Genomic DNA, 55,890 nt, shown 5'->3' on the forward strand with positions numbered 1-55,890 from the left:
CGGGGGTCTACGCCCGCGTCGCCGCCCGCCTGCTCACCCTGGCCGCCACGATCTGGCACAACTGGCAGATCAACGCCCCCAGCAAGCGCTCATTGATCGCCTACGACCACTGATCCCGATCGGACTCACTCATCTAGAACACGATCGTCGTGTTCCCGTCCCGCATGACGCGGTCCTCGCAGTGCGCGCGGACCGCGCGGGAGAGCACGGAGCGCTCGACGTCGGCCCCGAGGCGGGTGAGGTCGGCCGTCGAGTGCCGGTGGTTCACCCGGATCACGTCCTGCTCGATGATCGGGCCCTCGTCCAGGTCCTCGGTCACGTAGTGCGCGGTGGCGCCGACGATCTTGACCCCGCGCTCCTTGGCCCGTCGGTAGGGCACTGCGCCGACGAAGGCCGGCAGGAACGAGTGGTGGATGTTGATCATCGGGGCGTCGAGCGCGCCGAGCAGGGTGCCCGAGACGATCTGCATGTAGCGGGCGAGCACCACCAGGTCGAGCCCCGCGAGCAGCTCCGCCTGGCGGGCCTCGGCCTCGGGCTTGGTCTCGGGCGTGACCGCCACGTGCACGAACGGGACGCCGAACGACTCGACGGCGGGCGCCAGGTCCGGGTGGTTGGAGACGACGACCTCGACCGACACGTCCAGCTCGCCGCGCTGCGTGCGCCACAGCAGGTCCAGCAGGCAGTGGTCGATCCGCGACACCATGATCCCCAGGCGCTTGGGCACCGCGGCATCGGCGACGGTGAACTCCATTCCGAAGCCCCGGGCGACGTCGGAGCCGAACGCGGCCCGCAGGCGGTCGAGGTTCCCGTGCGGCAGGGCGAACTCGGTGCGCTGGAAGTAGGTGCCGCCGCTGCGGGCGGTGGCGTGCTGGTCGAGCGAGAGGATGTTCGCGCCGGAAGCGGACAGGAAGGACGCGACCGCGGCGACGATGCCCTGCCGGTCGGGACAGCGCACGAGCAGTCGGCCGATGGTGTCCTCGGGCGGGGTGCCGGTCACGCGCCGGAGGGTACTGACGGCCGGCCGGTCAGGACCGGCAGGCGACCTGGCGCGTCGAGAGCTGCAGGGGGATCAGGGCGTCGTTGCGACGCCGCACGATGGCGGTGGCGAGATCCCGGGCGCGGGCGTCGATGTCCTCGTCGTGGCCGTCGGCGAGCGTGGCGGCCGCCTCACCCACCTCGAGCGCGACGCGCGCGAGCTCGTCGAGCAGGTCCGCCGACCAGTCGAAACGGTCCACGTTCGCGGGGCAGGCGACGCGGGCGCTCCCGAGCTCGGCCAGCGCCCGGTGGGCGCTGTGTACGAGTTCCCGCAAGGTCCGACCCTCGTCCACGTGCCGCTCCTCGTCCGAGATCGCGCTCCGCCCCGTCGGGAGTGCCCGGCACGCCGACATTCACACGCGTCCGGATGGCACGGCGGTGGCCGATCGGTGAACGGACGACCAGCGTGGTCCCGGCGACGGGTCCGGGTGCTCCGGCGACGAACGGTCGTCACCCGTCCGCCGCGGCCCGGTCGCGCAAAGAGAGGGGCCCGGCCGGCGGGGGGACACCGACCGGGCTGTCGTCGATCACGGGGGGCATGATCGACGCCCGGATGGTTCCGCTCGGTGGTGGGCGGCGTCAAGGACCTCGGTCGCGCGCGGGTGTGCGATGGGTCTCCGGGCCCGTCGCACCCGTGCGACGATGGATGCCGAGCTGCGATCGGGAGGGGGACGACGATGCGGATCCGGCTCCGGGACGGTCCCTGCCGCGGCGAGCACGACGTGCGGATCGCCGAGACCGCCGCGCCGCCCGAGGAGTACCTCGTGCTCGTCGAGAAGGGCCCCCGCATGCCCGTCGACGGGCTCAACGGCGGCTCGATCCCCGGCATCAACGTCTACGCCGTGCACCGCCTCGACCGGCAGGATCCCGACGGCACCCCGGTCTACGGGTTCCGCGGCGAGCGCCACCAGCGGGGCTACTGACCCCGCGGCCCGCTGATCGCCTGCGGACGCCCGTCCGCCGAGCGACGTCGGGAGTTCACCCCGCCGAACCGCACGCTCCGCCACGAGCGGGGTACTCGGACGCCCGGACACCGCAGCCGATCACCGGGAGGGCGACATGGGACAGATCGACGCCAAGCTGGACAAGCAGTACGAGGACACCCCGATCTCGGAGCTCGCCGACGCGCCGGTCGCAGCGCTGCAGGGTGTGAGCGACGACGACGCCGAGCACCTCAAGAGCGCGTTCAACATCAAGACGATCCGCGACCTCGGGACGAACAAGTACTTCCTGTGGGCGCAGGCGATCGCCAGGCTCGCCGAGTAGGACCCGCACGCACGACGGGGGCCCGGCCGATCGGCCGGGCCCCCGCCGCGTGTTCGGAGTGGATCAGCCCTTGAAGGCGTCCTTGATCTTCTCGCCGGCCTGCTTGACGTTGCCCTTGACCTGGTCGCCCTTGCCCTCGGCCTGGAGCTCCTCGTCGTCCTGGAGCTTGCCGGCGGTCTCCTTCGCCTTGCCCTTGAGCTCGTCGGCCTTGTTGTCGATCTTGTCTCCGGTAGCCATACCCACGAGTACCCGTCCGGCCCGGTCGTCATCCCGGGGCCCGGGCGAGCAGCACCCACACCGGCCCGGTCGCGAAGGTCATCGGCCGGCCGTCGGCGCCGGTGAACGTCGTCGGGGCGGTCGGCGCGGGCCGCGACCAGGTGCCGGTCCAGCGCTTGCCGTCGCGCAGCACGTCGACCGGGCCCCGGCCCACGGTGACCGCCGTCGGCGACGGCGCCCCGACCACGTCGTGGATCGCCGAGGTCGTGATCGGAACCCGCTGGACGACGACGGTCGCCGGACCGTTCGCGGTGACCGTCGGGCTGCCGTTGAACGCCACCGTGTAGCGGCCGTTCGCGGCGTGCACGTCGACCTTGGTGCTCCCGATGGTCTCGACGACGTCGGCCGCGGGCTGGCCGCCCGCCGGCGCCGCCCCGAACCGGAACCCGATGTCCCGCGGGGCGGCGACCCCCTGCGCGGCGGCGACGAGCCCCGCCGGGGTGCCGTAGAGGTTGTGCGGGGCGTCGCCGCGACCCCGGTGGTAGGCCCCCGCGACCTGCGCGGGCGAGACCGGCATCACCGGCCCGGAGGACACGAGGCGGTCCAGTTCCGGGGCGTTGCCGGAGAACGCCAGCGCCGGGCGCCCGTAGGCGGCCAGCAGGTCGATGTCGGACTCCCGGAAGCTGCGCACCGGACCCACCGACGGCGGCAGGTGCGAGGCGAACACCGTGAGCAGCCGCGTGACCCCGCCCTCGACCGGCTCCACGTAGACCACGTCCGCGTCGGCCACCCCGGTCCAGGGCCTGCCCTGTGGGGAGTTGTCGACCTTGACGGCGAGCACGGCCGACCCGGCGGCCCCGGGCTGGCCGGTCAACGGGGAGACGTGGGCGGCGGGCGTGGCCACCGGCGTCCTGGCGGGCGCGGCCGCCGGCGGGGACGGCGTCGGCCGGTGCGAGGTCCACACCACCACGCCCAGGACGACCGCGACGGCGAGGGCGATCACCACCGCGACCGCCGTCGTCGACTCGGTACTACGCCGTTCGCCCGCCACGGCGACATCATTCGCCGCGCGGTCGGCGCACCTATGATCGGGGCCATGGCCCGCCGGCCCGCGCAGCGCCTCCCCGCGGAGGAGACCCCGCCCGAGGACCGGCGCCAGCGCGCCTCGGACGCCGAGCGCGAGGACGTCGCCGCGCTGCTGGCCCGCGCGATGGTCGCCGGCCGGCTCACCCCCGCGGAGTACAGCGAGCGCGCCGCCGTCGCGCAGGGCGCCCGCCATCGCGACGAGCTCGACGGCCTGCTGGCCGACCTCCCCGGCGCGGTGCTGCACTCCTCGCACGGCAGCGACGTCCTCGGACTCGAGGCCGGGCTGGGTGGCTCGATCAGCCGCCGCGGGCTCTGGCGGGTGCCGCCGACGGTGCGGGTGCACAGCTGGGTCGGGTCGGTCCTGCTCGACTTCTCCGAGGCCGAGTGCGCCACCTCCGTCGTGGCCGTGGAGCTCGCGACGGGGATGTGCTCGCCGACGGTCGTGCTGCCCGGCGACGCCACCGCCGACGTCGACGACATGCGCATCTCCGCGGGTTCGGTGCGCGACGAGACCGTGCACCGCCTCGAGCGGGGGTCGCTGCACGTCTCGGTCCGGGGGCGCCACGCGTTCGGCGACGTGGTCCTGCGCCACCCCGTGCGGGGCCGCTGGGAACGGCTCCGGGCCCTGCCGCAGACCGCGCCGCGCGCGCTCGCGCACCGGGTCGCGGAGCGCCGCCCGGGTCGACCCGCCCACGACGAGGGCCCGCCGGGCGGGCGCGCGGAGCGGTAACGTCGGACGGTGCGCCGCCCGCTCGGGGGCGGTCCCGGACGGGGGAGGGGGGTCGTCGTGAGCTTCGATCCCACGCTGGGCGCGCGTTTCCTGCTCCCGCTGCTCGTGGGCCTCGTCGTCGCGCTGCTGATGAGCCCGCTGCACACCGCGCTGGCCCGCCGACGGCGCCAGGCGTTGCTGGTGGACCGCGTCGTCACCGGTCGGGTCGCCCGCCTGACCGGCCCGGAGCGTCGTCGCGCGATCCGCCACCTGCACGCCGAGGCGGGGCACCCGGTGAGCGTCGTCGCCGGGCTCGCGCTGGCCTCGGGCGTCGTCACGCTGATCGGCGCCGTGGTCACCGCACGCGCCGCGGCGGGCTCGACCGACCGGAAGGCGATGCTCACCCGTCTGTTCGACCAGCTCGACGCGGCGGGGCTGCCCGCGCCGTCGGGCTCCACCGGGCTCGTCGTCGTGGCGGTGGCCGTCGGGGTGGTCCTCGCCTTGGCGGTCGGCACGCTGCACGTCGCCACGCTCGACCTCGAGCGCCGCCGCGCGATGCCGGTGACGCGGCCCTGGCCGTGGTCCAAGCGGCGCGTCACCTGGCTCGCCGCCGGCGTCGTGATGCTCGTCCTGCTCGGCGTCGGGATCCAGACCGGCGGTCTCGCGGCCGGGCTGTTCCTGCTCGGCCACCAGCTCATGGCCCGCGCGATGCGGCCCCGCGCCTGCACCGTCGCGCCCGTGCTGCCCGAGGCGCTGCGCGCGGCGCGCCTGCCCGGGCCGAAGGAACGACGGCTCATCCGCTCGCGCCGCGGGCCCGCCCCGGGCCTGCCCGGCGCCTCCGGACCGCCCCAGCAGCCGGTGCGCCCGGCGTCGTCGGGACCTCCGCGGAACGCTCCCGCGCGCCCGCCCCGGCCCTCGACCCCGGGCCCGGTGGTGCCGCCGCGGCCCACCGCCGCCCCGCACCCGCCCACGGCCGCCACGCGGCTGGTGGACATGGCGCCGCCCGAGCAGCCGCTCACGCCGCACGACCCGCGGACCGTCGGGGAGTACCAGCTCACCGGGCGCCTCGGCTCCGGCGGCATGGGCACGGTCTACCTCGGCCACCGCGCCGGGGTGAACGGGTCGGTGGCGATCAAGGTGCTCGCGCCCCACCTGCTCGACGACGTCGATGCCCGCACCCGCTTCCTGCGCGAGGGCCAGACGCTGCAGAAGGTCACCGGCGACTACACGGCCCGGGTGCACGGCGTCGGCTTCGACGGCTCGATGCCCTACATCGTCATGGAGCGTCTGGACGGGCCGTCGCTGCACGCGCTGGTCGCGGAGAGCGGCGCGGTGCGCGACCCCGAGACGCTGACCCGGATCGCGATCGCGCTGGCCCGGGCGCTCGCCGCGCTGCACAACGACGGGATCACCCACCGCGACCTCAAGCCCGGCAACATCCTGCTGACCTCCGCGGGTCCGAAGGTCGTGGACTTCGGCATCGCCCGGGTGGTCGGCCAGACCCACCACACCCCGGCCGGGAACATGGTCGGGACGCCGGGCTACATGGCGCCCGAGCAGGTCACCGGCAACGGCGCGGGCCCGGCGACCGACGTCTGGGCCTGGGCGTGCTGCGTGGTGTTCGCGGCGCGCGGGGACCACCTGTTCGACGGCGAGAACGTCGTCGACATCGCCCGCCGCATCCTCGACGGCCCGCCCTCGGACGCATTCACGGGCGTCGGTCGGGTCTCCCCGCGGCTGGTGCCGGTGCTGCGCCGCGCCACCGCCCAGGACGCCTCCGACCGTCCCCGCGACGGCGCCGCGCTGCTGCGCCTGCTCGACCGCAGCGGCGCCGCCGCGACGGTCGGCTCCTTCGCCTGGGACAAGCTGGTCGGCGCCCGCTAGTCGGCGCCCGGGCGGCCCGGCCGCTGCTACGGTTCGCCTCGCCGGGAGGGCTCGAGAACGGGGAGTGTGCGTGGCCAGCTGGGACGACCTCGTGCTGTGGGTGCGGGTCCGCTACGAGGTGATGGCGCAGGACGCGGACGGCCTCACCTTCCGGCTGCCGACGACCGACGGGCGGGACCAGCTGGTCTACGTCCGGCACCGTGGGGAGTTCGAGGGGCAGGACTGGATGCAGATCGAGTCGCCGATCGCCCGCCTCGACGACATCGACGCCCGGCGGCTGCTCGAGCTGACCGAATCGACCGTCGTGGGCGGAGCCGCCGCCGTGGCGGGCACGGCGATCTTCCGCCACGCCGCCCCGCTGTCCGACATGACCTTCGCCGAGTTCGAGGCCCCGTTCCGCCTGGTCACGGCGACGGCGGACGACCTGGAGCGCAAGCTCACGGGTGCCGACAGCTACTAGTGCCGCGACCGGAGGTCCACGTGGACGTCGTCGAGTTCTCGCCCGGCCCGGAGGAGTACGCCTGGACCTTCGGCGGTGCCCCGCCGATCCGTGAGGTCGCGCCGGGCAGCGTGATGCGCCTGTGGTGCGACGACGCCTTCGCCGGCAAGATCCGCTCGGTCACCGACCTCGCGAGCGCGACGCTCGACCCCCGGTTCCTCAACCCGCAGACCGGGCCGTTCGCCGTCACGGGCGCCGAGCCCGGCGACACGCTCGTGCTGCACCTGGTCGACCTCACCCCGGCCCGCGACTGGGGTGCCTCGACGCTCGTCCCGTTCTTCGGCGGGCTCACCGGCACCGACCGGACGGCGCTGCTCGACGACGCCCTGCCCGAGCAGACCTGGATCTACGAGCTCGACCGGGCGCGCGGCACCGTCACCTTCGCCGCGCAGCGCAGCGACTTCACCGTCGACCTGCCCGTCGCACCCATGCTCGGGACCGTCGGCGTCGCCCCGGCCAACCGCGAGGTCCGCTCCTCGCTGACGCCCGACGCGTTCGGCGGGAACATGGACACCCCGGAGATGCGGGCCGGCGTGACCTGCTACCTCCCGGTCAACGAGCCGGGCGCGATCTTCTCGGTGGGCGACGGGCACTACCGCCAGGGCGAGGGGGAGTCCTGCGGGACCGCCGTCGAGGGCGCGATGGACGTCACCCTGATCGTCGACCTGGTGAAGGGCTCCACGGCGCCCGCCCCGGCGTGGCCGCGGCTGGAGAACGACGGCGAGCTCATCACCGTGGGGTCGTCCCGGCCGCTCGAGGACGCCTGGCGGATCGGGCAGAAGGAGATGATCTCCTGGCTGGGCGCGCTGCACGGGCTCGACCGCCTCGACGCCTACCAGTTGCTCACCCAGGTCTCGCTCGCCCCGCTCGCCAACGTCGTCGACACCAACTACAGCGCCGTGACGAAGGTGCCCAAGGCGTTCCTGCCGCGCGCCGAGCCGTACGACGGCCTGCACGCCGACCTGCGCGCGCGAGCCGCGCGCCTGTAGCCCCTGGAGGCTCCCATGGATCTCGGACTGTCCGGTGCGCGTGCGCTCGTGACCGGCGGCAGCCGTGGCATCGGCCGGGCGATCGTCGAGGCCCTCACCGAGGAGGGGGCCGCCGTCTCGTTCTGCGCGCGCTCCGCCGACGGCGTCGAGAAGGCCCTCGCCGAGATGCGCGAGGCGGGCCGCACGGTGTACGGCGCGCCCGTCGACGTCGCCGACGGGGATGCGCTGCGCTCCTGGGTGACGGCGTCGGCGGAGGAGCTCGGGGGCCTCGACGTCGTCGTCGCCAACGTCTCGGCCCTGGCGATCCCCGGGTCCGAGGAGAACTGGGAGGCCTCGTTCCGCACCGACATGCTTGGCACGGTGCGGCTCGTGGAGGCGGCCCTGCCGTACCTCGAGGCCTCCGACCGCGGCGCGATCGTCACGGTGTCCAGCGTCTCGGGCCGCGAGATCGACTTCGCTGCGGGGCCGTACGGGACGATGAAGGGCGCGATCGTGCACTACACGCAGGGGCTGGCGTACCAGCTCGCGGGCCGGGTCCGGGCCAACACCGTGTCGCCAGGGAACACCTACTTCGCCGGCGGGGTGTGGGAGTCCATCGAGCAGGGCGACCCCGACCTGTACGCCCACGCGCTCTCGCTCAACCCGACCGGGCGCATGGCGCGGCCCGAGGAGATCGCCCGGGCGGTCGCCTTCCTCGCGAGCCCGGCCGCCTCGTTCGTCAGCGGGACCAACCTCGTCGTGGACGGGGCGCTGACCCGGGGCGTGCAGCTGTAGGTGCGCTCCGCGCTCGTGAGCAGTGATCGGCTCCGTGACCGACCACCAGCACCGAGTGGACTTCCATGGCTCACGCGGGAGCCGTGAGGGTCCACTCAGCCAGGGCCCACGCAGGCGCGGTCGAGCCTGCCGGGAACCGGGTCCTCGGGACCCGGTTCTCGGGGAGTGTCCGGCGTCGGGGCTCGCCGCGCTACTGCTCCCGAGCCGACGGCACCTGCTCCGGGCCGAACAGCAGGGTGACGACGGCCTGCGCGGCCGCCCCGACCGCGTCGACGGCGGCGACGACGCCCCGGGCGGTCCAGTCGACGACGACCTCGACGCCGCGGCGGGCGGCCGAGCCGGCGAGGGCCCACGTCGAGGGCGGGGCGACGGTGTGCCGGACGGGCAGGTCGCGGCGGGCGCGGACCAGGGCCGTCGACGGGGCGGGCGCGGACGACGGGGCGCCTGCGGAATGGCCGGCGGGGTGGCCGGCGGGGTCGCCACCGACCCGACGACGCGGGAGCAGCGGACCGATGTGCGGGTGGCGCGGCGCGGGGATGTGGGCGGAGAACCGTGCCGGACCCTCCCCGAAGCGGGCGATGGCGGCCGCCTCGCCCGCCACCAGACCCGACCGGTTCCGTGACGGCTCGGGCTCCCGGGGCCCGCGCGGGCGCCGGGCGTCGGCGTCCCCGGACCCGTCGTCCGGCTCGTCGGTCATGACCCACCTCTCGGCGACTCTCGACGTCGATCGTGATGACTCGGGGTGATCGTGGCGTGAAGTCCCTGCCGTGTCGTCGCCGACCGGCAGGTTCCTGGCGAGCGGGGACAGTGTCACCCACGAGCAGGAGCCTGGCACGCCGCTCGCCGCATGTTTCCATCCGGTCACGGAGCACAGGGGATCACCCCTGTAGCCGAGTCCCGCTTCAGCCGTTGCCCACTCACGGGTGCTCCTGGGCAGTCACCGGCCTGGGCGGACCCACCGATTACCGGATCGGGTCACCGTTCGTCGCCGAGCGGTGGCACGTCGCCACCAGGGCGGCGGACCGGTTCGGTGCAGAGACCAGATCGTGATGCAATCGGGACCTCAAGCCCGAGCGGGCGCCGGGTGCGGACGCGGGAGGTGGAGCGATGGCGGGAGCACATTCCAGGTCCTCGCGACACGAGCGCCCCGAGGACCGCGTCACGCCCCGTGACCTCGACGCCGACGTCGACCGCGACTACGGCGAGATCTTCCGCCCGCGTCCGGCCGACGACCCGGCTCCGCCCTCACCGCCCATCGGGTTCCCAACCGCGCTGTCCTCCTCGTCCTTCCGGGCGCCGGGCGCCGGGCGGCACGCCGAGCCGGAGCCCGCGGCTGTCGGCGCCGGCTCGTCCTCGTGGGCGAACGAGAATGCCTCCCGGCGCGAGCCGTCCGTGTCCGACCGAGCTCCCGCCCGGGGATGGAGCCCTTCGGGCTCTCCGTCGACCGGCACGGGTTCGCGCGGCCCGGGACGGTCGGCCACCCTGGCGCCCCCGCCGGCCGTGCCCCCGCCCCCGGCCGCCCCGCGTCCGGGAGAGACCGGCTCCGGCCGGCCGGGGTCCGGTCCGGTCGCACCGCGCGCACCGCACTCGCTCTCGGGGCCGCAGGCGCTGGCCGCCCCACCGGTGCCGCCCGCCCGCCCCGCCGGACCGCCCTCCCGCCCGGGAACGCCGTCCGCGCCCGACACACGGTCCGGTCGGGGTGGTCCGTCCGCGCCCCCGACCACCTCGCGTCCGCCCGCCGGCCGTGGGCGCCCCGCGGCACCGGCGCGGCCGACGAGCCCACCTCCGCCGGCGCCCGGTCGTCCGGCCCCGGCCGGACCCACCGGTCCCGGAGCGGGCGCTCCGACGACGGGTGCGGGCCCCCGGCCCGGTGGACCCCGTGCCCGTCCGGCCGGTCCGGCGACCGGGTCCGGCCGACCCCCCGCGGGCCCGCCGACCGGCTCCCGCCCGCTGCCCGCCGGCGGCCCGGCGAACACCGGCGCCGGACCGAACAGCGCCGGACCGAACAGCGCCGGACCGAACGGTGCCGGACCGAACGGCGCCGGGCCCAACGGCGCCGGGCCCAACGGCGCCGGACCGAAGCCGGCCACCGGCGCCGCGGTGACCGGCGCCGCGGTGACCGGTGCCGCGGTGAACGGTGCCGCGGGACCCCGTACGGCGGCGAAGCCGATCACCGGGGCCACCACCGGTACGGCGGTGAAGCCGATCGACGGGACCGCCACCGGGACGCCGGGGGAGTCGGCCGACGACCCCGCGACGAAGGCCGCGAATGGCGCCGCCGCGACGGGCACGAAGCCCGGCGCCCGCCCCACGGTCCCGCCGGCCCGGACCGTCGACGGCACCGCGATCGGGCCGGCGATCGACCGGCTCGACGACGAGGACGGCGACGACGACGCCGAGGGCTCGACCCGCGAGGGCGCCACCGCCACCCGCACCACGGCGGCCTCGCGCCCGACCACCAGGTCCCGCGCGACGGGCACGGGCCGCCGCACCACCGGCGTCCCGCAGTCCGCGCAGACCCGCGCCGGGCGCCGCGCCGCGGGGCGGGACGGCCTCTCCCGCGCCGCGGGCCGCGCCCGCACCGGCCGCAAGCCGACCCAGGCCGGCACCCGTCGCGACGCGACCCGGCAGCCCGATGCCCGCCCGACCCCGCCGCGGGGGCGGGCCGCCACGGCGGTGGCGGCGCTGGTCGTCGCCGTCGCCGCGAAGGTCCGGCACTGGCCGGGCGGCGAGCGGCTCGTCGCCGCCGGCCACTGGGTCGACGGGCACGTCCAGACGTACCTCGACGGCAAGGACCCGGGCTCGCTCACGGCCTCGGCGTGGCTCTGGCGCCGCCGCCGTCGCGCGGGCTACGCGCTGCTCACGACGGTGATCGGCGTCCCGCTGCTGACCCTCGCCCTGGGCTGGCTGTTCATCCCGGTGCCCAACGCCGACGCCGCGGTGGAGAGCCAGCTCAACACGGTCTCGTTCTCCGACGGCAGCGTCCTCGCCCGTGTCGCGCCCGGCGAACAGGGCAACCGGCAGAAGGTCTCGATCAACCAGATCCCGCTCCCGGTCCAGCACGCCGTGCTCTCCGCGGAGGACCGGACCTTCTACACCAACTCCGGGTTCGACGTCGCCGGCATCTTGCACGCCGCGTTCAAGCAGATCACCGGCGGTGCGGGCGGCGGCTCGACGATCACGCAGCAGTACGTCAAGAACGCGATGGTCGGCGACGAGCACTCGTACCTCCGCAAGTTCCGCGAGCTGATCATCTCCGCGAAGATCACGCAGGAGTACTCGAAGGACCAGGTGCTCGAGGACTACCTCAACAGCATCTACCTCGGTCGCGGCGCCTACGGCATCCAGGCGGCGTCGCAGGCGTACTTCAACAAGTCCGTCCAGCAGCTCACCCCCGCCGAGGGCGCGATGATCGCGGGCCTCATCCAGGCGCCGTCGCAGTGGGACCCGGCGGTCAACATCCAGGGTTCGCAGAACCGCTGGAACTACGTCATGGACGGCATGGTGTCCTCGGGCTGGCTCTCCCCGGCCCAGCGCGCCACGGCCCGGTTTCCGGCCACCGCGCCGCCCCGCAAGACCGTCAACGGGGTGCCCGACGACGCCCGCGGCCACATCTACTCCGCGGTCAAGGACGAGCTGCGCTCGCTGGGCATCGACGAGGACGCGCTCGTCACCGAGGGACTGCAGATCCAGACGACGATCGACCCGAAGGCCCAGCAGGACGCGGTCGACGCCGTCCACCACGAGATGGAGGGCAAGCCGGCGAACCTGCGCACCGCGGCCGTGTCGGTCGACCCCCGCACCGGCGACGTCCTGGCCTACTACGGCGGCGACAACGGTTCGGGGCTGGACTACGCCCAGGTGTCCAAGCAGGCCGGCTCGACGTTCAAGCCGTTCGTCATGCTCGCCGCCCTGGAGCACGACCCGCCGATCGGGATCAGCACCCAGTTCGACGGCCAGCAGGTCGCCGGCAGGACGGTGCGCAACGTCGAGGGCGCTGACTGCAGCAGCTGCTCGCTCAAGCGGGCCATGACGCTGTCGAACAACGTGGTCTTCACCGCGCTCGGCAACGAGGTCGGGCCCCAGGCGGTCGCGAACGCGGCCCACCAGGCCGGGATCTCGGCGAAGCTCGACAACCCCAACAGCGGCATCGCCCTCGGCAACGTCGAGGTGACGCCGCTGGAGATGGCCGGCGCCTACGCGACGTTCGCGAACGACGGCGTCTACCACAAGCCGCACCTCGTCCAGAAGGTCACGACGTCGAGCGGCGAGGTCCTCTACGACCACGCGGCCGACCAGGGCGAGCCGCGGATCGACCCGAAGGTCGCGCGCAACGTCACCGAGGCGATGCGCGACGTGCCGACCTACGACGGTGCCTCGCTCTCCGGCGGCCGGCAGGCGGCGGGCAAGACGGGCACCGTCCAGTCGCACGTGGACAACCAGAACAACGACGCCTGGATGGTCGGGTACACGCCGTCGGTGGTCGCCTCCATCTGGGTCGGGACCGACGACAACACGCCGATCCAGTACGGCGACGGGCGGCCGATCTACGGGCACGGGATCCCGAGCGACATCTGGCAGACCTTCATGAACGGCGCCTCGCAGGGCACGCCCAAGCAGACGTTCGGCGACTTCGTGCCGGTGACGGGTACCGACCCCGGCGAGACCGCCAGCGGCGAGGGTCAGCAGGCGGGAACGTCGTCGGCGAGCCCGACGACGACGACGTCGAAGGCCTCGACGCGGGCGAGCGCCCCGACCGCGCCGTCGGCGACCGTGGCTCCCACCCCCGCGCCCGCCGCGGCACCCGGCGCAGGCGCCGCGGAGGCCGCACCGCCCGCGCAGGAACCGGCCGCCCAGCAGCCCGAGGCGGCGCAGCAGCAGGCGCCCGCGGAGGAGCAGGACGTGCCCACCGACGGCGGCTGAGTCCCGCCCGGCCTCAGCCGGCCATGGTGAAGTCGTCGAAGTCGAATCCGGGCGACACCACGCAGCTGACCAGCACCGCGCCGCCGTCGGGTCCGCCCGGGCCGGGCGCGGCGCGCTGCCAGTGCCCGCCCGGCACGAGGACCGCGGGGTGCTCGCCCTCGGTCGACCCGGGCCCGAGGCGTTTCACGGTGCCGGGCTCGGCGGGGACGTCGCCGTCGCCGCCGAGCCACACCGACAGTGGTGCGCCCCGGTGCCAGAACCACAGCTCGTCGGAGCGCACGCGGTGCCAGGCCGACTCCTCGCCGGGGCCCAGGACGAAGTGGATCGCGGTCGCGGCGGCCCTCGTCGCGCCGTAGCCGGGCGGGTCGACGGTGACCCCGGACGCCCAGAACCGCCGGAACCAGCCGCCCTCCGGGTGGGCCTCGAGGTCCAGTTCGGCGGCGAGAGCCGGACGGCCCGGGGGCCCGGCGCGGTCCCGCGGCCCGGCGCGGTCCGGGGGCCCGGCGGCCGGGTTCACGCCGTCATGTCCAGCGTGGCGACGACCTTCGTCGGGGTGAGGCGGACGACCAGCTCGCCGGGTACCGCGTTGCGCTTCCCGAACTCCTCCGCGCGATCGGCGCCCATGTAGCGCCCGGCGATCGCGGTGGCGGTCCGCAGCAGCTCGTCCGGGTCCGAGGTCAGCGTCACCGTCCCCTGGACCTGCACGAACGCGAACGGGGGATGCTCGAGGTCGACACAGAGCGCCGCCCGGGGGTCGCGGGCGAGGGCCCGGCCCTTCGCGGTGTCGGCCCCGGTGTTGAACACCAGCGTGCTGTCGGAGCCGGAGCCCTCGAGCAGGTACCAGATCGGGGCGACGAGGGGCCGGCCGTCCCGGGTGGTCCAGCCGAGCTTGCCGGTGCGGGTGCCGTGGGTGAGGAAAGCGCGGATGTCGGGCTCGGAGAGGCTCGCCATGCCGCCAGGGTAGGGGTCAGGACGACGAGCCGAGGGCGGCGGAGAGCCGGCTGACCGCCGCGCGCACCGTGGTCAGCGCACCGACGCAGGCGCTCGCGTCCAGCGGCACCGCGGGGCCGGTGGACGGGCAGCCGCGGGCGACGAAGTCGTCGTGGGCGGGGGCGATCGCGGCGACCGCGGTGGTGACCGCCGGGTCGTTCGGCAGGGCGCTCGCCGCGGTGCGCGCGATCGAGGCGGTCTCCTCGACCCAGCGTCCGCAGCGCGGCCACACGGCGCGGGGATCGGGGGAGGCGTAGCAGGGGTCGGCGAGCGCCAACCGCAGCTTGGTGCGGCTGGCGTCCGGCGAGCGCGCCTCGACCACCGGTCCCTGCGTGGCGGCGCCGTCGGAGGACTGGCCCGAGGGAATCTCCGCGGGGCTCCCGCTCGAGCATCCCGCGAGCAGCGCGAGCAGCAGCGCCAGGACGAGGGCGCTCGCCCGCCCTTCCCGCGCGCCGTCGCTGCTGAGCACCCGGGCACGGTGTCACGGGCGGGCGCCGCGCGCCCCCGCCGGGTCGGGTTCGCCGGGTTCCGTCCCGGTCCGGGTCGCCGAGCGGACCTCCACGGGTGCCGATCGGCGGTCCCGTCCGGCGGGATCAGGCCGGCGGGATCAGGCCGGCGGCGGGAACCGTCCGCCGCCGGACGCCCCCGGTGATGCTGCGGTGCGGCGCCGGAGCGACTCGTACTCCTCGGGGGTGTCCACGTCGCGGACGGCGTCCAGGTCGGGATCAGCCGCACGCAGGGCCGGGTCGGCGAGGAGGTCCGCGGGGGAGAGCTCGCGGACCGCGCTCGCGGCGAACAGGTCCCCGGGGCGGCGGGCGCCCGCGTCGAGCAGCGCGGCGGCGCGGTCGCCGAGAGCGGTGCGGTAGGCGGCCGCCAGGGGCTGGCGGTGGCCGTGGAGCACGGGCAGCGCGACCTCGGCGTCGCCGAGCGCGGCGAGCACCGCCCCGATGTAGGCGGGATGCAGCAGCGGCAGGTCCACCGAGCAGACGAACGCGACGGTGCTGCCCTGCGCCGCCGCCGCGCGCAGCCCCGTCGCGAGCCCCTGCAACGGGCCACGGCCGGGAGCGTCGTCGGTGACGGCCACCACCCGGGCCCGGTCGACCGTGCGGGGGGAACCGGCCGCTCCGACGACGACGAGCGGCCCGGGAACGGCAGTGCTCAGCACCCCCAGGACGTGCTCGAGCAGGGAGCCGTCACCCCAGCTCAGGAGCGCCTTGTCGCTCCCCATGCGGCGGGAGCGGCCGCCGGCGAGGACGACGGCGGCCGTCGCGGGGGTCGTCGTCTCGGACACACCCCGATTGTGACGGGCGGATGACGCCTACCCCTCTCCCGACGGGCTCTGGTGAGCCCGGCGCAGGCACGGAGGAGGAATCGTGGGCAGCACGCAGAGCGGTACACCCGAAGCACCGGGGCGCGCGGTGGAGCCCGAGGACGCCCGCCGCGGCATCATCGCGCCCCTGCCCGCCGGCGCCGACGAGGCCCGGGCGGACCGCGAGATCGCGGAGGCGGAGCGGGCGGTGGCCCAGGGGGCGTCGAGCCCGGACCAGACGAGGATGATCGGCAGGCTCGCGCAGGCACGCACGCACGAGGAGCGGCGCCGGCTCTGGCTCGAGGGCTGAGGCCGGGCTCAGAGCGCCAGCGAGAGCACCAGCGGGAGCGTCACCACCGAGCCGACGGTGGTGAGCACCACCACTGCGGTGCTCTCCCGGTACCAGGTGCGGTACTGCGCGGTGAGCACGAAGACCGTGGCCGCGTCCGGCAGCGCGGACATCACGACGAGCACGGCCGCCCACGGTGCGGGCACGGCGAACAGCCGCACCGCGCCGATCGCGAGGGTGGGCATGACCACGAGCTTGACCAGGGCGCACCCGACGATGCCCGCGAACCGTGCCCGGCCGGCGCGCAGCGCGGGGAGGGCGCCGCGCAGCAGGATGCCGAGCGCGAGCAGACCGCCCGGGGCGGCCATGTCGCCGACGAGCCCGACCGTGCTCGACACCGGCCCGGGGAGCGGCACGCGGAACACGGCCACCACGACACCCAGGACGATCGCGACGACCACCGGATTGCCCAGCACCCGCCGCGCGAGGGTGATCGCCAGGGTGCCGCGGGTCGGGTGACCGTCGGTCCGGTCGTGATCGACCAGGGTGGCCACCACCAGGAAGATCGAGACCGCGAGCGCCGTGTGCAGCGTCGAGACCAGGGACGCGGCGAGCGCGGTGGCCGGACCGAGCACCGCCGTCGTGAGCGGGATGCCCATGTACCCGACGTTGCCCCAGCCGGCGACGAGCCCGACGGCGTTGGCCTCGCGGCCCCCGATGCGGGCCAGGAACGCCACGAGGGCGCCCAGCCCGTACGCGACCAGCAGCACCCCCACGGCCACCAGCAGCGCCACGAGGGGGATGCCGGCCGAGAGGTCGGACGTCGCGGTGGAGTGGAAGATCAGGGCGGGGAGCGCGAGGTAGTAGACGAGGTCGTTGAGGGTCGCCGCGGCCGACTCGCCGAAGCGGTCGAACCGCGACAGCAGGGCCCCGAGGAGGATGACCGCGAAGACCGGCCCGATCTGTCCCAGCAGGGTCCCGAACGCCACGGCGACCACGATGTCCGATCTCGACGGGCCGAGACCCGTAGCGTGGGCAACGACTCTCTCCGCGCCGACCTCGCGTCGGTCTCGATGGTCCGGCTCCGCTGCGCTTCGCGTCGGTCTCGATGGTCCGGCTCCGCTGCGCTTCGCGTCGACGGGAGCCGTGGCTTCTGCTTGTGTGACTCCGCATGAGCATCCCGTCGGACCTCGAGATCGCCCAGAAAGCGACGCTGAAGCCGCTGGACGACGTCGCCGCGGCCATGGACCTGCCTCCCCACCTGCTGGAGATGCACGGCCGCGACGTCGCCAAGATCGAGCTCGACGCCATCGACGCGATGGCCGACCGGCCGCGCGCGAAGTACGTCGTTGTGACCGCGATCACACCGACGCCTCTCGGCGAGGGCAAGACGACGACGACCGTCGGGCTCGGGCAGGCGTTCTCGCACGTCGGCAAGCGCGGCGTCGTGGCGATCCGCCAGCCGTCGATGGGGCCGACCTTCGGCATCAAGGGAGGCGCCGCGGGCGGGGGCTACTCGCAGGTGGTCCCGATGGAGAAGTTCAACCTCCACCTCACCGGCGACTTCCACGCCGTCACCAGCGCCCACAACATGCTCTCCGCGGTGCTCGACAACCACCTCTACCAGGGCAACGCGTCCGGGCTGGACCCCTACCGCGTGACCTGGCGGCGGGTGCTGGACGTCAACGACCGCGCGCTGCGCAACGTCGTCACCGGCCTCGGCGGCCGGATGGACGGCGTCCCGCGCGAGTCGGGCTTCGACATCACGTCGGCGTCCGAGGTGATGGCGATCCTCGCGCTGTCGAACTCGCTGGAGGAGATGCGCGCCCGGCTCGGGCGCATCGTCGTCGGGTACACCCGCGACGGCGACAAGGTGACGGCCGAGGAGATCAAGGGCGCGGGCGCGATGGCGGCGCTGATGCGCGACGCGCTGAAGCCGAACCTCATGCAGACCCTGGAGAACACGCCCGTCCTGGTGCACGCCGGGCCGTTCGGCAACATCGCGCACGGCAACTCCTCGATCGTCGCCGACCGCATCGGCATCCACGGCGGCGACTACCTCGTCACCGAGGCCGGGTTCGGCGCCGACATGGGCGCCGAGCGGTTCTTCAACATCAAGTGCCGCGCGTCGGGGATGACGCCCGACGCGGCCGTCGTCGTGGCCACCGTGCGGGCGCTCAAGGCCCACTCCGGCAAGCACAAGATCGTCGCCGGGAAGGAGCTCCCCGAGGCGCTGCTCGCGGAGAACCCCGACGAGGTGCACGAGGGCGGGGCGAACCTGCGCAAGCAGGTCGAGAACATGCGCATCCACGGGGTGTCGCCGGTGGTCTGCATCAACGCGTTCCCGACCGACCACCCCTCCGAGCACCAGGCGATCCGCGACATCGCGGAGTCGATGGGCGCGCGGGTCGCGGTGTCGACGCACTTCTCCGACGGCGGACGGGGCGCGGCCGAGCTCGCCGAGGCGGTGGCCGAAGCGGCCGACGAGCCCTCGGAGTTCCAGCTGCTCTACTCCGACGACACCCCGCTGCGCGAGAAGATCGAGACCGTCGCGACGAAGGTCTACGGCGCGGACGGCGTCGACTACGCGCCTGCGGCCAACACTTCGATCGACCTCTACGAGCGCAACGGGTTCTCGAACCTGCCCGTGTGCATCGCGAAGACCCACCTGTCGATCTCGTCGGACCCCAAGCTGCTCGGGGCGCCGACCGGCTGGCGGATGCCGGTGCGTGAGGTCCGCGCGTCCGTCGGGGCCGGGTTCGTCTACCCGATCTGCGGCGACATGCGGACGATGCCGGGCCTGGGCAAGCAGCCCGCCGCCCACAACATCGACGTCAAGCCCGACGGGACCATCGTGGGGCTGTTCTAGGTGGGCTGCGCCCTGGTGAGCACTTTCGGGTGCCATAGCCCCGGAAAGTGCTCACATGCCTGAGCGGCTCGGGGACGTGCCCCTCGGGAAGCTGGCTGAGGCGCTGGCGGTGCGCGGGCCGGGGCCGGCGGCGGGATCCACCGCCGCCGCCACGACCGCGCTCGCCGCCGGGCTCGCCGGGAAGGTCGCGCGGGGCACCGCGAGTACCGACCCGGCGGCCCTCGACCTCGCCCACGAGCTCGACGGTCTGCGGGCGAAGGCGCTCACGCTCGCCGACGACGACGTGGCCGCGTTCTCGGGCTTCCTCGCCGCCCGGAAGGCCCCTGGCGGCGCGGCGGGGGCCACCGAGGCGATCGTGCAGGTGCCGATGGACGTGCTCGCCACCGCGTGCCGGGTCACCGAGATCGCCGCCGCCCTCGCCGAGCACGGGCCCGACGCCCTCACCGGGGACGCGGTCACCGCCGCCCTGCTCGCCGCCGCGGCGGCCGAGTCCGCGTCGGCGCTCGTCGGGGCCAACATCGCGGACACCGGCGAGGTGGCCGGCGGGCTCGACGGGTGGGGCGACCCGCGCGTCGAGGCCGCCGAGGAACGGGCGGGCGAGGCCCGCCGGCTGGCGGAGCGGGCAGCGATGTGAGGCCCGTCCGCGTCGAGGTGACCCGCGGCGACGTCGTCGAGTCCGTCCACGCGGTGTCGGTCGTGGTCCTCGCGCCCGACGGGACGGTGGTCACGACGGCGGGTGAGCACGACCGGCCGGTCTACGGCCGGTCCTCGCTCAAGCCCGCGCAGGCCGTGGCGGTGCTCGGGACCGCCGGGGTGGAACTCACGGACGCCGAGATCGCCCTCGCCGCGGGCTCGCACTCCGGCGAGGCGGGCCACCTCGAGGCCGTCACGATGCTGCTCGCCCGCCACGGCCTCGCCCCCGAGGCGCTGCGCTGCGTCCCCGACCTCCCGCTCGGCGCCGACGCCGCCCGCGCCTACCTGGCCGCGGGCCGCACGCCTGCCCCGCTCGCCATGAACTGCTCGGGCAAGCACGCCGCGATGCTCGTCGCGGCGGGCGGGGACCCCGGCTACCTCGACCCCGGTCATCCGCTGCAGCAGGCCTGCCGCGGCGCCATCGCCGACCTCGCAGGCCCGGTCCTCGCGGCGAGCACCGACGGCTGCGGGGCGCCCGCCTTCGCCACGACCCTCACCGGCCTCGCCCGGCTCCCCTGGCACCTCGCCCACGCCGGGGACGGCACGACGGCGGGCCGGGTCGCGGCCGCGATGCGGGCCCACCCGTGGCTGGTCGCGGGTACCGGGCGCCTGGACACGGTGCTCATGGGCGAGGTCCCGGGCGCGCTCGCCAAGAGTGGGGCCGAGGGCGTGCTCATCGCCGCCCTGCCCGACGGCTCGGCGTTCGCGGCCAAGGTCGACGACGGGAACGCCCGCGCGCTGGGCCCGGTCGTCGCCGACCTGCTCGCCGCCGCGGGGGCGGTCGCGCCGAACCCACTGGCCGCCCTGATCACACCCTCCGTCGTCGGGGGTGGGCGGCCGGTCGGGGGATACCGCACCCGGTGGCCCGGGGCCTGACACGCCGACTCGGCCGAGTGATGTCACGAAACGTGTTGGTGGGGCGACGTCGGATGGGCGATCACCGTATGGGAACCTGACGCTCCTGCGCCGTCCACGGGTCGAGTTCCGGCTCCCCCGTTCCGTGAGGAGTCCGCATGCCTCTCTGTGTGGTCGCGGCGGCCGATGCCGACGCCCGTGAGCGGGTGGCGCGGTCCATCGACGCGGCGTTCGACCGGATCACCGGGGTCGATCTCGGGGACCTGCTCGCGACGGTCGCGCGCGAGCACCCCGACCTCGTCGTCGTGGCCGCCGACGGACCGGCCGGGACGCCGGCCCCGCCGTGGACCGTGGCCGTGGCGGCGGTCCGTGACGCCGCTCCGGACGTCGCCGTGCTCGTGGCCGGCCCGCCCGATTCCGGGCGCGAGACCGAGCACCGCCTCGCGGCCACCGCCCTCGACCTCGGGGCCCGGGGCTTCCTGCGCTCGGGTGAGGAGGTCGGCCCCCGGCCGTTCACCGCGGGTCGGCGCCCGGCGTCGGCGGAGCTCTCCCGGCGCGAGCTCGACGTCCTGCTCGGCATGACCGAGGGACTGTCCAACTCCGAGATCGCCGCCGCCCTCGTGCTCGCCGAGGACACCGTCAAGACCCATGCCCGCCGGCTCTTCCGCAAGCTCGGGGCCGGGGACCGCGCGGACGCCGTCGCACGGGGCTTCCGGCAGGGCATCCTGCGCTGAGGACGCCGGCGGCGTGATCCCCCGTCGCTCCGCTCGCCCCCGGCGTCATCCCCCGTCGCTCCGCTCGCCCCCGTCGTGGCCTGCGCGACGTTGACCCGACCACGCGCCGTGTGGTGACCTCTCTCCTCGACGGACGGGGAGGAAGCCGGTGCGATTCCGGCGCGGTCCCGCCACTGTCACCGGGGAGCGGACCCCACGCATGGCCACGGCCGGGAGACCGGCGGGAAGGCCGGGGCGAGCAGCGATCCGGAAGCCAGGAAACTCCAGCCGTCGCGAGGTGCCACCTGCCGCCGTCCCGTCCCGGGACAGTGGCCGATCGGGCGAGGAACCCGAGGAAGGCCAGCGATGACGCACGTGTCCCCATCCGGCTCCGAGCCCGGACCCGACCCGGCACGCCGCGGAGCCGGTCCCGGTCGGACCCCCGGCCTGCGCGCCCTGCGCCGCCGGACCGGCTGCCCCCGCCCCGACGCCCGGGACCATCTGCTCGGTGAGCTGCGCACCGCGCTCGCGGCCGCCTGGATCGCCGAGGACCCCCTGCCGCTGGAGCACCTGGGCGCGGGTCCCGTCCGGTCACGCGCCGACGTGGCCGCCCGGGTGGACTCGCTGGCCCACGAGCTGTGTGAGCGCATGGACGCCGAGGACTGGGACCCGGGGGCCGCGCCGCGCGCGGTGACCTCCGTCCTGGCCGCGTCGGTGCCCGCGGCGGAGGCGCTGCTCCTGCGCGCCGCCGCCCGCCCCGACGGCCGGGCGCGGGAGGTGCGGTGACGTCGGTCCCCGTGACCGGCCCGGTCGCCGACGTCGACCTCGGCCATCACGGCGACGCCGAGGTCGGCCCGGGTCTGGTCGACCTGGCCGTGAACGTCCGCGCCGGCACCCCGCCCGCCTGGCTCGCCGCGCGCCTCACCGACGCGCTGGGCCGGCTCGCGGCCTACCCGGACGCGACCGCCGCCCGCGCCGCCGCGGCCCTCGCCCACGGCCGCACGCCCGCGTCGGTGTGGCCGGTCGCGGGGGTCGCGGAGGCGTTCGTGCTGCTCGCGCGGGCCCTGCGGCCCCGGCGCGCGGTCGTCGTGCACCCGCAGTTCACCGAGCCCGAGGCCGCCCTGCGCGCCGCCGGGCACCCGGTCGAGCGGGTGCTGCTCGACGGCGCGCTCACCCTCGACCCGGCGCGCGTGCCCGACGACGCCGACCTCGTCGTCGTCGGGAACCCCACCAACCCGACCTCGGTGCTGCACCCGGCAGGCGTCCTCGCGGCGCTCGCTCGGCCGGGTCGGGTTCTCGTCGTCGACGAGGCCTTCGCCGACACGGTGCCCGGCGAACCGGAGTCGCTGGCCGCGCGGACCGACCTGCCCGGACTCGTCGTCCTGCGCAGCCTGACCAAGACCTGGGGCCTCGCCGGACTACGGGTGGGCTACGTCCTCGCGGAACCGGACCTCGTGGACCGGCTCGCCGCCGCGGCCCCGCCGTGGTCGGTGTCCACCCCCGCGCTCGTCGCGCTGTCGGCGTGCACGACGGCCGCTGCCCGGGCCGAGGCGGACGAGGCGGCCCGGTCACTCGCGGGCGACCGGGCGCACCTGCTCGCCGCGCTCGGCCGGGTGCCCGGGGTCGAGGTGCGCGGGGAGCCGGCCGCGAGCTTCCTGCTGCTGCGCACCCCCGGGCGCGACGACGTCCGGGGCCGGTTGCGCGAGCGCGGCTGGGCGGTGCGCCGCGGTGACACCTTCCCGGGACTCGACGGCGAGCACGTCCGCGTCGCCGTCCGGGACCGGACGACCAGCGACCGGTTCGTCGAGGCCCTGGCGGGCGTCCTGTGAGCGCCCTCCAGCCGGGCGACGCCGAGGCCCTGCAGCGCGTCCTCGCGGCCCGCCGCGACGTCCGGACCGGGTTCACCGACGCGCCCGTCGACGCCGCGGCGCTGCGCCGGGTGCTGGCCGCCGCGCATACCGCCCCGAGCGTCGGCTTCTCCCAGCCCTGGGACTTCCTCCTGCTGCGCGACCCCGGCCTGCGGGCCGAGCTGGCGTCGTTGGCCGCCGCCCAGCGCGACGCCTTCGCGGCCTCGCTGCCCGCGGCCCGGGCGCGGGCGTTCGCCGGGCTCAAGGTCGAGGCCATCCGGGAGGCGCCGCTCGGCGTCGTCGTGACCTGTGACCCCACGCGCGGCGGCCGCCACGTGCTCGGCCGGGCCACCCAGCCGCGGATGGCGGCGCACTCCGTCGCCGGAGCGGTGCAGAACCTGTGGCTCGCCGCGCGGGCCGAGGGCCTCGGCGTCGGGTGGGTGAGCTTCTTCCGCGAGCGGGAGCTGGCGGCGCTGCTCGGCGAGCGCGTCGGGCTGCCCCAGCACCTCGAGATCGTGGCGTACCTCTGTCTCGGGCACGTGTCGGAGTTCGCCGACGCCCCCGAGCTCGAATCCGCCGGCTGGGCCCGGCGCCGACCGCTGGAGTGGGCCGTGCACGAGGACACCTGGGGCAACCACGACGGCGCCGACGCCCTCGACGCGGCGGTCGAGGCCTGCGCGTCCCTCGACGTCGCCGCCGGGGAGGCCGCCGCGCGCGAGCGGCTCACCCGCATGACGGTGCCGCCGGGTGCGCTGGGGCAGATGGCCGAGGTGGGGGTGCGCCTGTCCGGGCTCGCCGGCGACTGCCCGCCGCCGGTCCCCGAGCCCGCCGTCGTCGCGGTGTTCGCCGGTGACCACGGGGTGCACGCGCGCGGCGTGACGCCGTGGCCGCAGGAGGTGACCCACCAGATGGTCGCCAACTTCCTCGCCGGCGGGGCCGCGGTGAACGCCTTCGCCCACCAGGTGGGGGCCGAGGTCGTCGTCGTCGACGTCGGGGTGGCCGCGAGGATCGACGAGGCGCCCGGGCTGCTTCCGCGCAAGGTCCGGCCCGGTACGGCGGACATGACGGCGGGCCCGGCGATGAGCCGCGAGGAGGCGCGCGCCGCGCTCGTGGCGGGCGTCGAGGTGGCGCGGGACCTCGTGGCGGCGGGCAACCGGCTGCTCGTCACCGGCGACATGGGGATCGCGAACACCACGGCGTCGGCCGCCCTCGTGGCGGCGTTCACCGGGGCGGCGCCCGAGGTGGTCACCGGGCGCGGGACCGGCGTGGACGACGCGACGCTCGAGCGGAAGACGGCAGTGGTCCGCGAGGCGCTCGCGCTCCACGGCCTGCTCGCCCCCGGCGCCCCCACCCCGCACGAGGGGAGCCCTCGCGCCGGTAGAGCGGCCGAATCCTCCCCTCGCCCGGCCGAGGCGGACCCGCTCGGCGCCCTCGCGGCCGTCGGCGGGCTGGAGGTCGCCGGCCTCGCCGGACTGCTCCTGGGCGGTGCCGCCCTGCGCACGCCGGTCGTCGTCGACGGCGTGGTCGCGGGCGCCGCTGCCCTCGTCGCCGCGGCGCTCGCCCCGAGTGCGTCACACGCCTGGCTCGCGGGGCACCGTTCCGTGGAGCCTGCCCATACCCTGGCGCTGACCCACCTGGGGCTCGAGCCGTTGCTCGATCTCGGGCTGCGGGTCGGCGAAGGGACCGGAGCGCTGCTGGCGGCTCCGTTGGTCGCCGCCGCTGCACGGGCGCTCACCGAGGTGGCGACCTTCGACGCGGCCGGGGTCGCGAGCAAGAACAGCGGAGCCGTCTGAGCCCAATGACCGGAGGAACGGACCCATCGTGAGCACGGCGAGCACGCTCTATCCCGTCGGCCTCGACCTCACCGGTCGCCGCGTCGTCGTCGCCGGTGGCGGTTCGGTGGCCCAGCGCCGCGTGGCCGGCCTGCTCGAGGTCGGCGCCCGCGTCGTCGTCGTCAGCCCCGCCCTCACCACCGCCCTCGAGGCGCTCGCCGACTCGCGGGAGATCACCTGGGAGGCCCGGGAGTACGCGGCAGGCGACCTGGACGACGCCTGGTACTGCGTCGCGGCCACGGACTCGCCGGAGGTCAACGCCGCCGTCGCCGCGGCCGCCGAGACCCGCCGGGTCTTCTGCGTGCGCGCCGACGCCGCCGAGGAGGGGACCGCGGTGACGCCCGCCGTCGGGCGGTACGACGACGTCACGGTGGCCGTCCTCGGCGGGGGCGACCCGCGCCGCGCGAGCGGGGTGCGCGACGGCGTCGTCGACGCCCTGCGCAGCGGCACCCTCGCCGACCGGCGCCACCGCGCGGTGAACCCCGGCGTCACCCTCGTCGGCGGCGGCCCCGGCGACCCGGGTCTGATCACGGTGAAGGGACGCCAGGCCCTCGCGCAGGCCGACGTCGTCGTCACCGACCGGCTCGCCCCGCAGCCGCTGCTCGACGAACTGCCGCCCGACGTCACCGTCATCGATGCCTCGAAGCTGCCCCGCGGGCGGTACATGAGCCAGGACACGATCAACGCGGTGCTGGTCGACGAGGCCAAGGCCGGCAACCGTGTGGTGCGGCTCAAGGGCGGCGACCCGTTCGTCTTCGGCCGCGGCTACGAGGAGATCCAGGCGTGCGCGGCGGCCGGGATCACGGTCGACGTCATCCCCGGCGTGACCAGCGCGATCTCGGTCCCCGCGTTCGCCGGGGTCCCGGTGACCCACCGCGGAGTCACCCACGAGTTCGTCGTGGTGTCGGGCCACCTGCCGCCCGGGCACGCGGAGTCGCTCGTCGACTGGGCCGCGCTCGGCCGGCTGACCGGCACGATCGTGCTGCTCATGGCGGTCGAGAACATCGGCCTGATCACCGAGGCGCTCGTCGCGGGCGGCCGGGACCCGGAGACGCCCGCGATCGCGGTCCAGGAGGGCGGGCTGCCCGGAGAGAAGTCGACCCGGGCGCCGCTGGCCAAGCTGCCCGGGGCGGTCGCCGCCGCGGGGGTGCGCCCGCCCGCCGTGATCGTCATCGGGCCGGTCGTCGACCTCGACGCCTCCGGCTAGTCGTCGTCCCGGTCCTTCGACTGGTCCCGGGCCGCCTCGGTCGCGGTGAGCACCTGGATGCTGCCGAAGGCGCCGCGCCCGGAGACCTGGACCTGGGGGGCACCGGGATGCTCGGGCGCGCACGCCGTCACGCACTTCGTGCTGCCGAAGATCGTCGTGCCGGTCGTGGTCACCTGGGTGCCGTCCGGCACCACGACCTTCGTCGACCCGAACAGCACGCCCACAGCCACCGTCGACTCCCCGGGCGCGACCTGCACGGTGCGGCTGCCGAACACCGCCGCGCCCTGGTCGGCCGAGACGACCCCGGGCGCCACGATCGCGACGACGGCGACCACGACGACGCCGACGAGGCCCCGCAGGCCCCGCCGGTGGCCGTGGCGCTCGTCGCGCGCGCGTTCCGGGGCCCGGGCGTCCTCGTGCCAGGCCGGTTCGGCGGTCGTCGTCGGCGTCTCGTCCGGCGCCGGGTCGGGGGCCGTGTCCGGGAGGTCGGCGACCAGCGGCTCCAGTTCGCTGCGGAACCGGGCCGCGTAGGCGGCCTTCACCCGCTCGTCGTACTCGACGAGGGTGAGCATCCCGTCCTCCTGGGCGGCCCGGAGCCGGTCGTCGATCTGACGCCGTTCCCGGTCGCCGATGCGCAGTTCTCCGCTCTCCGCCCCCACGGTGACCATCCTGGCCCGCGGCCCCGTCGGAGGCGAGTCTCAGGGCTCCGGCTGGCACGACGGACACCACCACACCTCGCGGGCATGGATCGCCGCCGGGCGGGCGAGCGGAGCGCCGGGAGAGGTGCCGGCCGGGCGGAAGCGCACGAGCGTCCCGCAGCGGCGGCACGGCCGGTTCGAGCGGCCCGTGACCCAGTGGTTCTCCCCGCGGCGCCGGTTCCCGGTGGTCGTCATCCCGGTGCCGTGCTCCAGACTGTGGGTGATCATCCGCCGGCCGAGGGCCAGGAGCGGCTCGAGCTCGACGTCCCCGACCGGCGTCCACGGCCAGCGTCCCCGCAGGAAGCACAGCTCGACGGCCCAGAGGTTCCCGAAGCCCGCGACGCCACGCTGGTCGAGCAGCGCCTCCACGAGCGGGCGGGACGGATCGCGGCGCAACCGCCGGACCGCCTCGCCGGTGTCGAACTCCTCCTGGGTGGCGGTCGGCTGCCCGGCCAGCACGTCGGGACCGAGGTGGCCGACGACGCGGTGCTCGTCGCGCGTCTCGAGCAGACCCAGCACCGGGATCCCGAGCCCGACGAGGGAGACCCCGGAGTCGAGCGTGACCGCGGCCCGCAGCTTCGGCAGCAGGTGGCGGGGCAGGGCGGGGCGGCCGTCGTCGCGGTGCTTGCGCATGAGGGTCCACGCGCCGTCCATTGGCAGGTGGCTGTGGAGGGTGAGCCGCCGGCCGTCGAGGTCGAGGCGGGTGAGCAGGTGCTTGCCGTGCGCCCGGGTCCCGACGATGCGCGCGCCACGCAGGTCGGTGCCTGCGACCGCTGGGTGGCGCAGGTCGGCGCGCACGACCGTGGTCCCGGCGAGGGTGTCCAGGCGCGCCGCGGTCCGATGCACGGCGTCGCCCTCCACGGGGGTGGGCTACCCGCCCTCGCGGTCCTCGTGAAAGTCGATCTGCGGACGTTCAGCGTCAGGAAAGGGTCGTTCCTGACGTCGCCCGGGGCCTGAGGACGTCAGCGGCCGAGACCCGCCCGCGCCGCCGCCCACGCCGCCGCACCGCACACCTGCCCGCTGGGGGCCGACGCACCCGGGTCGTCCGCGGCGGCGAGCACGCATCCGGTGCGCGCGACCAGCCAGTCGCGGACCCCCGGCAGCTCCGCCACACCCCCGCGCACCAGCAGCGGGGGCCGGCCCGCGTCCGCGTCGTCGAGCAGCCCGACGACGGCCGCGCCCACCTGCTCCAGCGCCGGCGCGAACAGGGGGCCGAGGTCGGCGTGGGTGAGCCGCACGACGCCCGGCGCCGGGTGCTCGGGCGGCAGCACCGGCACCCCGACGTCGACGAACCCCTCGGTGCCCAGCCGCAACTTGGCGTCGTGCACCCCGCGCCGCAGCCAGAACCAGGCGCGGTGGGCCTCGACGTCACTGGAGAAGCGGATGCGCTCGGCCAGCGCGGCGGGAGCGCGGTCGAGCACCAGCTGGGTGAGGGCGTCGTCGAGGGACTCGGCGCCACCCTCGACGGTCCGGGCGGGCACGCCCTCGCGCAGCGTCGCCGTCGTCGTGGCGGGATCGGGCGCCTCGCGGTCGACGAGCGCGACCTCCGTGCCGCCCCCGCCGAGGTCGGCGACGACGACGGGGCCGGAGCCGCCGAGCCGGATCGCCGCGGCCTCGGGCGCGGCGAGCAGCGCCACCTCGACGTCGTCGCCCTCCGCGACCGCCCCGAGCGCCGAACGCCCGGCCGCGCACAGGGCGGCGGGACCGGTGTCCGGGTCGGTCCACGACGCCGGGTGGAGCAGGGCGAGGGCGGCGGGCGCGGTGCCGCGACGCCCGGTCTCGGCCTGCAGGACGCGGGCGACGAGAGCGGTGGCGACGTTCACCGCGGTCGTCGGGCGCGGCCACGTCGCGAGCAGGGGGTCGTCGGAGCCCCCGGTGGCCGCGGCGAGGTAGGAGCGGCCGCGCAGCACCGCGGCCTGCGGCTCGGCGTGCGCGGCGTCGAGGGCAGGACGGCCGGCGAGGACGGTCCCGTCGGTGCGGGAGAGCACGATCGAGGGCAGCGCGGCCTCACCGTCCACCCGCACCGTGGCGACCCGGGTCCATCCGTCGGCGGGGTCGACGTCGGCCGTCGCGCCCGTCGTCGTCGACGTGCCGTGGTCCACGGCCAGTACCCACCGCGGGTCTCCCATGCGCACACCCTAAGGGCGCCCCGCGCGCCTCGTGCTCAGGCGGGCCGCAGGCGCACCGGCAGCCCCGCGAGGGCGTGGATGAGCACGCTGTGCCGGTAGACGATCTCGTCGAGGGGCACCGCGGGCTCGAGGTCGGGATACCGGTCGAGGAGCGCCTCGAGCGCCACCTCACCCTCCAGCCGGGCCAGCGAGGCACCCAGGCAGAAGTGGATGCCATGGCCGAAGGCGAGGTGGCCCGAGAGGTCGCGGTCGGCGTCGTGGCGCTCCGGGGCGTCGAAGCGTGCCGGGTCGCGGTTGGCGGCGGCGAGCGAGAGCGTCACGGTCGCGCCTGCGGGGATCGTCACCCCGCCGAGGTCGATGTCGTCGGCGGCGAAACGGGCCGGGGTGTTCGCGACCGGCGAGCCCCACCGGAGGAACTCCTCGACCAGCGGCCCGAGCGGCTCGCCCGCGGCGCGGGTGGCGACCACCCGGGCGCGCAGGTCCTCGTCGCGCAGCAGCGCGAACACGCTGTTGGTGACGAGGTTCGCCGTGGTCTCGTGGCCGGCGATGAGCAGGATCATGCCCATCCCGACGATCTCGTCGTCGGTGAGGCGGTCGCCGTCCTCGGAGGCGGCGACGAGCCCGGAGAGCAGGGCGTCGTCCGGGTCGGCCCGCTTGGCCTCCACGAGCTCGGCCAGGTAGGCGGCCAGGCTCGCGGAGGCCTGCTGCTTGGCCTCCTGCGGTGAGGAGTCGATCATCGTGTTCGACCACGCCGCGAACGCATCGCGGTCGACCGGAGGGACACCCAGCAGTTCGCAGATCACCGCCATCGGCAGCGGGACGGCGTAGGTGGCGACCAGATCGACCGGCTCGTCCGGCGGCAGCGCGTCGAGCAGCGCCGTGGCGATCTGGGAGATCCGCGGGCGCATCGCCGCGACCCGCCGCACCGTGAACGCCTGCACCACGAGCTTGCGCAGCCGGGTGTGCACCGGGGGGTCGTTGAGCAGCAGCATGTGCCCGGTCGGGCCCGGGATCAGCGGTTCGGCGGGCCGCTCGGCCTCCGGCAGCAGCGCCCGGGGGTCCTTGGCCAGCCGGGGGTCGGTGAACGCGGCCCGCACGTCGGCGTAGCGCGTGACCAGCCACGTCGAGCCGCCGTCGGGCAGGTCGACCTCGCGGACCGGGGCGATCTCGCGCAGGCGCGACAGCGTGGCGTACGGGTCGATCCAGTAGTCGTCGGTGAAGACTTCTCCGGTCGCCAGGTCGCTCGCCACGACGGCGAGTGTGCCAGCGGGGGCGTGCGCTCCGGGTGATTTCGTTGAGGGTTCGCTCACTGAATCAGCGCCCACGCCGGAACGAACGACTCGTTCGTGCACCTAGAAGCCACGAACGAGTCGTTCGTTCCGGCGGGTGGGCAGGCGTTCCGGCGGGTGGGCAGGCGGGGCCGGCGGCTGGGCAGGCCGGAGCGACCCGCCTCAGGGCTTCGGCTCGCCCATCCCGACCGAGGTGCGCCCGAACTGCCGTCCGGAGTTGCGGAACTGCTCCTCGAGCCTCGGCACCATCGTCTTCGCCTGGGCGAGGATCGGCAGGTCACCGAGCCAGGAGAACGTGATCGGGCGCAGTGCCGCGAGCAGACCGACCGACTTCGGCACGAACACCCGGCGCTTGCGCTTCGCGATGCCCTCGAGGAAGCCCGCCCCGCACTCCTCGACGGTCGCGATCGACCCGAGCGGCGGGGGGAGCTTCTTGAGGGTGTCCTCGAACGTCGCCGAGTCGGCCTTCACGTCGCGGACCAGGTCGGTGTCGATCCACCCCATGTGCGCGGTGCCGACGCCGATGCCCCGGTGGGCGAGCTCGAAGCGCAGCGCGTTGCCGTAGTTCTCGACGCCGGCCTTCGAGCCGCAGTAGGCCGCCATCCCGGGCAGCGCGGTGAAGGCGGCCAGCGAGGAGACCAGCAGGTAGTAACCGCGCCGCTTCTCGACCTCGGCGACCGTCGCCGACACCGTGCGGGCCACACCGATGAGGTTGACCTCCATCACCCGCGCGATGACGTCGGCCGGGCTCTCGGCGACGGTGCCCTGGTTGGCGATGCCGGCGTTCGCGATGACGACGTCGATGCCGCCGAGCTCGCCGACGGTGTGCTTCACGGCGGCGTCGAGCGAGGCCTGGTCGGTGACGTCGCAGGTCGCCCAGGTGTGCCGGTCACCCAGCTCACCCGCGATCCGCTCCAGGCGGTCGGGCTCGAGGCCGAGCAGGGCGACCCGGGCGCCCTTCGCGGCGGCCTGGCGGGCGGTCTCCTCGCCGATGCCGCGGGCGGCGCCGGTGATGAGGACGACCTTGCCGGTGATGTCGTAGGTCATGACTGCTCCAGGGCTCGCGCGGGGGACAGGACGTACTCGTCGGTCTTCATGTGCTTGAGGCGCCGGTGGAACGGCATCGTGAACGTCGGCCAGAGCGCGGAGTTGTTCCCGTGTCCGTCGAGGTACCAGCTCGAGCAGCCGCCGTCGACCCACACCGTGCCCTCGGTGAGGCGCTGCATCTCGGCGACGAAGCGGTCCTGGACGTCCTGGCGGGGCTCGACGGCGCCGACCGCGGACGTGCGCAGGCGCCGCAGCACGTCCATGACCAGGTTGATCTGCGACTCGATCATGAACACGACCGAGTTGTGGCCGAGTCCGGTGTTCGGGCCGAGCAGCGTGAACAGGTTCGGGAAGCCGGCGATCATCGTGCCGTTGTGGGCGAACATCGTGTCGCCCCAGTGCTCCGCGAGGCTGCGACCGTCGCGCCCGATCACCCGGTGGCTGATCGGCAGGTCGCTGATCGCGAAGCCGGTCCCCGCGATGATCGTGTCGACCTCGTGCTCGACCCCGTCCGCGGTGACCACGGCGTGCGGCCGCACCTCGGTGACCCGCTCGGTGATCACGTCGACGTTCGGTCGGTCGAGGGCGGGCAGGTAGGTGTTCGAGAGCAGGATCCGCTTGCAGCCCATCGAGTAGTCGGGCGTGATCTTCTCCCGCAGCTCCGGGTCGGTGACCTGGGTGCGCATGTGGCGCTCGGCGAGCTTCGCGGCCTTCGCCATCCGCGACGGGTCCTTGAACCCGAGCACGAAGCTCTCGCGGGCCCAGTAGATCGACTCGCGGACCAGCCGCTGCAGGGCCGGGAAGCGGCGGAACGCCCACTTCTCGATCCCGGTGATCGCGCGGTCGCGACGCGGCATGATCCACGGGGGCGTGCGCTGGAAGACGGTCATGTGCCCGACCTCGGGGGCGATCTCGGGCACGAACTGGATCGCGGAGGCGCCGGTGCCGATGACGGCGACCTTCCGCCCGCTCAGGTCGAGGTCGTGGCGCCAGGTCGCCGAGTGGAAGACCTCGCCGCCGAAGTCCTCGAGACCGGGGACGTCGGGGAACGAGGGGTCGGACAGCGCGCCCGAGCCGAGGACGACCGCGTCGGCGGTCCACGTGCCCCCGGTGGTCGTGACCGTCCAGCGCTGGGTGTCGTCGGACCAGCGGGCCTCGGTGACCTCGTGGCCGTTGCGCGTGAACCGGTCGATCCCGTAGTCGGCGGACACCCGCTGCAGGTAGGCGTGGATCTCCGGCTGCGCCGAGAAGGACCGGCTCCAGTCCGGGTTCGGCGCGAAGGAGAACGAGTAGAGGTGGCTGGGCACGTCGCAGGCGCAGCCCGGGTAGGAGTTGTCGCGCCAGGTGCCGCCCACGTCGGCGTGCCGCTCGAAGACCAGGAAGTCCTCGACGCCGGCCCGGCGCAGGCGGATCGCGGTGCCGAGGCCCGAGAAGCCGTTGCCGACGATGGCGACGGACAGGTGCGGGACGTCCCCGCCGCGGCCTGCGGTGGGGGCGGGGCGTGCGGTCTCCGTGGACATGCTCAGGGTCCCTCCCGACGTGGTACGGCGACGTACCGACTGCCGGAGAGCATGGTACGAGGTGGTACCATAAGCCAGTGACTGTGAGCGCTCACACGGCATCCGGCGACGAGGTCCCGGTCGTGGCGGCCGTCCGGACGGGCGCCGCGTCCCCGACGGACCATCGAGACCGGCTCGTGGTCGCCATGGCCGAGCTGCTGGCCGCGCAGGGCTACGCGAGCGTGACCGTCACCGACGTCGTCGCCCGGGCGCGGGTCTCGAAGCGGACCTTCTACCAGCACTTCTCCGACCGCGAGGAGTGCCTGCTCGCGACGTACCGCGTGGTCGCCGAGGGGCCGCTGCACATGATCGCCCAGGCCGCGGAGGCGGCGGCCGGGAGCGGACTGTCGCTGCGGGAGGAGATCGCGAGCGTGACCGGCGCCTACCTCGCCGCGATGGCCGAGCATCCCCTGCTCACGCGGGCCATGCTCACCGAACCGGGCTCGACGGGACCCGCCGGGCGGCGCGCGCGGCGCGAGGTCATGCGCCGCTTCGCCGACCGGCTCGTGGCCCTCGCCGCGGGGGTGGGCGCCCGCTCCGGGGCGGGTGCGCTGTCCCCCGCCCTGGCCCAGGCCCTCGTCGGCGGGATCAACGAGCTGGTGCTCGCCGCGGTGGAGTCCGCCGACCGTGAGGAGGTCGCACCCGCTGACATCGCCGAGGAGATCCTCGCGCTGCGGGACACCGTGACCGACCTCGCCGTCGCGGTCCTCGGCCGCCTCGACTGACCCGTCGCGGTCGTCTCCGCGGCACGCGCACCAGGAACCGGCGGCGGAACGGCGGCACCCGCGCAGCGTGACTGGGCCGCCCGGCCCCCCACGGTCCCCGGTCCGGACGAACCCGCCGGAAGTGGTCCGGGAGGCCGTCCGCCCTGTGTACGGGGCCCGGAAAGCGCCTGCTCGGGAACGTTATGGTTCCCGGAACGAACGCGGCGTCCGGCCCTCGAGGCACGAGCCCGAGCGACCCCGGCGTCCCCCTCGCAACCCGGCGGGGGAAGCCGAGCAGCGAGGAGCGCCCCGATGTCCCGCCCGAACGGACCTCCGGGACCGCGACCGCCGCAGGGCAGGCCCGCGCCGGGACCGCCGCCGCCCGCGCCGGGACCGCCGCCGCCCGCGCCGGGCCCGCCTCCCGCCCCGCGCCCCGCGCCGCAGGGGGGACCGCCCCCCGGTCCGCCACCGCCCGCCGGTCCGCCACCGCCCGCACCCCGCCCGGTCGCACCTCCGCCTCGGCCGGCAGCACCGGCGCCCGCCCCGCCGCCCCCGGCCGGTCCGCCGCCCGGTGGGCCGCCACCCGGCGCGGGCCGGGGCGCCGGAGCCGATGCGGGCCCGGGCACGCGGGTCGGGCCGCCCCCGGGGGTCGCGGCGCCACCGCCGCCGCCTGCCGCACCACCGCGGACGCCGTCCCGGTCCCCGAAGTCGCCGCGGAGGCGCCCGCGCTGGGGACGCCGGATCGCGGCGATCGTCGGGGTGCTGCTCCTCCTGCTGGTCGGGTTCGGGATCTACCTGGACACCCAGATGACCCGCACCCAGGCACTGTCGTCGTACGGCGGCCGACCGGCCGCCGGATCGGGCACCAACTGGCTGCTCGTCGGCTCCGACAGCCGTGCCGGCCTCTCCAGCGATCAGGAGCAACAGCTCTCCACCGGTGAGGCGGACGGCAACCGCACCGACACGATGATGCTCGTGCACGTCGAGCTCGGCGGGCAGACCTCGATCGTCAGCCTGCCGCGCGACTCGATCGTGAAGGTCGACGGCGCCAACGCGCGCCTCAACTCCGCCTACTCCAGCGGCGGACCACAGCTGCTCACCCGCACCGTCGAGCAGGCCAGCGGTCTGCGGATCGACCACTACGCCGAGATCGGGTTCGAGGGCTTCGCGTCCATGGTCGACGCCGTCGGCGGCGTCAACATGTGCCTCGATGCGCCCCTCGACGACCCGAAGGCGGGCATCGACCTGCCCGCGGGCTGCCAGGAGCTCGACGGCGCGAAGGCGCTGGGCTACGTCCGCTCCCGCGCGTTCCCGAACGCCGACCTGCAGCGCGTGCAGAATCAGCGCAAGTTCCTCGCCGCGCTGATGGCCAAGGCGTCGAGCCCGCTGACCCTCGTCAACCCCTTCGCGACGGTCCCGTTCGCGAACTCCGCCGTCGGGACGTTGACCGTCGACGACGCCACCCACGTCTGGCACCTCGCGAGCCTCGGCTGGGCGATGCACGCCGTCGGGTCCGGCGGGGTCACGACGACGGTGCCGGTGAGCCCGTCGTCGGCGGTGTCCGGCGCGGTGGTGTGGGACCAGCAGGACGCCCCGCGCCTGTTCAACGCGTTGCGCTCGGGGGACGACATCCCGTCGGACCTGGTGACGCCCGGGAAGTGAGCCGGCTCAGCGATCCCGCGAGAAGAGGATCGCGAGCGCGGTGCAGCCGACCACGATGAGCACGATCGGCAGGACCGCGATGACCGAGTCCACGTTGATCGCGCCGAGCATTGTCACGCCGAGCAGCGCCACGCCGAGCAGTACCACGCCGAGCCCCTCTCAGCCCCAGGCGAGGGCCGGTTCGCCGGCGCGGTCGTCGCGCAGCACGGCGGCCGAGTGCCGGGTGATGAGCACGGTACCGGCGATGACGACCGCGGCGGCGAGGACCTCACCCACGAGGTCGAGGGGCGTGGTGGCGACGTGCTCGCCGAGCACGAGCACCCCCAGCAGCACCGCGACGGCGGGATCGGTGGTGCCGATGACGGCGTTCACCGGGGCGTTGAGGCGCCCGAGGTGCAGCGCGCGCTGCGAGAGCGCCCAGCCGCACACCGCGCTGATCGCGGCCCCGGCCGCGTACCAGGTGGTCAGGGCCGCGACCAGCCCCGGCTCGCGGAGCGCGGTGGAGAAGAGCGTCGCGGTCAGCCCGTAGAAGCCTCCGGTGGCCAGCGCCAGCAGTGCGGCGCGCGCCGGCTCGCCCCAGCCCGTCCCGCGCAGACCCAGGACTCCGATGGTTCCGGCGACCACGGCCACCGTGAACAGCGGGAGGAACGCGGGCGCGGGCGGGACGGCGGGGGCCTGCGGCCGGGCGATGAGCAGGAAGGTCGTGAGGCCCAGCACGCACACCGCGGAGGCCACGAGGAGGCGGCGGTCCAGCCGGCGCCGGGCCAGCCGCGCGGAGGCGACGGTGCCGAACACCAGCCCCGTCACCAGCACCGGCTGCACGAGCGCCACCGGTCCGATGTGGAGCGCGAAGGCGTAGGAGCACCACCCGATCCCGATGACCGCCTGCCCGGTCCACCAGCGCCGGTGTCGCAGCACCCGGGCCAGCAGCGCCCGCGTCGAGTCCGGCTCCTCGATCTCCTGGCCGGCCCGCTGCTGGAGCACCGTGCCGGTGGCGATCCCGCACGCCCCGAGCAGCGCCGTGATCAGCGCGATCGCGGGGCTCATCGAAGACTCCCGACGAGGCGTGGCGGGATCTCGTCGTCCCCGTCGCGGCTCGGCTCGGTGGGCGCGGCGGGCTGGGCGGGCTCGGGCGCGGCCGCGGGCAGGCCGAGCACGGCGGCCAGGTCGACCCGGGCGTGGTCCTGCGACCAGCGCGCCGCCCGGGCGTGCGCCGCGGACAGCGCGGCGGGGTCGACGATCCAGGAACGCAGCAGCGCGGTGAGGTCCCGCGGCCGGCGGCAGGTCCGGGCGAGCCCTGCGGCGCTGAGCAGGCGCGCGGAGTCGCGTCCGTGCCCGGGCAGGGGCTGGTAGATCACGAGGGTGCGGCCGCAGGCGAGGGCCTCCTGGGCGGTCGCGCCGCCGGAGTTGTTGACCACGACGTCGGCGGCGGCGAGCAGGGTCGGGACGTCGTCCACCCAGTCGGGTACGTGCAGGCGCTCGGCGCCCGCCTCCGAGCCGCCCGCCTCCGAGCCGCCCGCTTCGGAGTCACCCGCTGCGGAGCCGCCCATCTGCGACTGCAGGGCCCGTAGCCGCGTCCGGGCCCGTTCGTCGCGGCCGCAGATCGCGACGACGTGGCAGCGCGGGTGTGCGGCCAGCGCGGCGCGCACCGCGCCCGCCACCCCGCCCAGGCCCAGCGACCCCGCCGTCACGACGACCACCAACGCATCCTCCGGCAGGGCGAGCTCCGTCCGTGCCTCCCGCGCCGTGTCGTCGTCGACTGGGCCGAACGGGGCGCCGACGAGCGGGGAGCGCACGGTCACCCCGGCGCCCGGGTCCATGGCCCGGGTGGGCTCGCGGGCGAGGTCGTCGAGCACGAGGTACTCGTCCACGCCCGAGTAGGTCCAGTACGCGTGCGGGGCGAAGTCGCAGACGGCGGCGACGATCCGGGCGTCGAGCATGCCGCGGCGGCGCAGCCAGGCGAGCCCGGCGGTTGCGAGCTGGTGGGTGGACACGACGACGTCGGTGGGCTCGCCCGCGAGGTCGTCCTCCAGGGCGCGAGCCACCCACGCGCCCATGACCTCGCGGTAGAACCAGCGGACCAGGCGGGAGTGCGTCACCGCGGCGTACCAGGCCTCCTGCAGCATCGGCGTCCACTGCACGGCGAACTCGAACAGCCAGCGGAACACCGGACCCGAGCCGTGGCCCATCCGGGTGAAGGCCTCCGCGACCCGGACGTCGCAGTCCGGACGGTCGCGCGTCACCGTCGTCTGGACGGCGCGCGCGACGGCCTCGTGGCCCTGGCCGATCTCCCCGGAGACGATCAGCACTCGGGTCGCGCGGTCGTTCTGCGGCCTCGTCACGGGGTTCAGTGTCTCGACCCGCGTTCGGCCGCACCCGTCCGGGTGTGCCGTTCACACTCCGGGGGACGCTCGTTCATCCCCTCGCGGGGGCTTTCGGCGACGGTTCACCGGCCCCTCACCACCCTGCCGTGCGCGACCCCGATCATGTGTCCCGGCGTCGTGGCCCGTGGTGCGTCACAGTAGGTTCACGGGCGGGTCACGGTCCCGGACGTCGAATGATGGCGTGGGCCAACCCGTGCCCGTCGGACGTCGTCACGCCCGAGAGGAGCTCCGCGACCGATGACCGCACTCGGCGTCCCGAGGTCGATCCGTGCCCGGAGGCGTCATGGTCCGCGCCCCGACGACCCGACCCCGGCCACCCCCACCCGGTCCGAGACCGGCCGTTCCCCGCGCGTCGTCGTGCTCACGGCCCGCGTCGGGGCGGGGCACGACCGCGCCGCCTACGAACTCGCCGCCCGCCTGCGCGCCCGCGGAGCCGTCGCCGAGGTGCACGACTACCTCGACGCGCTGCCCCGCTTCGGCCAGGTGATCATCGGTGACGGCTACGGCGTCGTCGTGAACCGGCTGCCGCGCTTCTTCGACTGGCTCTTCCACGCGCTCGAGCACCGGGGAGCCGTCCGCGGCATCATCCTGACGTTCCTGATGCTCTCCGAGCGCACCGTGCGCCGCTGGACCCGCGACGCCGACATCGTCGTGTCCACCTTCCCGCTCTCGTGCCAGACGCTCGGACGGATGCGGGCCGCCGGTCAGATCGCCGTCCCGGTCGTGAGCTACCTCACCGACCCGGCCCCGCACCGGATGTGGCTGCACCCCGGCGTCGACGTCCACCTGTCGGTGACCAGCGCGTGCGCCGACGCCGCCGAGCGGGACTACGGGGTCGCCGTCCGCCCGGCGGGACCGCTCGTCGACCCGCGCTTCTCCCGCGCGCACACCGATGCCGACCGCACCGAGACCCGCTGGTCGCTCGGGCTGGGCGACGACGAGACCGTGGTGCTCATCAGCGCGGGCTCGCTCGGGCTGGGCGACGTGCCCGCGCTCGTCGACGCCACGCTGACGAACCCCACCGCGCACGTGCTCGTCCTCTGCGGCCGCAACGCCGACCTGCGGGAGGATCTGGACGCCCGGGAGCGCGTCACGGCCCTGGGCTGGCGCGACGACGTCCCGGCGCTCATGGCGGCCTCGGACGTCCTGCTGCACAACGCGGGCGGGCTCTCGGTCACCGAGGCGCTCGTGGCGAACCTGCCGGCCGTGACCTACCACCCGATCCCGGGCCACGGCCGCGCCAACGCGACGGTCCTCGCCGACGCCGGGCTCGCCCCGTGGCCCACCAGCCCGGAGGGACTGGCCGCGGTGCTCGACGGCGTCGCCCGGACCTCACCGCTCTCGCCCTGGCCCGCCACTCCGGACGGCGACGTGGCCGCGATCGTGCTCGAGCTCGCCGCCGAGGACCGTCAGGCCGTTCCCGCCGCGTAGGTGGGCTCCGCCCATGTGAGCACTTTCCGGGGCTATGACCCCGGAAAGTGCTCACGAGCGCGGAGCGCACCTACTGCGGCGGATCGACGATCTGCACGACCCCGCCGGAGACGCCCGCGATGAACAGGCGCCCCGTCTGCGGGTCCGCGCCGAGCGTGTACGGGTTCTGCACCGTCGCGATCCGCGCCACCTCGCGCGGCTGCGGGTTCGTCATGTCGTAGCCGATCACCTGGTTGGTGCCCGACGACGCGACCCACACCCGGTCGCGCACCGGGTCGTAGGTGATGCCGTAGGGCCCGCCCGGCTGGGGCAGCGCACCGACCTGGGTCGGCGGCCCGGACGGGTTCGGCTGGAACACCAGCACCTGGTTGCCGCGGGTGTCGGTGGCGATCATCCGGCCGTGCCGGTCGGCGGTGAGGTGCGTCGGGCCCGCGCCCGCCGGGGCCTCGCCGATGATGTGCAGCGCCGCCGCGTCGTAGACGGTCAGCGAGTTCTTGCGGACGTCGACCATGCCGACGAGGTTCCCGACGGGCGCGAGGCCCGCGGTCTGGACGCCGTCGGTGAAGACCTTGACCACCTTGTCGCCCCGGACGGCCGTGACGGTGCCCCCGAGCTCGTCCGCGGTGAACACGGTGCCGTTGGGGGCCTGCGTGGCGTCGTGCGGGACGGTGCCGACGACCAGCGGCGGCGTGGCCTGCCCGCCCGGCAAGGACACCCGGACCAGGGCGTTCGCGCTCTCCACGGGCACGAGCACCGGCCCGCCGGGCGCGGCGAGCTGGAGGTGGCGTACGAAGCCGGGAAGTGGCGTGCGGCCGCGGACCGCGCCGGTGTCGGCGTCGAGCAGCACCAGCTCGTTCGGGTTGCGCTTGGCCACCGCGACGGTGCGGGTCTCCGCGTCGACGACGACGCCCTCCGGTGCGGACCCGACCTGGACCTGGCGCCCCGGCGGCGTGCCCGCCGGCTTCGGTGCCGACTGCGGCTCGGCGGCGAGCGGGAGCCCGTTGGTGTCCGGGCGGGTCCCCTCGGTGGGCACGCCCGGCGGGAGCAGGCCCGTCGTCGGGGTCGCGGCTCCCGCCGGGGTGGAGCTCGGTGGCGCGGCGGCGGGCGGCGGCTCGTTGCTGCAGGCGGTGAGCGCCAGTCCCGCGACCGCGAGGGCCGTCAGCAGGAGGCGGGCTCGACGTCGAGGCATGTCCGGAGTATTCCGTTCGTCGGGTGAAGTCGCAGACGACGGCCGTGCTCGCGGCCGCCGCCGTCGGAGACCTCCGCACCCCGCGCCCCCGCGGTTCGGGCTCCCGAAGCCGTCGCGCGCACTTCTGGATCGATCAAGCACTCGCGGCCGGGGGATACCCTCGGGGGGTACGGGACGACGATCCCGTCGACGGCCCCGCCCGGGCTCTCCGGCGCCGCCGACGCGGAACGCCCGGGGTGCCCGGCACGCCCGGTCCGGGCTCGTGGCACCGTCGCGAGGACGAACCGGGCCGCACGCCCGGTGACCCACCACCCACACGCCGGCCCGCGCGGCCGGCCCGTCAGGGAGGACGACATGGCGAAGACCACGCTCTCGGTCCCCGAGATCCACTGCGACCACTGCCGCGCCGCCATCGAGGGCGCGCTGTCCCCGATCGACGGCGTCGAGGGCGTCGACGTCGACCTCGAGGCGCGGGTCGTCCGCGTCGATCACGACGACGAGCTCTCGCTCGGCTCGGTCGTCGAGGCGATCGAGGACCAGGGCTACGACGTGCCCGGCCGCGACGCCTACATGCGCGCCTAGGAGCCGCTCGGCCGGCGGTGACAGCAATGGTCCAGTGCGCTCACCTGACGAGCGGAGTCCGCCATCCACTCATGAGTCGGTGAGGTCGCGCCCCGGACCTACGCGGTCTTGCTGGCCTTCTCGTCGTCCTCGGTCGTCTTGCGGCGCGAGCGGCTCGACGAGGCCTTCTTGGTGCCGGTCTCCGACGTCCCGGCGGACTCCTTGGGCGCGCTCTTCGACGAGCCGGACTTCGCGGTGCTCTTCGAGCCCGACGCCTTGGCGGTCGAGCCCTTCGTGCTCTTCGCGGTGGCGCCCGTCGACCCCGCGGCCTCGCTCGGCTTCTTCTCCGGCTCGCCTGCGGTCTCCCCGGACCCCGACGACGCATCACCCGACGCCGTGCCGCCGGCCGCCTCCACGGACCGGCGCAGCGCGGTGAGCAGGTCGGTCATGTCGTCGGAGTCGTCCTCGGCGGCCGGCTGGGGCGCGGGCCGCTTCCCCCCGTGCTCGCGCTTGTACTCGATGAGCTCGCCCACGGCCTTGCGGTAGTCGTCCTCGAACTCGTCGACCTCGAACTCGCCGGACAGCGAGTCGACGAGGGACTGGGCCATCGCCTTCTCCTGCGGGCGGAGCTCGACGTCCCCGTCGAGCACCGGGAAGTCGGCCTCGCGGATCTCGTCGGGCCAGAGCATCGTCTGCAGCACGATCGTCTGGCCGCGCACCCGCAGGAGCGCGAGCGTCTCCCGCTGCCGCAGGGCGACCTTCACCAGCGCCATCCGGTCGGTCTCGCGCAGCGCCTCGCGCAGCAGCGAGTACGGCTTGAGCGCCTTGCTCTCCGGTTCCAGGTAGTAGCTCTTGTCGAGGAGCAGGGCGTCGACCTGGTCGGCCGGGACGAACTGCACGACGTCGATCTCGTGGCCGGTCGCGGTGGGCAGCGTGGCGAGGTCGTCGTCGTCGAGCATGATCAGTTGCCCGTCGTCGGTCTCGTAACCCTTCGCGATCTCGGAGTAGGCCACCTCCTCGCCACACACCGAGCAGGTGCGCTTCTGGCGGATGCGGCCGCCGTCCACCTCGTGCACCTGATGGAAGCGGATGTCGTGGTTCGACGTCGCGGCATAGAGCCGCACGGGCACGTTGACCAGCCCGAACGACACCGCGCCGTTCCAGATCGCGCGCATCGCGCGGCTCCCCTCGCTCCACCACCCGTCACCCGACGTGACAGCACACTCCACTCCAGGATGCCCCACATGCGTCCCGGCTCACAGGATCCGTGGACGGACACGCAACTCGGGCGCGGCGCGCGACACGCCGGAGGGGCGTCCACGGCGGCGCTGTCGGGGGACCAGGGCACGATGTCCGCATGCAGGATGTCGGCGTGCGCGGGGCCGGGGTCCGGCCGATGCAGCCGCTGCCCGGCCGCCTCCCGATGGGCGAGCAGTGGAGCTACGAGGTCGACTGGAGCGGTATCCGCCTGCTCGCCGACGTCGACCAGGGCACGCTCCGCCTGCGCACCCTCGACGGGGACGACGTGACGGCGCGGTTCCCCGAGTTCGCGCCGCTGGCCGACGTCGTGGCCGACGGGCTGTTCGACGGCGAGGCGGTGCTGCTCGACGCCGGGCAGCCGTCGTCGCTGGCGCTGTTCGACCGGCTGCGGCGGGCCGATCCGCGCAAGGCGCGCTCGCTCGCCCACGCCCGCCCGGCGATCTTCATGGTCTACGACGTGCTGCGGCTCTACGGCGTCCCGCTCACCGAGCGCCCGCTCGACGAGCGCCGCGCCACCCTCGGCAGGCTCGCCCTCGACGAGGTGGGCCGCATCCAGGTCTCCCCGGTCTACGACGACGGCGCGGCCCTGCTGGCCGGCGTGCGCGAGCAGGGCCTGCCGGGTGTGATGGCCCGCCGCCGGGACACCCCGTACGACCCCGAGGCCCCCGAGGACTGGGTGCGGGTGGTCGCGGGCGTGGACGCGCCGCCCACCACGCCGACCGACGTCGTCCGGGACCTGCCCTCGCCCGACCGGCCGGAGCACCCGCCCGCCGGACCCGCGCTCTCCGCGATCGCGCCGCCGCTCCCCGGGCTGCCCGCGCCGTCGTCGGGTCCGACCTCGCCGTCGGGTCCGGCCTCGCCGTCGGGTCCGGCCTCGCCGTCGGGGACACCGCCCCGGTCCTCCTCGGGCGGCGGCCGCGGCAGGCACAGTCGCGAGGAGGGGGAGACCCCCGGTCTGTGGTGACCGGGGTCAGGCCGCCGGGAGCCGTCCGCCGCGCGCGAGCAGTCCGGCGAGGAGCAGGGCGACCAGTTCGCCGAGCGCGGTGGTGAAGTCCAGGCGCATCGCCGCGAGACCGGGGTCCTGCTCGTAGGCCGCGAGCATCGCCGCCGAAGGCTGGGTCGCCGTCCACACCGCGCCCGCACACAGCAGCGTCGCCCCGGCAGCGTGCATCGCGGCGTCCGCGTCGATCTCGGGGACGTGCCGGTGCACGGTGGCGGCGAACGTGCGCGCCCCGGCCATCGAGGCGCGCTTGTGCCGCACGGCGAGCGCGGTCGAGACGTTGCGCTCGAGCACGGCGGCCTGGGCCCCGAGCAGGTCGCAGAGCACCGGGCGAGCGGCCAGTGTCGTCCCGACCAGGCCCGCGAGCCCGTCGGCGCGCTCCTGCGCCGACCCGGACCCCGCCGGGGCCTCGTCGAGCGCGCTCTGCCACTCCTGGATGCGCGCGTGGAGCAGGTCGAGCAGCGCGGCCTCGCGGGACTCCACGTAACGGAGCACGTTCGACTTCGCGAGCCCGACCCGGCGGCTGATCTCGTTGAGGCTCACCTCGGCGACCGGCATCTCGAGGAGCATCGCGGCGGTCGTCTCGAGGATCGCCCGACGTCGCTCCTCCCGCTGCTCGGTGCTGCGCGCCCGCCGGAACGTCATGCCCCCGGATATTACGGACCGGCGGTACGTTGTGAAAAGACCGGCGGTTCGTTAACGTCGGACGGGTCAACAGACCGCCGGTCTGTTGGGTCGAGAGGAGTCAGCCGTGTACGTGGTGCCCGACCTCACCGGACGGACCGCCGTCGTCACCGGGGCGAACAGCGGCACGGGCAAGGAGGCGGCGGCGCGGCTCGCCGGCGCCGGTGCCCGCGTCGTCCTCGCCGTGCGCACCCCGGAGAAGGGGGAGGCCGCCCGCGGGGAGATCCGGGGCCGCGCTCCGGGTGCCGAGCTGGAGGTCCGCAGGCTCGACCTCGCCGACCTCGCGTCGGTCCGCGACTTCGCCGACGGGATGCTCGGCGACGGCCGCCCGCTGGACCTGCTCGTCAACAACGCCGGCGTGATGGCCGTCCCGGACCAGCACCTCACCGTGGACGGGTTCGAGCTGCAGATGGCGAGCAACGCGCTCGGGCCGTTCGCGCTCACCGTGCGCCTGCTGCCGCTGCTGCTCGCCACCCCCGGGGCCCGGGTGGCCACCATGTCGAGCGGCGCGGCCTACCTGGGGCGCATCGACCCGGCGCGGCTCGCGGTGCCGCGGCGCTACTCCCCGGTGCGGGCCTACGGTGCCTCCAAGCTCGCCGACCTCCTGATCACCCGCCACCTCGCGCACCTCGCCGACGAGCGCGGCTGGGACCTGCGCAGCACCGCCGCGCACCCCGGCTACACGCAGACCAACCTGCAGGCGGCGGGCCCGGGCCTCGGCCGCGAGCGCCCGCGGCGGTTCCAGCCGCGGTTCGTCGAGGCGATGCTGCCCTCACAGCAGGTCGACACCGGCGCCGAGCCGCTGCTCGTCGCGGCGACCGACCCGGCCGCCGGGAACGGCAGCTACTGGGGTCCGGACGGGCGCTTCGGGCTGGTCGGCGAGCCCGGGCGGGCGCGCCTGCCGCGCGCGGCCCGCGACACCGGGCTCGCCGCCCGGTTCTTCGCGGCCGCCGGGGAGCTCACCGGCGTCTCGCTGCCCGCGCCGGATTCCGGGCGAGGGGTACCCACGGCCCGGTAGATCGAGCGAAGGGGCCCTTCGCCCGGGACGGGGTCAGTCGTCGTCGGGCGCCGCCGTCTCGAGGGCCTCGCTGGTCCAGCCGATGATCCGGCCGCCCGTGCGGCCGAGCTCGCGCATCGTCTCGAGGTGCTCCGCCGGGTTCGGTTCGAGGTCGATGCGCACCTCGCGGCGCTCCAGCCGAGCGGCGTCCAGGGCGGCCCGCCCGTCGTGGCCCGCGGTGAGCGTGGCGAGCAGCCCGCCGGTGGAGGCGAGCGAGCCGCGGGCGGCGCCGAGGCGGCCGAGGGCGTCGTCGAACGCGGCGAGCAGCGCGGCCCGGTTGCCCTCGCACATCGCGGCCGTCAGCTCCGGGCGGGTGGCCGCCACGCGCGTCCCGTCCGTGAACGAGCCCGCCGCCAGGGCGAGTGCGAGCTCGCCGCCGTCGGCGCCCACGGCCGCGAGCACGGCGGCCAGCAGGTGCGGCAGGTGGGAGATGCGGGCGACGGCGACGTCGTGCTCGTCGGACGCGGCGGGCACCACGGCGGAGCCGCACGCGAGCCCCAGCGCGACGACGTCGGTCCACACCTCGAGGTCGGCGTCGTCGTCGGTGGCGACCACCCAGACCTTGTCGTGGAAGAGCTGCAGCGAGCCCGCGTCCCACCCGGAGAACTCGGTGCCGGTCATCGGGTGCCCGCCCACGAAGCGGGCCGCGGGTGCGTGGCGCCCGACGGCGTCGGTGACCGGCTCCTTCACGCTGGTGACGTCGGTGAGCCGGCAGCCCGGCGCCTCCCGCCCGACCACCGCGAGCACGTCGTCCATCGCGGTCAGCGGGACCGCGACGACGACCAGCGCGTCGGCCTCGGCGGCGCGGCGCACCGCCGACGCGACGTCGTCGGCGACGTCGTAGCCGTCGGCCCGGGCCTTCTCGGCCGTCGTGGTCGAGGCCGAGGCGCCCCAGGCCTCACGGCCGGCGTCGACGGCGGCCCGCAGCAGCGAACCCCCGATCAGCCCGAGCCCGAGCACGCAGACGGGCCGCTGCAGCGCGGCCGCCAGCACGGCGCCGCTGTCCACCTCCGGAGTCCCCATTGCCCGGGAGCGTAGGACGACACGGACGGGTGATGACGATTCCCCCGTGCGCGCATCCGGGGACCACCGCCCGGGTCACGATGCGCGCAGCGACTCCAGCGCGTAGCCGGCGTACAGTGCGACGCCCGCGACCATCGCGTCCTCGTCGAACACGACGCGGTTGGAGTGGTTCGGCGGCGCCTCGGACGGATCGGTGCCGCGCGGGCAGGCGCCGAGGAACGCGAGCGCCCCGGGGACCCGCGCGAGCACGTAGGAGAAGTCCTCCGACCCCATGATCGGGTCGGGCATGGGCTCGACGAACCGCGAGCCGAGTACCGAGCGCCCGACGTCGGCGACCCGATCGGCCACCGCCGCGTCGTTCACCGTCACCGGGTAGCCGCGGTCGATCTCCACGGTCGCGGTGCAGCCGTAGGCGTCGGCCACGCCGGTGCACACCCGGCGCAGCTCGGCGAGCACCGTCTCGCGGGTCTGTTCGGACAGCGTCCGCACGGTCCCCTCGAGCACCGCGGTCTCGGGGATGACGTTCGTCGTCGTCCCCGCGGTGAGGTGGGCGATGGTGAGGACCGCGGGCTCGAACGCGCTCACGCGCCTGCTGGTCATGGTGTGCAGCGCGCCGACCATGGCCGCGGCGGCGGGCACCGGGTCCAGCGCGTCGTGCGGGGCGGAGGCGTGCCCGCCTGCGCCGTGCACGGTGATCGAGAAGTCGTCGGAGGACGCCATGATCGAGTCCGCGCGCGTCTGCAGCGTGCCCGAGGCGAGACGCGAGGTCACGTGCAGCGCCATCGCCGACGTCGGGGTGCTGCCTCCGTGCTCGAGGAGACCCTCGGAGAGCATCGCCAGCGCCCCGTGCCTGCTCTCCTCGCCGGGCTGGAACATGAACACGACGGTGCCGGCGATGCGCTCCCGGCGACCGGCCAGCAGCCGGGCGGCGGAGGCGAGCATCGCGGTGTGCAGGTCGTGCCCGCACGCGTGCATCGCGCCCTCGATCCGCGAGGCGTGGTCGACCCCGCTCTCCTCCTGCAGCGGCAGCGCGTCCATGTCGGCGCGCAGCAGCACCGACGGCCCGGGGTGGTTGCCGGTGAGGGTCGCGACGACGGAGCTGGACGAGCGTCCCGTGGTCAGCGTGAGGGGCAGATCGCGCAGCGCGGCGAGCACCGCCGCCTGCGTCGTCGGCAGGTCCAGGCCCAGCTCCGGGTGGCGGTGCACCGTGCGGCGCAGCGCGATCGTGTCGGGCTGCAGGGCGCGTGCCTCGGCCAGCAGCGCACGCTCCGGGGCGCGGTGCGCGGCGCGGCGCCCGGCCGGGGCCGAGCGGCCCGAGCGGGTCTCCGAGGACGTGCTCACACGTCGATCCTGCACCCCCGGCCTCCGGCGGGCGACCGCCCGGCGCGCAAATGGTGTCGATTCGGTGCGAGCCGGCTGAACTCCCTTTCCGACGCGGACGGGCGCCCCTACCGTGGTCCACATGGCTGGTCAGGGCGCGCAGGCCGCCCCACGCGGTGGGCCCAAGGGTGGTGGGCCGGGCACCGTCGTGCCGCTCGACGGGTGGGCCGTCGCGGTCACGCGGGAGGAGGGGCGCTGGCGCGCGGTCACGATGGACCGTGCCGCACTGGCCGACCTCGACTCCGCCATCACCGCGCTGCGTGCGCTGCGCTCCACCGGCGCGGTCCTCGGCCTCCTCGACGTCGACGACGAGTTCTTCGTGCTCGTGCGCCCGGTGCCGGGCGGGGTGTCGCTGCTGCTCTCCGACGCCGTCGCGGCCCTGGACTACGACGTCGCCGCCGACGTCCTGGACCTGCTGCGCCTCGACGTCCCGGACGAGGACGAGGTCGACGACGACCCGTGGCCCGAGGGCGACCTCGGGATGCTCGCGGACCTCGGCGTCCCCGCCGACGAGCTCGGGGTGCTGGTCGACGAGATCGACCTGTATCCAGACGAGCAGCTCACCGCGATCGCCCGCCGCTGCGGGTTCGCCGACGAGCTGGCGAAGGTCGTGGAGACCGCGCCTGCGTCCTGAGCTCCTGGTCGGCCGCGCGCTGGCGGTGGCGGCCGGATCGGGTCCCGACGACGTGCCGGTGGGCGCCGTCGTCGTCGACGCGTCCGGGCGCGAACTGGCGTGCGCGACCAACGCCCGCGAGGCCACGGGCGATCCGACCGCGCACGCCGAGATCCTCGCGCTGCGGGCGGCCGCGGCCGTGCGGAGGGAGGAGCACGCCGACCGGGGCTGGCGGCTCACCGGCTGCACCCTCGTCGTGACGCTCGAGCCCTGCACCATGTGCGCGGGCGCGGCCGTGCTCGCGCGCGTCGACCGGATCGTGTTCGGGGCCTGGGAGCCCCGGACCGGAGCGGTCGGTTCGCTGTGGGACGTGGTGCGCGACCGGCGCCTGAACCACCGCCCGGAAGTGGTCGGCGGAGTGCGCGAGGCGGAGTGCGCGGAGCTGTTGCTGGAGTGGTTCCGCGGCGGTCGGGGGGGTCGCGAAGGCGCGGTCGGCCTCCCGTAATATTGATTCCGGTAGCGTGTCCGAGCGGCCAAAGGAGCGCGCCTCGAAAGCGCGTGTGGGTTCTGCCCACCGTGGGTTCGAATCCCACCGCTACCGCCACGCCGGTCATCCCCTCCCGGGATGGCCGGCGTTCGTGCGTCCGGGCCCGGAACGAACGAAGGGCACCTCCGATCGAATGGATCGACCGGAGGTGCCCTTCGCTCAGTACGCTGCTCGAGCCCCCGCTACGAGTTCGTCGCGGTCCGGGTGAAGTTCGGCGGGATGAGCAGGTCCTCCGGGGCGAGCTCGCCGACCGAGGACTTGCCCAGCCCGAGCAGTCCGGAGTCGAGGCCGCCGCGCAGGATGTCCAGGACGTTGCCCACGCCCACCTCGCCTGCCGCCGCGAGGCCCCACAGGTAGGCGCGGCCGATCGAGACGGCGTTCGCGCCCAGGGCCAGCGCCTTGACGACGTCCGACCCGCGCCGGATGCCGCCGTCCATGATCACCTCGACGTCGCGGCCCACGGCCTCGACGATGCCGGGCAGCACCCGGATCGGGGCGGGCGTGGAGTCGAGGTTGTTGCCGCCGTGGTTCGAGACCTGGATCGCGGTGGCGCCGGCGTCGACGGCGCGCTTGGCGTCGTCGGCGCGCGTGATCCCCTTGACGCAGAAGGGCGAGTCCGTGCCCCACTGCTCACGCAGCCACGCGACGTCGGCCCAGGTCGGGGGCGGCGTGAACATCCACTGGCCGTAGGCCCCGAAGAAGGTCGGGGGCACGGAGCCGTCGACCGGGATGTTGGGCACCGTCAGGTCGGGGATCTTGCCGCTGCGCAGGAACTCGATGCCCCACCTCGGGCGGCTCACACCCTCGGGCACGTAGGAGAGGATGGTCTTCCAGTCCATCTTCTCGGGGATGGACGGGCTGCCCCAGTCGCGCCCGTGGGAGAACGACCAGTCGAGGGTGACGATCAGGCCCTTGGCCCCGGCGCGCTTGGCGCGCTCGGCCCGGGCCGCCAGGGTGTCGCGGTCACCGACCCAGTACATCTGGAAGAACGTCTTGTCGTTGACCGCGCAGACGTCCTCGACCGACCGGCTGGCGAACGACGACAGGCCCATCGCGGTGCCGCGCGACGCCGCGGCGCGGGCGACGGCCACCTCGCCCTCCGGGTTGACCGCCTGCACCCCGGTCGGCGAGATCATGATGGGCATGGAGATCTCCTGGCCCATGATCGTCGTCGCCAGGGAGCGTTCGGCCGGGAGATCCGCGACGTGCGGGGCGAACCCCAGCTCACGGAAGGCGCCCGTGTTGTCGTCGAGGGTCACCCCGGCCTCGCTGCCGGCCACCAGCGCGCCGTACACCGACTTCGGCAGTCGCTTGCGCGCACGGCGCTGCGCCTCTGCCACCGACTCGAACCACTGACCTGCCATGAGAGCGCGTCGCCCCTTCCTCGTCCGGGTCCCGGGCCCACCGGTTCGTGCTCGGATGCGCGGGAACGCGCCCGGTGACCCGTCTCCCGGGAGACTAGATGGCCGCGGATACCCGGGGACCCGCGTGTGCGGGCGGCCCGGTCCCCTCCGGCCGGACAGGGCGCAGCCCTTCCCCCGATCGACCGAACCGCTCCGGGCCCGGACGCCGAAGGACTGCACGTCTCCGGCGTGACCTTCCGCGGCCGGGGAGAGGAGACCGCAGACCATGACCCCGTCCTGCCCCCCGGGGCCCCCGCTCACGGGGCCCGCCCCCGCCGTCCCGGTCGGAGCCGACCGGGCGGCTCCGGCGGGTCCTGCCGAGCGGGTGGCGGGTCCGGACGCCGACGTCACCGACGCCGAACTGGTCTCACGGCTCGTCGGGCGGGACACCACCGCCCTCGACGTCCTCTACGCCCGCCACGGCCGCGCCTCCTACTCGCTCGCCCGCCGCATCTGCGCGGACGAGAGCCTCGCCGAGGACGTCGTCCAAGAGGTCTTCCTCGTGCTGTGGCGGGATCCGGGCCGCTTCGACCGCACGCGCGGCACCGTCGTGAGCTGGCTGCTCACCCTCGTGCACCACAAGGCCGTCGACGCCGTCCGGCGTGAGGCCACCCGCCGTCGCCACCACGTGCCCTCCGAGGAGCCCGACGAGGGCGGCTCCGCGACCGGGCCGTCGGCCGACCGCGCGGCCCTCGGGTCGATCATCGCCGAGCACGTCCGCGCGGCCCTGCGCCACCTGCCCACCGAGCAGCGACAGGCGCTCGGGCTCGCCTACTACGGCGGATACACCCAGCGTGAGGTCGCCTCGATCACCGGCGTCCCGATCGGGACGGTGAAGTCGCGGATGTTCACCGGCGTCGCGAAGCTCCGCGTGCTGCTCGCCCCCGTCCTCGGCACCTCCGGCCTCGAACTGCTCGGGGACACCTGGTGAGCGCCGGACACGACGGGGGACACGGCACCGACCCGGAGCTGGCCGAGGGCGTCGTCGGCCGTGCCCTGCACGCACTCGAGCCCGACGAGGAGGACCGCGTCGCCGAGCACCTGCGCGACTGCGCGGCCTGCCGGGCGCTGCTCTCCGAGACCCACGAGACGATGGCCGCCCTCGCGCACGCCGTGCCGGTGGTGGAGCCGTCGGTGGCGCTGCGCGAGCGCATCCTCGCGGCTGCCGCGGCCGAACCGGACCCGCCCCGTCCGGCACCCGCCCGGGAGCAGACCGACGGACGCCCCGGCGGCGGCCGGTCGGGCGGGAGCACCCGCGAGCTCCCCGCGGTGACCTCGTCCGGCGCGGGCGACGACCCCACCGCCGGGCCGACGACGGGCCCGCTGCCCCTCCCGGCCCCGCGCCGCCGGATGGCCGCCGTGCTGGCGCTCGTCGCGGTGGTCGCGGGCATCGTGGTGTTCTCCGCCCGGGGCGCTGCCGGCCCGGAGCAGGGCGATCCCCGTGCGGCGGTCGCGCAGCGGGCCGAACAGGTGGTCGCGAGCGCCGAGGCCCGCGATCCCTCCGTGCACTCGGCCTCGCTGATCCAGCCGGGCAACGGGACCGTCGCCGCCGTGGTGCTCGACGACGGGTCCGGCCCGCGGGTGGTCCCGCTGGATCTCCCGACGATCGGGAGCGGGCGCACCTTCGTGCTGTGGCGTGTCGCGGGGACCACGGCGACACCGGTCGGGACGGTCGACACCACCGGGTCGCTCACGCCGACGACGACGGCGCCCGCTCCCGGCACGGGTGCCGCGCCCGGGACCGACGGCGTCCCGCCGATCCTGGCGCAACGGGCCTATGCGCTGTCGGCCGAACCGGTCGGCACGGTGCCCACGCGACCGTCCGCGGTCGTCGCGAGCGGCCCGCTGGTCTGATCGGGCGAGGGCCCGGCGGGCTCCCGGGGCGACCGGCGGCCGTCGATCGTCCGGCGGCGTCCGATCCGCCGTCGGCAGGTATCCCGCGGGGCAGGATGGCGGGTCAGCCGCTCGTCGCGTCGTGGAGGTGTCCGGCCGCAGCACCGCCGTGGCGCGGCGCGCGGCTCACGGCCGTCGTCAGGGGGTCTGGCTACCGTGTCGGTCGTCGGGTGCGGACACGGCGGTCGGACCGCCGGAGGCACCCGTCGCCCGCCGCGCCGGATCGGGCCGGCGCGGGCCGACGAGCAGGGGAGGCGCCGCCATGTCGACCTCACCGCTGCACGGCTCCTCCCCGCCCCGCGGGGCGCCCGGCGCCGCGACCCGCGTGCCCGGTCCTCGCCGGGCCCGCCCGATGCTCGCCTCGCCCGGGGAGCTCCCGCGCGGGGCGGGCTGGGCGTTCGAGTTCGTCTGGTCCGGGCTGCGCTGCCTCGGCCACGCCGGGAACGGTGAGCTGCGCCTGGTCGACGACGAGGGGCACGACGTCACCGCCGGGTTCCCGGAGCTCGGCGCGCCCGGCGCGCCCGGGCTGGTCCTCGACGGCGTGGTGGTCGCCCTGGACGGCGTCGGGCGCCCCAGCCCGGCGCGCCTGCAGCGGCGGCGCCGGGTGCGCGCGCCCTCCCGGGGGCTCGTCGAGGGCACCCCGGTCTCGTTCTACGTGTTCGACGTGCTGGAGGTCGGCGGGCGGTCCACCGCGCGGATGACCTACCGGGAGCGCCGGGAGCTGCTCGCGGAGGTCGACCTCGCGGGCGGTCGGGTCGTCGTCCCGCCGTCGTTCACCGGTGTCGACGCCGACCAGGTGGTGCGCACCGCACGCCACTACGGCCTCGAAGGGGTCGTCGCGAAGCGCGTGGAGTCGACCTACCAGGGCGGGAGGCGCTCGCGGAGCTGGATCTCCTCGGTGGTCACCCGCCCGCAGGACGTCGTGGTCGGGGGCTGGCTGCCGCCGCGCGGCGGCGGGCCCGGCATCGGCTCGCTGCTGCTCGGCGTCCCCAGCGAGGGGCAGCTGCGCTACGTCGGCCGCGTCAGCACCGGGGTCACCACGGGCGCCCGCCGGGAGATGTTCGACGCCGCCCGGGGCCTCGCCTGCCCGGTCAGTCCCTTCGACGACGCCCTGCCCGCCGACGTCGAGGGCATGGCGCACTGGCTGACGCCGCGGCTGGTCGGGCACGTCGAGCACCGTCGGTGGACGGCGACCGGGCTGCTCGGCAGGCCGGTGTGGCGCGGGCTGCGGGCCGGTACGCACCCGGCGACGGTGCAGGCGCCGGTCCTGGCCGCACCGGTCGTCGCGACGGACCTCGCGCTCGACGACCTGGCGACGGTCGACGGCCCCCGCAGCCGCCGGGCCGGACCCCGGACCGTGACCACGGCGGTGGGGACCGCGCCGCCGGTGGAGGTGACCGTTCCCGACGCGGAGGTCGAGGCAGCGCTGCGCTCCCGCTTCTCCGCACACTTCGTGCACAACGCCCTGACCGCCATCGCGGCCTACGTACGGCTCGACCCGTCCCGCGCCCGGGAGCTGCTCACCGAGTTCGCGGACTTCACGCGCTACTCGTTCCGCGACGGCGAGGTGAGCACCACGGTGGCCGAGGAGCTGCGCAACGCCCGGCGCTACCTGACGCTGGAGCAGGCGCGGTTCGGCGAGCGGCTGGGCGTCGAGGTGACGGTCGCCCCCGAGGTGGAGAACGTCGTGCTCCCGCCGTTCGTGGTGGCACCGCTGGTGGAGAACGCGGTGCGCCACGGCATCGAACCGAAGCCGGAGGGCGGCACGGTGCACGTGACCGCCTCGGGCGCGGGGCCCGACTGCGTGGTGACGGTGTCCGACGACGGCGCGGGCATGGGGCCCGAGGCCTCGCGCGCCGCCTCGCGGGTCGACGCGCGCCACGGCGGCATCGCCGAGGTCACCCGGCGGCTGCATGCCGCCTTCGGGAGCACCTGCGACCTGCACGTCGACTCCCGCCCGGGCAGCGGCACCACGGTGCGCCTGCGGGTCCCGGCGAGGGACCGGCAGCAGGCCCCGACGGGTCGGTTGCTGGTCGGCTGACCTGCGGTGCCCCCCGCCCCGTGGGGCGGAGGACACCGCGAGCGATCAGTCCTCGGACTGGGCGCAGGCGGCCTCGTTCGAGTTCCCGCCGAGGATCCCGGACAGGATCGGCACCTGGGTCCCGCAGGCCTGGACGGGGAGCAGCGTCGAGTGGTTGAGGATGCCGACGTCGCCGCTGTCGTGGTCGTAGTCGTGGTCGTGCGTGCGGGTGTGCGCGGAGGCCATCGGGGCGATGGCGGTCAGCGCGGCCGCGGAGAGCGCGACGGCGGCGACGGGTGTGGCGGCGCGACGGCCGAGCCGCCGCGGAGCGCGATGCTTGGACACGGAGTTCCTCCCGAGAGATCGGACCGATCGGATCGACCGTTCGTCGCAGGCGACATGCGGCGAACGGCTGAGCGGAGCGTGCGCCACGGGTGACGGGTGGGGCCACTGGGACGTTGGATGACGACCGGAAAGCGTGGTCCCTCTCGCGCGGGGTCCAGCGGTGGCGTACAAGGGTCGAGCGGTCGATCAGATGCGACGAACGGGGGAACGGGCTCGAGCAGCGCCCGACGCCGGACCGACGACGATGGGGGCGTGCGCGTACTCGCCGTGGACTGGTCCGGGGACGCCCGCGGGGGACGGCACCGCATCCGGGTGGCCGAGGCGCGCCCGGGGCGCCTGCTCGGGGTGCGCGGCGGGCTCGACCGGGAGGGGGTCGGCGACCTGCTGCTCGCACTGCGCAACGGCCCCGGGCCCGCCGTCGTCGGCCTGGACTTCTCGTTCGGCCTCGCGGGCTGGTTCGCCCGCGAGCACGGGTGCGCGAGCCTGCCGCAGGTCTGGGACCTGGCCGCCGCCGACGGCGAGCGCTGGCTGGCCGAGTGCCCGCCGCCGTTCTGGGGGAGGGCGGGGACCCGCAAGCCGGCGGACGACCCGGCGCGCCCCCTCTTCCGGGCGACCGAGCACGATGCGCGGGCGCGCGGGCTGCACCCGCTCCCGACGTTCCAGATCGGGGGCGCGGGGGCGGTGGGCACCGGCTCGGTGCGCGGGATGGCGTTGCTCGCGGCGTGGCGGTCCGCCGGGCTCGGGGTGTGGCCGCTGGATCCGGCGCCGGGGTCGTCGGGAGTGTTGCTCGTCGAGGTCTACCCGCGGGCGATGACGGGGCCCGTCGTGAAGTCCTCGCCCCGGGCGCGTGGGGCGCACGTCGCGGCCGACCGGCGGATCCCGGCCGACCTGCGCGAGACCGCCGCTGCCACCGAGGACGCCTTCGACGCCGCGTTCGCCGCACTGGGGATGGCCGAGCACGTCGACGAGCTGGCGGGGCTGCGGGCGCTCACCGACGCGACCGCGCTGCTGGAGGGAGCCATGTGGCTACCGCCTCGAGGGTCCTAGTGCTCCCGCGGCCGGAGGCCACCGACGGCCACCTCGGAGAACGTGAGGCCCAGCTGGTCGCCTGCCTCCGCGAGCACGCCCTGCACCGCGAGCGTGTCGTCGAGCGGCATGACGGTCGACTCGGTACGCCCCTCCCGCAGGCAGGAGTTCACCTCGTCGATCTCGTGGGAGTAGCCCGCGCCGTGCGGGGGCAGCTCGATCGTCTCGCCGGCGTCGTCGGGTGCGCGGTGCACCACGATCGTCGTCGGGTGGTGGAAGCGGGGCAGCACGTCGATCCATCCGGTCGAGCCGAAGATGCGCGCCTGTCCGGGCGACGGGCTGTGGAACGAGGTCTGCGCGGTCGCGAACCGGCCGTCCTCCCAGGCCATCAGGAGCGCGTTCTCGGCGTCGACGCCCGTCGTCTCGCGGGAGGCCACCGCGTGCACCGACGACGGTGTGCCACCCAGCACCATCTGGGCGAAGGACACCGGGTAGACGGTCAGGTCGAGCAGCGCGCCGCCACCGAGCTCGGGGGCGAACAGCCGGTCGGTGGGGTCGACGTCGCGGACCGTGCCGAGGTCGGCCTGGACCGACCGGACCTCGCCGATCTCACCCGCCTGGTAGATCTCGCGGGCCCGCACGACGGCGGGCTGGAACCGCGTCCACATCGCCTCCATCGCGAACACCCCGTGGCGGCGGGCGGTGTCGACGACCCGCCACGCCCCGGCCAGGGTCGCGGTGAAGGTCTTCTCGACGAGCACCGCCTTGCCTGCCTCGAGCGCGGCGACGGCGAGGTCCGCGTGCTGGGGGTGCGGGGTGGCGATGTAGACGACGTCGACGGCGTCGTCGTCGAGCAGTTCCCGGTAGGTGCCGTGGGCGCGGGTCGTGCCGGTGCCGTGCTCGCGCGCGAAGGCCTCGGCCCGATCCGCCGACCGGGACCCGACCGCCGCCAGCTCCGCGCCGTCGGTGCGGGCGAGGTCGCCGGCGACGTTCGCGGCGAT

Annotated in this window: 56 protein-coding genes, 1 tRNA gene, 1 pseudogene and 1 riboswitch (1 of these 59 only partly in view); of the genes and pseudogenes, 31 read left to right on the top strand and 27 right to left on the bottom strand. The window is 75.4% G+C overall.

Going from position 1 to position 55,890, the window contains the following annotated elements:
* A pseudogene (locus VGI02_RS11905) lies at positions 1–113 on the top strand (IS982 family transposase); the annotation flags it as partial.
* A 20-nt stretch (positions 114–133) separates the two neighbouring features.
* On the opposite strand, the gene purU reads toward VGI02_RS11905, so the two are convergent.
* Positions 134–997 (bottom strand): formyltetrahydrofolate deformylase, encoded by an 864-nt coding sequence (purU, locus tag VGI02_RS11910; protein WP_331627570.1) that lies wholly within the window; start codon positions 995–997, stop codon positions 134–136.
* A gap of 28 nt (positions 998–1,025) precedes the next feature.
* Entirely contained in the window at positions 1,026–1,328 is a 303-nt protein-coding gene (locus VGI02_RS11915; protein WP_331627572.1) for a hypothetical protein, read from the bottom strand.
* A 384-nt stretch (positions 1,329–1,712) separates the two neighbouring features.
* Here VGI02_RS11915 and VGI02_RS11920 point away from each other — a divergent pair, with 384 nt between their 5' ends.
* Positions 1,713–1,958, top strand: coding sequence for a hypothetical protein (locus VGI02_RS11920; RefSeq protein ID WP_331627573.1), 246 nt, complete (start codon positions 1,713–1,715; stop codon positions 1,956–1,958).
* 136 nt (positions 1,959–2,094) lie between these two features.
* Entirely contained in the window at positions 2,095–2,301 is a 207-nt protein-coding gene (locus VGI02_RS11925; protein ID WP_331627574.1) for a hypothetical protein, read from the top strand.
* Positions 2,302–2,364: 63 nt separating this feature from the next.
* Here the strand turns inward: VGI02_RS11925 and VGI02_RS11930 are convergent, their stop codons facing one another.
* Positions 2,365–2,538, bottom strand: coding sequence for a CsbD family protein (locus VGI02_RS11930; RefSeq protein ID WP_331627575.1), 174 nt, complete (start codon positions 2,536–2,538; stop codon positions 2,365–2,367).
* Between the two features lie 28 nt (positions 2,539–2,566).
* The gene (locus VGI02_RS11935) at positions 2,567–3,568 is read right to left on the bottom strand and encodes a DUF3048 domain-containing protein (protein ID WP_331627577.1); all 1,002 of its coding nucleotides are present in this window, start codon (positions 3,566–3,568) and stop codon (positions 2,567–2,569) included.
* 45 nt (positions 3,569–3,613) lie between these two features.
* On the opposite strand from VGI02_RS11935, the gene VGI02_RS11940 reads away from it, so the two are divergent.
* The 5 genes from VGI02_RS11940 (at position 3,614) to VGI02_RS11960 (ending at position 8,458) form a co-directional block, all read left to right on the top strand.
* Positions 3,614–4,333, top strand: coding sequence for a DUF1707 SHOCT-like domain-containing protein (locus tag VGI02_RS11940; RefSeq protein WP_331627578.1), 720 nt, complete (start codon positions 3,614–3,616; stop codon positions 4,331–4,333).
* Between the two features lie 57 nt (positions 4,334–4,390).
* Complete coding sequence (locus VGI02_RS11945; RefSeq protein ID WP_331627579.1) at positions 4,391–6,196, top strand: protein kinase domain-containing protein; 1,806 nt, start codon at positions 4,391–4,393, stop codon at positions 6,194–6,196.
* Positions 6,197–6,266: 70 nt separating this feature from the next.
* Positions 6,267–6,656 (top strand): hypothetical protein, encoded by a 390-nt coding sequence (locus tag VGI02_RS11950; protein WP_331627581.1) that lies wholly within the window; start codon positions 6,267–6,269, stop codon positions 6,654–6,656.
* A gap of 20 nt (positions 6,657–6,676) precedes the next feature.
* Complete coding sequence (locus tag VGI02_RS11955; RefSeq protein WP_331627582.1) at positions 6,677–7,684, top strand: acetamidase/formamidase family protein; 1,008 nt, start codon at positions 6,677–6,679, stop codon at positions 7,682–7,684.
* Positions 7,685–7,699: 15 nt separating this feature from the next.
* Positions 7,700–8,458 carry an SDR family NAD(P)-dependent oxidoreductase gene (locus tag VGI02_RS11960; protein WP_331627583.1) on the top strand — a complete coding sequence of 253 codons (759 nt, stop codon included), beginning with the start codon at positions 7,700–7,702 and terminating at the stop codon, positions 8,456–8,458.
* A gap of 190 nt (positions 8,459–8,648) precedes the next feature.
* Here the strand turns inward: VGI02_RS11960 and VGI02_RS11965 are convergent, their stop codons facing one another.
* Positions 8,649–9,155: a hypothetical protein gene (locus VGI02_RS11965; RefSeq protein WP_331627584.1), complete on the bottom strand. Its 507-nt coding sequence runs from the start codon at positions 9,153–9,155 to the stop codon at positions 8,649–8,651.
* Positions 9,156–10,558: 1,403 nt separating this feature from the next.
* On the opposite strand from VGI02_RS11965, the gene VGI02_RS11970 reads away from it, so the two are divergent.
* Positions 10,559–13,381, top strand: a complete 2,823-nt coding sequence (locus VGI02_RS11970; protein WP_331627585.1) for a transglycosylase domain-containing protein — start codon at positions 10,559–10,561, stop codon at positions 13,379–13,381.
* Positions 13,382–13,394: 13 nt separating this feature from the next.
* On the opposite strand, the gene VGI02_RS11975 is transcribed toward VGI02_RS11970, so the two are convergent.
* The 4 genes from VGI02_RS11975 to mobA form a co-directional block, all read right to left on the bottom strand.
* Positions 13,395–13,898 (bottom strand): cupin domain-containing protein, encoded by a 504-nt coding sequence (locus VGI02_RS11975; RefSeq protein WP_331627586.1) that lies wholly within the window; start codon positions 13,896–13,898, stop codon positions 13,395–13,397.
* Positions 13,895–14,332, bottom strand: a complete 438-nt coding sequence (locus VGI02_RS11980) for a PPOX class F420-dependent oxidoreductase (protein WP_331627588.1) — start codon at positions 14,330–14,332, stop codon at positions 13,895–13,897. Before VGI02_RS11980 ends, VGI02_RS11975 begins: the two co-directional genes overlap by 4 nt.
* A gap of 16 nt (positions 14,333–14,348) precedes the next feature.
* The gene (locus VGI02_RS11985; protein WP_331627589.1) at positions 14,349–14,840 is read right to left on the bottom strand and encodes a hypothetical protein; all 492 of its coding nucleotides are present in this window, start codon (positions 14,838–14,840) and stop codon (positions 14,349–14,351) included.
* Between the two features lie 138 nt (positions 14,841–14,978).
* On the bottom strand, positions 14,979–15,662 hold the full coding sequence (gene mobA, locus VGI02_RS11990; protein ID WP_331627590.1) for a molybdenum cofactor guanylyltransferase: 684 nt from the start codon (positions 15,660–15,662) through the stop codon (positions 14,979–14,981).
* An 82-nt stretch (positions 15,663–15,744) separates the two neighbouring features.
* On the opposite strand from mobA, the gene VGI02_RS11995 reads away from it, so the two are divergent.
* Positions 15,745–15,990, top strand: a complete 246-nt coding sequence (locus VGI02_RS11995; protein WP_331627591.1) for a hypothetical protein — start codon at positions 15,745–15,747, stop codon at positions 15,988–15,990.
* A gap of 8 nt (positions 15,991–15,998) precedes the next feature.
* Here VGI02_RS11995 and VGI02_RS12000 read toward each other — a convergent pair whose 3' ends face one another.
* Entirely contained in the window at positions 15,999–16,958 is a 960-nt protein-coding gene (locus VGI02_RS12000) for an AEC family transporter (RefSeq protein ID WP_331627593.1), read from the bottom strand.
* A 182-nt stretch (positions 16,959–17,140) separates the two neighbouring features.
* Between VGI02_RS12000 and VGI02_RS12005 the strand changes: the two genes are divergently transcribed.
* From VGI02_RS12005 to cobA, 8 genes are all read left to right on the top strand, one after another.
* Positions 17,141–18,838 carry a formate--tetrahydrofolate ligase gene (locus VGI02_RS12005; protein ID WP_331627594.1) on the top strand — a complete coding sequence of 566 codons (1,698 nt, stop codon included), beginning with the start codon at positions 17,141–17,143 and terminating at the stop codon, positions 18,836–18,838.
* A gap of 55 nt (positions 18,839–18,893) precedes the next feature.
* On the top strand, positions 18,894–19,472 hold the full coding sequence (locus tag VGI02_RS12010; RefSeq protein WP_331627595.1) for a cyclodeaminase/cyclohydrolase family protein: 579 nt from the start codon (positions 18,894–18,896) through the stop codon (positions 19,470–19,472).
* Positions 19,469–20,407, top strand: coding sequence for an asparaginase (locus VGI02_RS12015; protein ID WP_331627596.1), 939 nt, complete (start codon positions 19,469–19,471; stop codon positions 20,405–20,407). Before VGI02_RS12010 ends, VGI02_RS12015 begins: the two co-directional genes overlap by 4 nt.
* Positions 20,408–20,544: 137 nt before the next feature.
* Positions 20,545–21,120, top strand: a complete 576-nt coding sequence (locus VGI02_RS12020) for a response regulator transcription factor (protein WP_331627598.1) — start codon at positions 20,545–20,547, stop codon at positions 21,118–21,120.
* 139 nt (positions 21,121–21,259) lie between these two features.
* A riboswitch (cobalamin riboswitch) is annotated at positions 21,260–21,383 on the top strand.
* Positions 21,384–21,465: 82 nt separating this feature from the next.
* Positions 21,466–21,885 (top strand): hypothetical protein, encoded by a 420-nt coding sequence (locus VGI02_RS12025; RefSeq protein ID WP_331627599.1) that lies wholly within the window; start codon positions 21,466–21,468, stop codon positions 21,883–21,885.
* On the top strand, positions 21,882–22,928 hold the full coding sequence (cobC, locus tag VGI02_RS12030) for an Rv2231c family histidinol phosphate aminotransferase CobC (protein ID WP_331627600.1): 1,047 nt from the start codon (positions 21,882–21,884) through the stop codon (positions 22,926–22,928). Before VGI02_RS12025 ends, cobC begins: the two co-directional genes overlap by 4 nt.
* Positions 22,925–24,739, top strand: coding sequence for a 5,6-dimethylbenzimidazole synthase (bluB, locus tag VGI02_RS12035; RefSeq protein ID WP_331627601.1), 1,815 nt, complete (start codon positions 22,925–22,927; stop codon positions 24,737–24,739). The genes cobC and bluB overlap by 4 nt, the downstream gene beginning before the upstream one ends.
* 28 nt (positions 24,740–24,767) lie before the next feature.
* Positions 24,768–25,985, top strand: coding sequence for a uroporphyrinogen-III C-methyltransferase (gene cobA, locus VGI02_RS12040; RefSeq protein WP_331627602.1), 1,218 nt, complete (start codon positions 24,768–24,770; stop codon positions 25,983–25,985).
* Here cobA and VGI02_RS12045 read toward each other — a convergent pair.
* From VGI02_RS12045 to VGI02_RS12070, 6 genes are all read right to left on the bottom strand, one after another.
* On the bottom strand, positions 25,982–26,644 hold the full coding sequence (locus VGI02_RS12045) for a DUF1707 SHOCT-like domain-containing protein (RefSeq protein WP_331627603.1): 663 nt from the start codon (positions 26,642–26,644) through the stop codon (positions 25,982–25,984). The two genes, cobA and VGI02_RS12045, sit on opposite strands and share 4 nt — an antisense overlap.
* A 39-nt stretch (positions 26,645–26,683) precedes the next feature.
* Positions 26,684–27,544: a DNA-formamidopyrimidine glycosylase family protein gene (locus VGI02_RS12050; protein ID WP_331627604.1), complete on the bottom strand. Its 861-nt coding sequence runs from the start codon at positions 27,542–27,544 to the stop codon at positions 26,684–26,686.
* A 101-nt stretch (positions 27,545–27,645) separates the two neighbouring features.
* Positions 27,646–28,812 carry a hypothetical protein gene (locus tag VGI02_RS12055; protein ID WP_331627605.1) on the bottom strand — a complete coding sequence of 389 codons (1,167 nt, stop codon included), beginning with the start codon at positions 28,810–28,812 and terminating at the stop codon, positions 27,646–27,648.
* 35 nt (positions 28,813–28,847) lie between these two features.
* Positions 28,848–30,062, bottom strand: coding sequence for a cytochrome P450 family protein (locus VGI02_RS12060; protein WP_331627607.1), 1,215 nt, complete (start codon positions 30,060–30,062; stop codon positions 28,848–28,850).
* A 201-nt stretch (positions 30,063–30,263) separates the two neighbouring features.
* Complete coding sequence (locus VGI02_RS12065; protein WP_331627608.1) at positions 30,264–31,148, bottom strand: SDR family oxidoreductase; 885 nt, start codon at positions 31,146–31,148, stop codon at positions 30,264–30,266.
* Positions 31,145–32,668, bottom strand: coding sequence for a flavin-containing monooxygenase (locus VGI02_RS12070; RefSeq protein ID WP_331627609.1), 1,524 nt, complete (start codon positions 32,666–32,668; stop codon positions 31,145–31,147). The genes VGI02_RS12065 and VGI02_RS12070 overlap by 4 nt, the downstream gene beginning before the upstream one ends.
* Positions 32,669–32,745: 77 nt before the next feature.
* On the opposite strand from VGI02_RS12070, the gene VGI02_RS12075 reads away from it, so the two are divergent.
* Both VGI02_RS12075 and VGI02_RS12080 read left to right on the top strand, forming a co-directional pair.
* Entirely contained in the window at positions 32,746–33,432 is a 687-nt protein-coding gene (locus VGI02_RS12075) for a TetR/AcrR family transcriptional regulator (protein WP_331627610.1), read from the top strand.
* 738 nt (positions 33,433–34,170) lie between these two features.
* Complete coding sequence (locus VGI02_RS12080) at positions 34,171–35,073, top strand: LCP family protein (RefSeq protein ID WP_331627611.1); 903 nt, start codon at positions 34,171–34,173, stop codon at positions 35,071–35,073.
* Positions 35,074–35,079: 6 nt separating this feature from the next.
* Here the strand turns inward: VGI02_RS12080 and VGI02_RS12085 are convergent, their stop codons facing one another.
* The 3 genes from VGI02_RS12085 to VGI02_RS12095 are packed head-to-tail and all read right to left on the bottom strand — an operon-like array spanning position 35,080 to position 37,415.
* Positions 35,080–35,220, bottom strand: coding sequence for a hypothetical protein (locus tag VGI02_RS12085; protein ID WP_331627612.1), 141 nt, complete (start codon positions 35,218–35,220; stop codon positions 35,080–35,082).
* A 12-nt stretch (positions 35,221–35,232) separates the two neighbouring features.
* Positions 35,233–36,120 (bottom strand): DMT family transporter, encoded by an 888-nt coding sequence (locus VGI02_RS12090; RefSeq protein WP_331627613.1) that lies wholly within the window; start codon positions 36,118–36,120, stop codon positions 35,233–35,235.
* Positions 36,117–37,415, bottom strand: coding sequence for an MGDG synthase family glycosyltransferase (locus VGI02_RS12095; protein ID WP_331627614.1), 1,299 nt, complete (start codon positions 37,413–37,415; stop codon positions 36,117–36,119). Before VGI02_RS12095 ends, VGI02_RS12090 begins: the two co-directional genes overlap by 4 nt.
* 279 nt (positions 37,416–37,694) lie before the next feature.
* On the opposite strand from VGI02_RS12095, the gene VGI02_RS12100 reads away from it, so the two are divergent.
* The gene (locus tag VGI02_RS12100; RefSeq protein WP_331627615.1) at positions 37,695–38,888 is read left to right on the top strand and encodes an MGDG synthase family glycosyltransferase; all 1,194 of its coding nucleotides are present in this window, start codon (positions 37,695–37,697) and stop codon (positions 38,886–38,888) included.
* Positions 38,889–38,958: 70 nt separating this feature from the next.
* Here VGI02_RS12100 and VGI02_RS12105 read toward each other — a convergent pair whose 3' ends face one another.
* Positions 38,959–40,077, bottom strand: coding sequence for an NHL repeat-containing protein (locus tag VGI02_RS12105; protein WP_331627616.1), 1,119 nt, complete (start codon positions 40,075–40,077; stop codon positions 38,959–38,961).
* A 354-nt stretch (positions 40,078–40,431) separates the two neighbouring features.
* Here VGI02_RS12105 and VGI02_RS12110 point away from each other — a divergent pair, with 354 nt between their 5' ends.
* Complete coding sequence (locus tag VGI02_RS12110; RefSeq protein WP_331627617.1) at positions 40,432–40,659, top strand: heavy-metal-associated domain-containing protein; 228 nt, start codon at positions 40,432–40,434, stop codon at positions 40,657–40,659.
* 98 nt (positions 40,660–40,757) lie between these two features.
* On the opposite strand, the gene ku is transcribed toward VGI02_RS12110, so the two are convergent.
* The gene (gene ku / locus VGI02_RS12115) at positions 40,758–41,813 is read right to left on the bottom strand and encodes a non-homologous end joining protein Ku (RefSeq protein ID WP_331627619.1); all 1,056 of its coding nucleotides are present in this window, start codon (positions 41,811–41,813) and stop codon (positions 40,758–40,760) included.
* A 182-nt stretch (positions 41,814–41,995) separates the two neighbouring features.
* On the opposite strand from ku, the gene VGI02_RS12120 reads away from it, so the two are divergent.
* Positions 41,996–42,862 (top strand): ATP-dependent DNA ligase, encoded by an 867-nt coding sequence (locus tag VGI02_RS12120; protein WP_331627620.1) that lies wholly within the window; start codon positions 41,996–41,998, stop codon positions 42,860–42,862.
* Positions 42,863–42,868: 6 nt separating this feature from the next.
* Here VGI02_RS12120 and VGI02_RS12125 read toward each other — a convergent pair whose 3' ends face one another.
* A complete protein-coding gene (locus VGI02_RS12125; RefSeq protein WP_331627621.1) occupies positions 42,869–43,543 on the bottom strand; it encodes a TetR/AcrR family transcriptional regulator in 675 nt (224 codons plus the stop codon).
* Between the two features lie 106 nt (positions 43,544–43,649).
* Between VGI02_RS12125 and VGI02_RS12130 the strand changes: the two genes are divergently transcribed.
* The gene (locus tag VGI02_RS12130; RefSeq protein WP_331627622.1) at positions 43,650–44,600 is read left to right on the top strand and encodes an SDR family oxidoreductase; all 951 of its coding nucleotides are present in this window, start codon (positions 43,650–43,652) and stop codon (positions 44,598–44,600) included.
* Positions 44,601–44,633: 33 nt separating this feature from the next.
* On the opposite strand, the gene VGI02_RS12135 is transcribed toward VGI02_RS12130, so the two are convergent.
* Together VGI02_RS12135 and VGI02_RS12140 are read right to left on the bottom strand one after the other, a co-directional pair.
* Entirely contained in the window at positions 44,634–45,662 is a 1,029-nt protein-coding gene (locus VGI02_RS12135; protein ID WP_331627623.1) for a prephenate dehydrogenase, read from the bottom strand.
* A 75-nt stretch (positions 45,663–45,737) separates the two neighbouring features.
* Positions 45,738–47,003 carry a M20 metallopeptidase family protein gene (locus tag VGI02_RS12140; protein ID WP_414638245.1) on the bottom strand — a complete coding sequence of 422 codons (1,266 nt, stop codon included), beginning with the start codon at positions 47,001–47,003 and terminating at the stop codon, positions 45,738–45,740.
* Between the two features lie 121 nt (positions 47,004–47,124).
* On the opposite strand from VGI02_RS12140, the gene VGI02_RS12145 reads away from it, so the two are divergent.
* The 3 genes from VGI02_RS12145 (at position 47,125) to VGI02_RS12155 (ending at position 48,259) form a co-directional block, all read left to right on the top strand.
* Entirely contained in the window at positions 47,125–47,676 is a 552-nt protein-coding gene (locus VGI02_RS12145; RefSeq protein ID WP_331627625.1) for a tRNA adenosine deaminase-associated protein, read from the top strand.
* Complete coding sequence (locus VGI02_RS12150) at positions 47,666–48,160, top strand: nucleoside deaminase (RefSeq protein WP_331627637.1); 495 nt, start codon at positions 47,666–47,668, stop codon at positions 48,158–48,160. Before VGI02_RS12145 ends, VGI02_RS12150 begins: the two co-directional genes overlap by 11 nt.
* 10 nt (positions 48,161–48,170) lie before the next feature.
* Positions 48,171–48,259: transfer RNA gene (locus VGI02_RS12155), tRNA-Ser, on the top strand.
* Between the two features lie 125 nt (positions 48,260–48,384).
* Here VGI02_RS12155 and mftD read toward each other — a convergent pair.
* Positions 48,385–49,566 carry a pre-mycofactocin synthase MftD gene (mftD, locus tag VGI02_RS12160; RefSeq protein WP_331627626.1) on the bottom strand — a complete coding sequence of 394 codons (1,182 nt, stop codon included), beginning with the start codon at positions 49,564–49,566 and terminating at the stop codon, positions 48,385–48,387.
* A 265-nt stretch (positions 49,567–49,831) separates the two neighbouring features.
* On the opposite strand from mftD, the gene VGI02_RS12165 reads away from it, so the two are divergent.
* The 3 genes from VGI02_RS12165 (at position 49,832) to VGI02_RS12175 (ending at position 53,539) form a co-directional block, all read left to right on the top strand.
* A complete protein-coding gene (locus VGI02_RS12165) occupies positions 49,832–50,536 on the top strand; it encodes an RNA polymerase sigma factor (RefSeq protein ID WP_331627627.1) in 705 nt (234 codons plus the stop codon).
* Complete coding sequence (locus tag VGI02_RS12170) at positions 50,533–51,459, top strand: zf-HC2 domain-containing protein (RefSeq protein WP_331627628.1); 927 nt, start codon at positions 50,533–50,535, stop codon at positions 51,457–51,459. Before VGI02_RS12165 ends, VGI02_RS12170 begins: the two co-directional genes overlap by 4 nt.
* A gap of 301 nt (positions 51,460–51,760) precedes the next feature.
* Positions 51,761–53,539 (top strand): ATP-dependent DNA ligase, encoded by a 1,779-nt coding sequence (locus VGI02_RS12175; RefSeq protein WP_331627629.1) that lies wholly within the window; start codon positions 51,761–51,763, stop codon positions 53,537–53,539.
* 45 nt (positions 53,540–53,584) lie between these two features.
* On the opposite strand, the gene VGI02_RS12180 is transcribed toward VGI02_RS12175, so the two are convergent.
* Entirely contained in the window at positions 53,585–53,863 is a 279-nt protein-coding gene (locus VGI02_RS12180; RefSeq protein WP_331627630.1) for a hypothetical protein, read from the bottom strand.
* Between the two features lie 252 nt (positions 53,864–54,115).
* Between VGI02_RS12180 and VGI02_RS12185 the strand changes: the two genes are divergently transcribed.
* A complete protein-coding gene (locus tag VGI02_RS12185; protein ID WP_331627631.1) occupies positions 54,116–54,910 on the top strand; it encodes a hypothetical protein in 795 nt (264 codons plus the stop codon).
* On the opposite strand, the gene VGI02_RS12190 is transcribed toward VGI02_RS12185, so the two are convergent.
* A protein-coding gene (locus VGI02_RS12190) for a Gfo/Idh/MocA family protein (RefSeq protein ID WP_331627632.1) crosses the window boundary here: on the bottom strand, positions 54,907–55,890 show its 3' portion. 39 nt of this gene lie beyond the right edge of the window; only the last 984 of its 1,023 coding nucleotides appear in the window; its start codon lies beyond the right edge, outside the window; the stop codon is at positions 54,907–54,909. The genes VGI02_RS12185 and VGI02_RS12190 overlap by 4 nt on opposite strands.

The sequence above is a fragment of the Actinomycetospora sp. genome (genome assembly GCF_036497245.1).
Lineage (GTDB): Bacteria > Actinomycetota > Actinomycetes > Mycobacteriales > Pseudonocardiaceae > Actinomycetospora.

What these genes read in the sequence shown, in the direction of transcription:
- VGI02_RS12010 (WP_331627595.1), top strand. Translation starts at nt 18,894, where the DNA reads ATGCCTGAGCGGCTCGGGGACGTGCCCCTCGGGAAGCTGGCTGAGGCG.
- VGI02_RS11940 (WP_331627578.1), top strand. Translation starts at nt 3,614, where the DNA reads ATGGCCCGCCGGCCCGCGCAGCGCCTCCCCGCGGAGGAGACCCCGCCC.
- VGI02_RS11920 (WP_331627573.1), top strand. Translation starts at nt 1,713, where the DNA reads ATGCGGATCCGGCTCCGGGACGGTCCCTGCCGCGGCGAGCACGACGTG.
- VGI02_RS12070 (WP_331627609.1), bottom strand. Translation starts at nt 32,668, where the DNA reads ATGTCCACGGAGACCGCACGCCCCGCCCCCACCGCAGGCCGCGGCGGG.
- VGI02_RS12005 (WP_331627594.1), top strand. Translation starts at nt 17,141, where the DNA reads ATGAGCATCCCGTCGGACCTCGAGATCGCCCAGAAAGCGACGCTGAAG.
- VGI02_RS11930 (WP_331627575.1), bottom strand. Translation starts at nt 2,538, where the DNA reads ATGGCTACCGGAGACAAGATCGACAACAAGGCCGACGAGCTCAAGGGC.
- VGI02_RS12100 (WP_331627615.1), top strand. Translation starts at nt 37,695, where the DNA reads ATGACCGCACTCGGCGTCCCGAGGTCGATCCGTGCCCGGAGGCGTCAT.
- ku (WP_331627619.1), bottom strand. Translation starts at nt 41,813, where the DNA reads ATGCGCGCGATCTGGAACGGCGCGGTGTCGTTCGGGCTGGTCAACGTG.
- VGI02_RS12090 (WP_331627613.1), bottom strand. Translation starts at nt 36,120, where the DNA reads ATGAGCCCCGCGATCGCGCTGATCACGGCGCTGCTCGGGGCGTGCGGG.
- VGI02_RS12065 (WP_331627608.1), bottom strand. Translation starts at nt 31,148, where the DNA reads ATGACCTACGACATCACCGGCAAGGTCGTCCTCATCACCGGCGCCGCC.
- VGI02_RS12020 (WP_331627598.1), top strand. Translation starts at nt 20,545, where the DNA reads ATGCCTCTCTGTGTGGTCGCGGCGGCCGATGCCGACGCCCGTGAGCGG.
- VGI02_RS11925 (WP_331627574.1), top strand. Translation starts at nt 2,095, where the DNA reads ATGGGACAGATCGACGCCAAGCTGGACAAGCAGTACGAGGACACCCCG.
- VGI02_RS12110 (WP_331627617.1), top strand. Translation starts at nt 40,432, where the DNA reads ATGGCGAAGACCACGCTCTCGGTCCCCGAGATCCACTGCGACCACTGC.
- mftD (WP_331627626.1), bottom strand. Translation starts at nt 49,566, where the DNA reads ATGGCAGGTCAGTGGTTCGAGTCGGTGGCAGAGGCGCAGCGCCGTGCG.
- VGI02_RS11960 (WP_331627583.1), top strand. Translation starts at nt 7,700, where the DNA reads ATGGATCTCGGACTGTCCGGTGCGCGTGCGCTCGTGACCGGCGGCAGC.
- VGI02_RS12175 (WP_331627629.1), top strand. Translation starts at nt 51,761, where the DNA reads ATGTCGACCTCACCGCTGCACGGCTCCTCCCCGCCCCGCGGGGCGCCC.
- VGI02_RS12165 (WP_331627627.1), top strand. Translation starts at nt 49,832, where the DNA reads ATGACCCCGTCCTGCCCCCCGGGGCCCCCGCTCACGGGGCCCGCCCCC.
- VGI02_RS12120 (WP_331627620.1), top strand. Translation starts at nt 41,996, where the DNA reads ATGCAGGATGTCGGCGTGCGCGGGGCCGGGGTCCGGCCGATGCAGCCG.
- VGI02_RS12125 (WP_331627621.1), bottom strand. Translation starts at nt 43,543, where the DNA reads ATGACGTTCCGGCGGGCGCGCAGCACCGAGCAGCGGGAGGAGCGACGT.
- VGI02_RS12145 (WP_331627625.1), top strand. Translation starts at nt 47,125, where the DNA reads ATGGCTGGTCAGGGCGCGCAGGCCGCCCCACGCGGTGGGCCCAAGGGT.
- VGI02_RS12105 (WP_331627616.1), bottom strand. Translation starts at nt 40,077, where the DNA reads ATGCCTCGACGTCGAGCCCGCCTCCTGCTGACGGCCCTCGCGGTCGCG.
- VGI02_RS12025 (WP_331627599.1), top strand. Translation starts at nt 21,466, where the DNA reads ATGACGCACGTGTCCCCATCCGGCTCCGAGCCCGGACCCGACCCGGCA.
- VGI02_RS12135 (WP_331627623.1), bottom strand. Translation starts at nt 45,662, where the DNA reads ATGGGGACTCCGGAGGTGGACAGCGGCGCCGTGCTGGCGGCCGCGCTG.
- VGI02_RS11980 (WP_331627588.1), bottom strand. Translation starts at nt 14,332, where the DNA reads ATGGCGAGCCTCTCCGAGCCCGACATCCGCGCTTTCCTCACCCACGGC.
- VGI02_RS12055 (WP_331627605.1), bottom strand. Translation starts at nt 28,812, where the DNA reads ATGGGAGACCCGCGGTGGGTACTGGCCGTGGACCACGGCACGTCGACG.
- VGI02_RS11965 (WP_331627584.1), bottom strand. Translation starts at nt 9,155, where the DNA reads ATGACCGACGAGCCGGACGACGGGTCCGGGGACGCCGACGCCCGGCGC.